The organism is Pseudoalteromonas sp. APC 3691, from assembly GCF_030408135.1.
Classification (GTDB): Bacteria; Pseudomonadota; Gammaproteobacteria; order Enterobacterales; family Alteromonadaceae; genus Pseudoalteromonas.
This window is the reverse complement of the sequence record NZ_JASDCB010000035.1, coordinates 1-40,857: the sequence shown is the minus strand read 5'-3', so window position 1 is coordinate 40,857 and position 40,857 is coordinate 1. Positions and strand designations below refer to the sequence as shown.

The following is a 40,857-nucleotide window of genomic DNA, read 5'->3' as shown; positions in this document are numbered from 1 at the left end:
GCGTTACCAAAAATTAATTGAGCCCATTCTTCAGAAGTGTTTGTGTGCATACGATAAATCTATGAGTGATGATGATCGATTAGATCACAGACTTAACGATATTCAAAGACTTGTGTATAAGAGACAGGGATACAGGTGAGGGGCGTGAGCAGAACGCGGAAGCTGCGCTCGGTTAACTTATTCTTACATGGATGTAAGCAAGTTTGAATCATGTAAAATTAGCACTCCCTAATTCGAGACACAAAAAAGCGAGTACTTTTACAATACTCGCTTTCAAATTAATAAATCTAAACCCTAGTTAGCTGCATTACTCTTGAAAGTAAGTGCCCCAACCGTCGTACTCAACTTCGCATTCTACGGCTAGTTGCGCTAGCTTATCAACGTCTTCCATAATTACGTCTACGTCTAGCTCAGCTTCTACTACTATGTCGAAGCTCCAAATTTTGCTGCCGTCTTCAAGCTCAAGCTCTGCTGGCTCTTCAACATCGTAGCCTAGTTTAAAAGCAGCCAACGCTGCTTGCTCTAGCTTAGGGAAGTCTTCACATACAAAATGGTGTTCTACTTCATAAAGTATTTCAGGATCTGATCCATCTTCAAGTAGTGAACTTACGATGTCTTCACTTATTTCACGCCAGTTTTCCATTATTTATCTCTCACTTGAGCATCTAATTCAGTTATTTTAGCAGCCATAATGCTATGCACGCTTTTAGCATGCTCACGCGCGCTAGTGTTTTTATCAAGCGATATAGGCGCTAACATTTCGATGTGAATTGTACCATTATCCCAACGATTTAGCTTAATGGTTTTATGTGTTGTATTCATACATACTGGAATCATGGGTACATCTGCGCTCATTGCGGTGTGAAACGCGCCAGTTTTAAACGGCAATAAACCTCTTCCGTAACTTCGTGTACCTTCAGGAAACATCCATACAGATAAGCCATTCTTCTTAATTTTTTCGGCTGCTTTTGAAATAGTTCCCGCCGCTTTGGAACGATTAGATCTGTCTATTAATATATTACCCGACAACCAGTAAAGCTGACCAAAAAACGGAATCCACTTTAAGCTTTTTTTACCTAAACTTACGCAATTTTTTGGCACCATTGCTGGCACTGTAAATAAGTCGTAGCTATTTTGATGATTAGCAACATAAACCGCAGGACCTGGATCAACGGCATCTTTATGACGTGTTAAAACTAACTTAACGCCAATCATTTTAGCCATTGAGCCAAACCAACCCGCTATTATATGTACATTATTAGGATGAAATGGTCTTACAATCGAAAGTAATAAACCAAAAATACAACTGAATAATATAAACAGCAGCATAATAAAAACGCGTATGACAGCTAGCAAATGGGCTTCTCCAAAAATCAATTATGATTATTATAGCGTTATTTTGTGACACAAACGAGTCAATAGCGCACAAGTGTACGCTGAAATATTTAAGCTGCTTGTTTTAATATTGCTTTAAAATGGTTTTAAAACAAAAACGGCCTGCAAATGCAGACCGTTTTTATTTTACAAAAAAGTAATTCGCTACTCTTCGCTAATGACTTCTTTTGATTCATCATCTTGAGGTGTTAGCTCAACAACGGCTTCGTCTACACGCTGTAAGCCACGTGGTAATTTATTACCCCTACGCCCTCGCTCCCCATGATAATGCTCTAAATCACTTGGTTTAAGTGTTAGTTTTCGCTTACCAGCATGAAGCGTAACACTGCTTCCTAGTGGCACAACAGCAAGCACTTTTACAAACTCTTCCCGGGCTTGTACTTTAGCACCCGGTATAGAAATGATTTTATTACCTTTACCCTTACCTAATTTTGGTAAGTCACGTAGCGGGAATAAAAGCATTCGGCCTTCGTTAGAAATAGCCATACAGTAATCGCTAGCAACATCGTTCACTCTAATAGGCGAAAGTAATATTCCACCCTTAGGGACACTTACCAGCGCTTTACCATTTTTATTTTTACTCACTAAGTCTTTAAAGTCAGTAATGAAGCCGTAGCCCGCATCTGACGCCATAAGCAATACTTGCTCGTCTTCACTCATTACCACGTGCTCAAAATTAGCACCTGGTGTTAAGTTAAAGCGACCTGTCATTGGCTCCCCTTGGCTACGCGCCGAAGGTAGACTGTGCGCATCGGTTGCAAACGCCCGCCCTGCTGAATCTAAAAATACTGCAGGTTGATTACTCTTACCACGAGCCGAGGCTCTAAAGCCGTCACCTGAACGATAATTTAAGCCTTGTACATCTAAATCATGACCTTTACCAACGCGTGCCCAGCCTTTGTCTGACAGCACAACAGTAACTGACTCTGATGGAATTAAATCTTTTTCGTTAAGCGCTTTTGCTTCTGAGCGCTCAATCACTGGCGAGCGACGATCGTCACCGTACATTTCAGCGGCTTCTTGAATTTCTTTTTTAAGCAGTGTCGACATACGACGTTCTGAGCCTAATATTTGCGCTAATTTATCACGCTCTTTGGCTAGTTCGTCTTGCTCACCACGAATTTTAAACTCTTCAAGTTTTGCTAAATGACGGAGTTTTAATTCTAAAATTGCTTCCGCTTGCGTATCAGTTAAATCAAAGCGCTCCATTAATACAGGCTTTGGTTTATCTTCGCTGCGGATGATTTCAATTACTTCATCGATATTTAAAAAGGCGGCTAACAAACCCTCTAAAATATGTAGGCGCGCTAATACTTTATCTAAACGATACTGCAAACGACGACGCACTGTTTCGCGTCTAAATGTTAGCCACTCACTTAAAATACAGCGTAAGTCTTTAACTTGCGGGCGACCATCTAGGCCTAACATGTTTAAGTTTACGCGGTAGTTTTTTTCAAGGTCGGTAGTTGCAAATAAATGAGCCATTAATGGCTCAGCTTTAATGCGGTTTGAGCGCGGGATAATTACAATGCGTGTTGGATTTTCGTGATCTGACTCGTCACGTAAATCGGCAATCATTGGTAATTTTTTAGCGTTCATTTGCACTGCAATTTGCTCAAGTACTTTACCACCAGAACATTGATGCGGCAGCGCTGTAATAACAATATCGCCATGCTCTTCGGTATAAACAGCACGCATTTTGATAGACCCACGACCGGTTTTATATATTTTATGAATATCGGCTTTTGGGGTAATTATTTCAGCATCTGTTGGGTAATCTGGCGCATGTACAAGCTCAAGTAATTCTTCAAGCTCTGTTTTTGGTTTATCAAGTAATAAACAACATGCGCTAGCCACTTCACGTACGTTATGTGGCGGAATATCAGTTGCCATACCTACGGCAATACCCGTTATACCGTTGAGTAAAATATGCGGTAAACGAGAAGGCAGTACAACAGGTTCATCCATTGTGCCATCAAAGTTTGGTGTCCAATCTACGGTGCCTTGGCCAAGCTCTTTAAGCAGTACTTCTGAAAACTTAGATAAACGCGCTTCGGTATAACGCATTGCTGCAAACGATTTAGGGTCATCTGCCGCACCCCAGTTTCCTTGTCCATCTACCAAAGGGTAGCGATAAGAAAACGGCTGCGCCATTAATACCATCGCTTCGTAACAGGCACTGTCGCCGTGTGGATGGTACTTACCGAGTACGTCACCCACTGTACGGGCTGATTTTTTGTACTTAGCGTTAGCCGACAAGCCCAATTCGCTCATCGCATAAATAATACGACGCTGCACTGGTTTTAAGCCATCACCTACATGCGGTAGGGCACGATCCATGATTACGTACATGGAATAATTTAAATAGGCGTCTTCGGTAAAACGCCCCATTGTTTGTTGCTCAATTCCTTGCATTAGCAAGGTATCTGTATCACTCATTAAAGCTTACCTAGTTTTTCTTATAGCTTACACGGTAGATTACATTGGCGTAATCATCGCTTACTAACAGACTGCCGTCACCTAATTCTGCAAATGCAACAGGGCGTCCAAATGTTGTTTCGTCTTTCATAAAGCCAGTAATAAATGGCGTATATTTAGTTACGCGACCTACTTCGATTGTTGCAAGGCCTACTTTATAGCCTGACTTTTTAGAACGGTTCCATGAGCCATGTTCAGCAACAAATAATTGTTGCTTATAACTTGCTGGAAATTGCTTACCGTTATAAAAATGAATACCTAGTGGCGCTACGTGCGCAGCAAGTGCAAGTGCTGGCGATGTGTAATCGGCAATGTTTTTACCTTCCCCAAACTCAGGGTCAATAATTGCGCCGGCATGAACATACGGAAAACCAAAATGCTCACCTTCTTGCGTTGCACGGTTTAACTCATCAGGCGGAATATCATCGCCCATCATGTCGCGACCGTTATCACTAAACCATAAAGCTTGAGTAGCAGGATGAAAATCAAAACCCACTGTGTTTCTAACGCCTTTAGCTATTGTTTTTATTTGTTTTGTTTCTACATTAAGGGCAAAAATACGACCAAAACGTTCATCCTCAGCACAAATATTACACGGCACACCCACCGGAATGATTAATTCTCCCGTTGGTGCAAAACGTAAAAATTTCCAACCATGATGACGCTCACTCGGTAGTTTGTTATAGACCACATCAAACTTTGGATCTTTTAATTGGGTATCAATATTTTTAAAGCGAATAATACGATGCACTTCGCCTACATATAAATCGCCATCTTTAATTGCTATGCCAGAGGGCATGTTTAAGCCTTTAGCCACAACAATTTTTTTATCTGCTACGCCGTCGCTATTGTGATCAATAAGCGCATATACGTTGCCTGCTTTACGAGAGCCAACATACACAATACCTTTTTTTGAAACAGCTATTTGACGTGCATTTTCTACATCATTTGCAAATAAACTAATTTCAAACCCAGGTGCTACGGTGAGCTTATCAAGTATATTTTTAGCCATTGCAGGAGCGCTAGTCAGCCCAAGTAACAGCAAACTTCCTAGTAATTTTTTCATTCGTCTCTCCTAGTGTTAGGCACAAGCAATTAAACGAGCGCCTTGTTACCATGATCTTCTAACCATTGACGACGATCAGGCGATCGTTTTTTAGCAAGTAGCATATCCATCATTTCCATGGTTTCTACTTCTTCATCAAGCGTAAGCTGCACTAAGCGTCGTGTATTAGGATCCATAGTGGTTTCACGAAGCTGTAACGGATTCATTTCACCCAGACCTTTGAATCGTTGTACGTTTACTTTTCCGCGTTTTTTCTCGGCTTCTATGCGCGCTAAAATAGCGGTTTTCTCTTCTTCATCTAGGGCATAATAAACTTCTTTGCCAATATCTATTCTAAATAATGGCGGCATTGCAACATACACATGCCCTGTTTTTACTAACTCTGGAAAATGACGAACAAACAGTGCACATAACAGTGTTGCAATGTGTAATCCATCCGAGTCAGCATCGGCCAGTATACAAATCTTATTGTAACGCAGTCCCGACATATCTGTTGATTCTGGGTCAATACCCAGTGCCACTGAAATATCATGTACTTCTTGTGATGCGAGTATTTGCCCCGACTCTACTTCCCAAGTATTTAAAATTTTACCACGTAGCGGCATAATTGCCTGAAATTCACGGTCTCGCGCTTGTTTAGCAGAACCACCAGCAGAATCACCTTCCACTAAAAACAGCTCGGTTCGGTCATTATCGGCAGCACTACAATCGGTCAATTTACCTGGTAATGCAGGCCCTGCAGTAACTCGTTTACGTACGACCTTTTTAGCTGCACGCAAACGGCTTTGCGCGTTTGAAATACATAACTCAGCTAATAATTCTGCGGTATCGGTATGTTCATTTAGCCATAAACTAAACGAATCTTTTACAACACCCGATACAAATGCGGCACATGAACGTGATGAAAGTTTTTCTTTGGTTTGCCCTGCAAATTGTGGATCTTGCATTTTAACCGACAATACGTAACTACAACGCTCCCAAATATCATCCGGTGTTAGCTTTACGCCACGAGGTAGTAAATTTCTAAACTCACAAAACTCTCGCATTGCTTCAAGCAAGCCTTGGCGCAGACCATTTACATGTGTACCACCTTGCGCGGTAGGAATTAAGTTTACGTAGCTTTCCGCTATTGATTCGCCACCTTCAGGTAGCCATACAACAGCCCAATCAGCGCCTTCAATTGAGCTTTTAAATTCACCTACAAATGGGTCTTGCGGTAATGTTTCAAACCCTTTAACGGCTTCAATTAGGTAATCTTTTAAGCCAGTTTCGTAAAACCATTCTTTGGTTTCTTTCGTTTGCTTATTAACAAACTTAATTCGCAGTCCTGGACACAAAACTGCTTTGGCTTTTAATAAATGATTAAGTTTGGTAATTGAGTAGTTTGGTGAATCAAAGTAGCTGACATCAGCCCAAAAACGAACCGTAGTACCAGTGTTACGTTTACCCACTGTACCAATTACATTTAAGTCTTCTACTTTATCGCCGCTTTCAAATGCCATTCTGTATTGTTGAGCATCGCGCCTTACTGTTACTTCTACACGCGTAGATAACGCATTTACTACCGAAATACCTACGCCGTGTAAACCGCCCGAAAACTGATAGTTTTTGTTGGAAAACTTACCACCGGCGTGTAACTTAGTGAAGATTAGTTCAACCCCTGGGATACCTTCCTCTGGGTGAATATCAATAGGCATACCGCGCCCATCATCGCTTACTTCAAGCGAGTTATCTTCATGGAGTATTACGTCGATACGAGTGGCATGACCCGCCATAGCTTCATCGACACTGTTATCGATAACCTCTTGGCCTAAATGGTTTGGGCGTACGGTATCGGTGTACATCCCTGGGCGTCGTTTTACCGGATCTAATCCATTAAGTACTTCAATGGCTTCGGCGTTATAATTTTGATCACTCATAGTTTTTGTCTTTATATCCGCTAAGGCTCTAATACGTTTACTAGTTTTATTGTTATATGCGCTAAAGCGTTAATATAGTAACTAACCTCAGTTCAGGCTAACTAGTTTTACGTGATTTTAAGAAAATCTACAATACTTGCAAAGGTGCGTTCAAATTCAACGTAGCTATGATCGCCACCAAACTCTATCAATTGCTTGCATTGCGAATAATATTTTACTGCGTGTTGAAAGTTCAACACTTCATCGCCTGTTTGCTGTAATAAATACAGTAACTCAGGATGTGCTAATTTATCTACAGCGAGTAATTTCAGCGCCTCAATATGACTGTTATTTAAATCGTAATGATAATCTTGATACGGATTATAATTAGGCCCAAGTAACGACTGTAATAAATTATAAGGTGCGACCGCGGGATTAATGACCACTGCAGGAATTTGATAACGCTGCGATAAATACGTGGCAAAAAAACCACCTAACGAGCTACCTAATAAAACGGTATCTGGCGTTAGTAATTGTTCAAGCTCAATTATAGCTTGTAGGGGCTCGTGGTTTAAGTTCGGTACACAATAATCAACGTCATAGTTTGCCATAAGCTCACCAAAGCGCACAGCTTTATATGATTTTTGTGAACTATTAAAGCCATGAATATAAATTACGCGCTTAGCCATACCACTTCCGTTTTTACTTCGACTTTATCTTTTTTACTCTTTATATTTAGCATTCTGTAAGCAGGCCCTGCATTTTTTTGCTCCCACTTTGGAGTGTATTTTACAAACTGGACTGAACTGGCAGGACTTGCATATATAGGCAAGCCTCTAAAGTTTTGTTCATAATCGTTGTGTACATGACCATGAAAAAGCGCAGATACATTATTACTATTAACTAAAATATTTAAAAGCTGTGGACCATTTTCTAATAAGTGCTTATCAAGATAGCCATTTATTGGCAGCGGATTATGATGGCAAAAGATAACTTTACTATTATTCGAGTTGACTAAAGTATCAGTTATTTCATCTAAATGCGCGCCAGTAACCCATCCTGCGGGTGTAGGCCCTTTAGAATTAATAAGAAGCAGCTCAACCCCGTTAGCAATAATATGTTTAGCCGAATTTATTTTTCCGCCACTTATGCGATTAAGCATTACTAGTTCATCATGATTACCTGGTACCCAAAATACAGGGCAAGTGATGTCACTGGCATTTATAAGTTCACTAAATAATAAGTACGATTCGAAACTATGGTCTTGTGTTAAATCACCACCAAAAATTACGCAATCTACTGGCTGCTCAGCGATGTGTGCCAAAGCTTGTTCAAAATGAGCTGCAGTATTTGCATTAAAATATTCACCATTTTTATCTGCAAATAAATGGCTGTCGGTAATATGCGCAATGCACAAAGATGATTTATCAAATGTATATGTATCATCAAACCAAGCCATTATTTACATCCCAATTTAATGTTGCTTGCCCGTGCTCTACACAGGCCACTAACCAGTCGTATAAAAAAGCATTAAGTTGATACTTTTCATCTTTTTGATGCATTTTAGGATTGGGGTATCCGTACGATGGTTTTATGCGTTGATGATAATCGTGATGAATTATTTCAGCTACTTTCGCATCATGATACAAGCGAGCCGTTAAATACAGCGGCGCTATCCCTTTAACCATTCCTGTTAGCTGCTTAATTGAAATATCCATAGTGTATTTTGCGCTGCCATCAATTTTTGTAGCAAATTCACTGTTGCCAAGTTTTACTTCACGAATGCTTCCTATATTGCGCTCGCTCGGTAACAACTTTAATAGTCGCACATAGTTATGCTCACAAAGTGTTAAATACTTTGGGAGGTTTTGAATATATCGATTTGTTGCTAATTGTGCTGTCAAAGTTCCGCCATAATATTAGTAAGAGTTTATGCCCATTTACTTGCCATTTTTTCGCGATTTAGCGCAAGCCACTGCATACAAATAACCGTTGCCGCATTATCTATTTCACCGTTATTGAGGCGCATTAGCGCATCATCAACCGATAAAATATGAGTTTTTATATCCTCTCCTTCAGTTTCAAGACCATATACACCTGATTCTACTTGGCTTAAATCAGCACGTGCTAAATATAAGTGTAAGCGCTCAGTTGTTCCACCTGGGCTTGATAGGTATGAGAGCATAAATTCAAGCTCGGTTAATTCAAGCCCTGCTTCTTCATACGCTTCTTTTTTTACAACAGATTCGTAATCCGTACTGCCGTCTGTCATTCCGGCTATACATTCTAGTAGCCACGGCGAATGCTTACTTTTAATAGCGCCAATACGTATTTGCTCAATCAAAAGAACAGTATCTGATATTGGGTCGTAAGGCAGTACTGCAATGGCATCGCCACGTTCTAATATTTCGCGGCTAATTACTTTAGATTTTCCACCTGCGAAAAGAGCATGTTCAAACTGGTATAAATCAACCTGAAAAAAACCTTTATAAAGGTTTTTAATTGGCTTTAAATCCACATCTTTATGTGTAAATTGAACGAGCTTTTTATCAACCATGTACTTACTTCCTACTTATCTAAAGTTTTAAAATGCGTTAATATATTCTGTTACACTTGAACATACTGTTTTACTAATTATTTTTTTTGTTATGCAGTAAAACAGGTTAACATGCTTTTAGTACAAAAATTGTCTAAGGACCGAACCCCACATGAAAAAGAACATTCTTGCGGCGCTAGTTAGTTTATCATGCGCACTAGGTGCAACAGCAGTGAAAGCTGAAGATTTACTACAAGTTTTTGAAATAGCGACAGCTAACGATCCTACTGTTTTAAAAGCCAAAGCCCAAGCTGATGCACAGTCTTACCAAAGCGATTTGGCGATGAGTGCACTACTACCTCAAATTGGTTTAACCATGGGTTATACAAAAAGCGATGCAACGTCGTACCAAAGCGTTGGCGACTTATCTAACCAAGTTAAAGTTGAAAGTGACACAGACCAATTCTCTCGTGGTGTAAGTTTAAGCCAAACATTATTTGATTTAGGTGCCTGGAATACGTTAGATATTGCCGACAAGCAAGCACTTCAAGCAAGCGGCCTATACGATGCAGCTAAACAAAACTTAATTGTACGCGTTGCTGAGGGTTATTTTAACGTATTAAGTGCCAGCGATAACCTTGAATTTGTTGAAGCTGAAAAACGTGCAATTGAACGTCAGCTTGAGCAAACAAAACAACGTTATGCGGTAGGCTTAACAGCAATTACAGACGTACACGAAGCGCAAGCTCAGTTTGATAACTCGGTAGCCCAAGAAATTATTGCAGGTAATGCTGTAGAAACAGCACGCGAGCAGCTTCGTGAGATTACAGGTAAATACCACGAAAAATTAGATTTTTTAAATACAGATACTTTCTCAACAACTAAACCAACTAAGCGCTCAAGCGACTTTGTTAAAGTAGCTGAAGATAAAAATATCAACCTGCAGGTGTCTAAAGTAACGGTTGATATTGCAAAAGATCAAATTGAATTAGCAAAAGCAGGCCATTATCCAAAACTAACTCTAAGTGCAAATTATGGTGACTCTCTTACAGACACTCAAATAAATGGCGCTAATTTTGATGATCAACCACGTTCAGACTCAAGCTCTGTTGGGCTTAACTTTAGCGTGCCTTTGTATTCAGGTGGTGCAACAGTTGCTGCAACAAACCAAGCCCGTGCGTTTTACGTATCAGCGAGCCAAGATTATGAAACAAATTACCGCGCAGTCACTCGCACAGTAATTACATCTTATAATCAAGTTGTTTCAGATATTGCGACTTATAAAGCGCTAGAGCAAGCGGTTGTTTCAGCTCAAAGTGCCCTTAAAGCAACTGAAGCTGGTTTTGAAGTAGGTACTCGTACCATTGTTGACGTACTCGTGAGTACGCAAAATTTATACGATGCAAAACGTAACCTTGCTGATGTGCGTTACCGTTATGTGTTATCTACCCTTCGCTTAAAACAAGCAGCGGGTACACTAACAAGTGAAGATTTAGTTGCTATAAACCAAGGTTTAAAATCAGCTTAACTTTTACAGCTAAACATAATATAAATTTATTCAAAGCCAGCATTTAGCTGGCTTTTTGTATTTCACAGCGCTTAGCGTTAAACTATCGTTTTTATTCTCAGAGAGATTTTTGTGGTCACTTCTTCTCCTTTTAAAGCATCTTTTTTAGGCCCTCGATACTGGTTAACGTGGGTTGGCGTTTTATTTTTATATTTGATTTCTTGGTTGCCACAAAAACTACAGTTGGCGATGGGAAAACAGCTTGGTCGCTTAGTTCATAAATTTATGAAACGCCGTCGCCATATTGCAGAAGTTAACATTAAATTATGTTTTCCTGATATGAGCGCAGCAGATCAAAAAGATCTTGTACTAAAAAATATGGAAAATACCGGCATTGCTATGGTTGAGACTGGTATGGCCTGGTGGTGGCCGCAGTGGCGAGTTGAAAGTGTATATGGTTCAATCAAAGGTCTAGAACACTTTGAGCGTGTACAAGCATCTGGTAAAGGTATTTTATTACTTGTCCCCCATATCTTGCATCTTGAAATGGCTAGTCGTGTGATGGGATTGAAATGCCAAGGCTTAGGCTTTTATCGCCCTCACAACAACGCACTAATGGAATACTTTACAACTAATGGCCGTCTTCGTTCTAACGAATACTTAATTGGCCGAAAAGATGTAAAAGGTTTGCTTAAATCATTAAAAAATAAAAAAGTATGCTATTACTTACCCGATCAAGATTACGGCCGTAACCGCTGTGAATTTGTCCCATTTTACGCAGTTCCCGACACTGCAACGACAACAGGTACTCTTATGTTTGCTGGCAGTAAAAACTGCGAAACTATGAGTTTAATCTCGCGCCGTGACGAAAATGGTAAGTACCATTTAGAGGTAGTACCTGAGCTTGAAAACTTCCCAAGTGGTGATGACAAGGCTGATGTAACACGGGTTAATCAACGCGTAGAGCTATGTATAAATGCAGCTCCAGAGCAATACATGTGGCTGCACCGTCGCTTTAAAACTCGACCTGATAAAAATACCCCTTCTTTTTATAAAAAGTAATGGTATAACAATAATAGGAACAAATAAGGTGGGTAATAATCATGTGGTTTTGGATTAGACATTTATCATTTGCAGCCGTGCTAATAGCACTCGCCGTATACTTTTTAGTGGGTGATGGTTCTGTATTTGATATTAAAAAATCTAAAAATGCAGCCGCCGAAGGACTATCACGCTTTTACTCCTCCATTCGTAACCAAGTAAAAAGTAATAAAGAACGAGATCAATTTGTTTTAAAACTTAAAACACCAGAACAAACCTTGGATAGAGTATTGGCTGAACGTGCGCGAACAGTAGATCCAATGCCGACCACTTGGACTGGAGAGGTTGAACCTAGGCGCTTTGAAAATGGCACAACTCTTAAAGATGTACTTAATCAATATGCTAAAAACGAGGGGATTGAGCTTTACTGGTACTTAAGTAAAGATTACGTAGTTAAAGATCATTTTAGAGTAGACAGTAACTTTACTTCAGCACTGTACCAAATTGGACGCGCTATAAATGATGATTTTGAGCATGAGGTTTATACTTACTTTTGCTATAAACAAAGAGCAGCGGTTATTACCGAGTTACCATCAGAATTTGTACGTACAAACTGTTTAAAACTAAAGGTTTAAGGGTTTAAGGGTTTACACGTACATAGACCCAAGCAAGCGCTTGGGTTTTCAATTCAATTCAATTCAATTCAATTCAAAAATACTATTCCAAATATTAGTTACGTTAGTAATATCTTGTAAAAACGTTTCTCGCGGGATCAATTTGCCTTTTTGCTCCAAGCTCAACACGTGATAACACGAGCGATAATCAATATACGCTTTTATCAACTGCTGCTTTTGCTCTTTAGTAATACAACCTATATTTGCCGCATCCGTTAATATCCTTACGTTATCTGAGTAAACTGTAAGCTGTTCAAACTCGTTTGCGTGTTTAAGTACTAAATATTGCGTAATAAACTCAATATCAGCCATACCACCAACATCTTGTTTTAAATCAAATTGCTCAGTATTTCCTTTCGCTAAATGGTCGCGCATTTTTTCGCGCATTTTTATTACATCTGCTTTTAAGACTGTATGATCGCGCTGTTGGCAAAGTATATTTTTACGAATTTGTGAAAAACGATCTATGAGATCGTTTTGGCCCAAAATCAACCGTGCCCGCACAAGTGCTTGATGTTCCCACGTCCATGCTTGAGTTTGCTGATAGTGATTAAAGCTCTCTAGATTGATAGCCAGTAAACCTGATGCACCTTCAGGGCGTAATCGCGTATCAAGCTCATACAAAATCCCCGATGCAGTACGAGTATTAAATAAATGCATTAAGCGCTGAGCGAGTTTTAAATAAAACTGGCGAGAATCTATCGGTTTTTCACCATTGGTTTGGCTTGAGCCATCATGATTATGCACAAACACCAAATCTAAATCTGAGTCATACCCCACTTCCAAGCCGCCCGTTTTACCATATGCAATAACAGCAAAGCCTTTGTTTTCATCATCAGTGCCAGGTGGCATACCAAAACGCTTAACAGTGTTATGCCATGCAATATTAACGGCTTGGTCAACAATCGCCTCTGCCAGTACGGTTAAATGATCGCTTACTTTCATTACGTCAAGAACACCGGTTGCATCGGCGGCAGCAATTCGTAATTGATGAGTTTGCTTAAATTGCCTAAGCGACTCCATTTGCAGTTCTAAATCGTCATGCTCTATTCGTAAAAAATACTGTCTTATTTCATCTTTATACGCTGTGAGCGGGGTCGGCTTATAAAGAACTGCGGGGTCTATTAGTTCATCAAGTAATATGGGGTAGCGAGAAATATGCTCCCCTATCCATTTGCTATGACAACACAGTAAAACAAGTTGCTTTAATGCACCTTGGTTTTCGTAAAGCAATTCTAAATAGGCAGTACGCGAAATTATCTTATTAAAAATTTGGCAAACCATTGTGAAAGCTGCTGCACCGGCATTAAAGTCATTTAATTGATTTAGTAAAACAGGCATTAACTTATCAAGAGTGTCACGCCCTCGGTTACCTATATTTACCTTAGACAGCCTTAATTTAAAATCGTTAAGGGGTGCTTGCCATTCATCTCTGGCCTCTTTTAAAAAGCTCACATCACCATGATCCCAAGCACTAATAAATGCGCCTTCACAGGTATCAAGTGGCACGGTTTCCTCGCCAATCACAAGTGCAAACTCACCGTTAACTTGTTTCATCACCTTTTCTATAGTGTTTAAAGTGGCAGAAAAATCAGCTTGTTCTAATAATAAATTTAAGCGCTGCTGATTCAATTCATCATCAGGGAGTGTTTGCGTTTGCTGATCGTCAAATATTTGAAGGTACTGCTCAACTTTACGTAAATAAAGGTAATTGCGCCTCAACTCGCTTGCTTCTTGCTCATCTATAACTTGGTTAAGTGCCAACTCATTTAATGCTTTGAGTAAAGATTGGGTTTGTAAATTAGCCTCTCGCCCACCTCTTACCATTTGCAGGGCTTGCACTATAAATTCAACTTCACGAATACCACCAGCGCCTAGTTTTATATTATTAGTTAAGCGTTTACGGCGAACCTCTTGTGCAATCATTAACTTCATTTTACGCAAGGATTCAATCACCGAAAAATCAATATACCGGCGGTAAACAAACGGCTTTAAAAGCTTAATAAATTCATCCCAATACTTATTAGGAGTGCCAATTAAGCGCCCTTTTAACATGGCGTAGCGTTCCCAGTCGCGCCCTTGTTCTTGGTAGTAATCTTCAATGGCATTAAAGCTCATAACCAAAGGGCCGCTTTCGCCAAACGGGCGTAGGCGCATATCAACTCTAAATACTTGCCCATCACCGGTGGCTTGGTTAAGTGCTGCAATCAGTTTTTGTGCAACTTTGGTATAAAACACTTGGGCCTCAAGGCTTCTGCGGCCACCTTGGGTTTTTGTGCTGCGCGGATACGCAAAAATAAGATCAATATCAGAGGAATAATTTAGCTCCTGTCCGCCAAGCTTCCCCATCCCCAATACCATTAGCGGCATTGCTTGGTTTTGCTCATCAAGCGGTTCACCATTTACTTTTGCCACCTGTGCATGCGCCCATTGGTTGGCGCTATTAATTAGCATGTCAGCCAGTTGGCTTATATAATTAATACTATCGGCAATGGGGTTATTACAGCATAAATCTAAAAAGGCGACTTTAAGCCAGTACTTTTCACGATATTGACGAAGTACTTTATGGCACTGTGCTTCATCAAGGTCAGCTAAATTCAGGTTTTTAAAAGGAGAATCTATTACTCTATTTTGTATTTCGTCTTTGCATAATAGCCAGGTATTTAAATCAGGTTGTGACTCTAAACTGCGCCAAGCAAAGTCGCTTAATGCTAATAACCTTACAACTTCACTTTGTTTACTTTGCTGCGGGTATAACTGTTCAAAGCGCATCAAGCCAAGTTTTTGTAATTGAATAGGAAGTTGCTTTACGTTACTCATCAATCCTCTCTTTTATATCATCAATAACCGTACTAGAATGATTAAAACCTAGAAAGGTTAACTTAATTAGGATCACCATGTCATATTTGTCTTTATCTAACACTAGTTTTATTGCGATTGCCATTAGTTTTGCGGTTATTTGCATAACTATTTTTTGTTTACGAGTTGTCACTCAAATCAAAGCAAAACAAACGCTTAAAGATGAGTTAGCGCAACACGACAACTTTGCCATGGGTATTAGTTTTGCATCTGAAATATCGGTTGTTATAGCCACTATAGCCTTTTTATTTGACGAAATAAGCGTAAGCACTGCACAGTCAAACCCGTTAAAAGTGTTAATTATTATTGTTCTCTTATTCACTTTTATAAAAGTGGGCCATTTAATTCACAGAAAATGGATACTCCACAGATTTAATGAAGAAGCTGCCATACTAAAACAAAATGTATGTGCTGCATTGGTAGACTCAGGAATGTTAATCGCTAACTGTATTATTGCTCTGGGCTTGTACACGTGGACGCACACGCAAGGGTTTAGCAACTTACTTATTGCTTGCGTTAGCTTTTTTACACTTCAGGGGATGTTTGCACTTGATAGTAAAATACGAGAATATCGTTTTGCCAAAGCAAACCAAGGCGCTTCGCTACAAAGTAACTTCAACTTAGAAAACACCTCTATAGGTATAAGATATGCTGGAAAATCAATCGGTTTAGCATTATCTGTGTACGCTGGTTTATCTAGCGCAGCATTTCAAAACGGTAAAATGGTTGAAAACATATTTACACTTGTAATGCATTGCGGTGTAATGTGGATACTACTTTACGGCTTAACGTATGTGATAAAAGTTATCTCTTTACCAAATATTGATACGGCTCTTGAAATAGACCATCAAGATAATATTGGGGTAGCATGCATAGAATTTGCTGTTTTTTGTGCTATTGGTTATTTACTTATTAGTATGTTTTCTCTTTAGACCTTTTTTACTGAAAATACAGCAATTAAAACGTCTGCATTTAAGTAATAATGGTAATTACTTAGATGCAACAAGGTCCTAGCTCTATGCCGCCTGAAATAACGAACTATTTGTTAATTGACATAGACAACGAATTTAGCCGCGCATTTGCCGAATACTATGTAAATAGTAATGGCATAACAAAAGCGAGTACACTTATTGCTGCAGGGAGTAATACCCGCCAATTAGTAAAAATGATGTTTGACGAGCTTATTAAAGACTATAGTTATTGCGATCTTGAAAACGAAATAAGCGTTTCTGAGTTAATTAATTATTTAAAAGATCATCACGATTTACACGGAGTCCTTTTCAATAGCACCGATTATTTACTCGCAAGTGATAAGCAGCGCTTTATTTATAACTCCTTACATGAAGAACGCTTTTTAATAAATCTTGATGATACAGGCTATACACTAAGCCGGGTTACCGATGAGACGTTAACGGAACCTTCGCAAAATCATCACGATATAGCGCATACCCCACAAGATTTAATAGATCTCGCCGAACAACTTAATAAAAATAAATAATTGCGCACAGCCCCCAGCTTACTTACCATAGCAATATATATTTTACGCTATGTAGTAAGTGACGCCCTATGCGAGTTCCTCATATTTATCAAACATCGAGTATTGCCCTAAACACCCCTGTAACTTTAGATGACGATGCTGCAGGGCATATTGGCAGAGTGCTGCGCATGAAAGTAGGCGAGCATGTATCTATTTTTAATGGCGAAGGTGGCGAATACCTTAGTGAAATAATTGAGGTAACAAAAAAAACAGTCGTCGTAATGCCATTAGAACTTAACCCTCACGATGTAGAATCTCCACTTAAAATTCATTTAGGTCAGTGTGTATCCCGTGGTGATAAAATGGATTTTACAATTCAAAAGTCAGTTGAACTAGGTATTACCGAAATCACCCCTATTTTTAGTCAACGCTGTGGTGTGAAACTAATGGGCGATCGTCTTGAGAAAAAACACCAACAATGGCAAAAAATTGCAATTGCTGCGGCTGAGCAGTCAGGGCGTAATTTTGTGCCAATTATTCACCCACCTATAGATTTAAAACAATGGCTTGCACAACAAACCGATGCAATTAAGCTCACTCTTCACCCTCGTGCTGAGCACAGCATTAAAACTATTACGGTACCTAAAGATGGCGTACGCTTTTTAGTAGGCCCCGAAGGTGGCTTTACCGACGATGAAATGGCACTAACCAAACAACTAGAGTTTGTAGATATTCGCTTAGGCCCGCGCGTTTTAAGAACGGAAACAGCCGCTTTAACGGTCTTAAGTGCATTACAACTTCAATTTGGCGATTTAGCTAATTGAAATAACTAAAAGCACCCTCATATAAACAGTAACATTTATAGTAAGGCACAGCGCATGGCAATTAAGTTAGGTATTATTTCAGATCCTATTAGTGGATTTAACATCAAAAAAGACACCGGTTTTGCAATGATGATGCAAGCGCAAGAACGTGGCTACGAAATTTATTATATGGAGATGGACGATTTATCTCTTCGTAAAGGCAAGTCGTACGCTACAGCGTCTAAAGCGCAAGTGTTTAATAATGCAGAAAAATGGTATGAGCTTGAAGAAAAAGCCACTATAGCCCTTGCCGATCTTGACGTAATTTTAATGCGTAAAGACCCTCCTTTTGATACTGAATACATTTACGCGACGTATATTTTAGAGCGTGCTGAACAAGAAGGTACGTTAATAATTAACAAGCCACAAAGCCTTCGCGATGCTAACGAAAAGCTGTTTACAGCATGGTTTAGCGAGCATACGCCAGACACACTTGTTACACGTAGCCAAAAACAAATTCGTGAATTTTTAGCACAGCATAAAGACATTATTTTAAAGCCGCTTGATGGCATGGGTGGCGCATCTATCTTCCGCCTTAGAGAAGACGATGCCAACATTGGTGTAATTTGTGAAACGCTAACCGAGCACGGTAGCCGCTTTGCTATGGTGCAAAATTACATCCCAGAGATCAAACAAGGCGACAAGCGCGTATTGGTTATTGATGGCGAGGTTATTCCGTATTGTTTAGCGCGTATTCCACAAAATGGTGAGACACGCGGTAATTTAGCTGTTGGCGGTCGAGGCGAAGCGCGCCCACTTAGTGAATCTGATTTAAAAATTGCGCAAGCAGTTGCGCCAACGCTTAAAGAAAAAGGCTTAATATTTGTAGGTTTAGATATTATTGGCGATAAATTAACTGAAATTAACGTAACTGCACCAACGTGCGTACGCGAAATTGAAGCTGCTTATGATATTTCTATCACAGGTATTTTATTTGATGCAATTGAGCGTAAATTAGGTAAGTAATTACCACAATAAAAAGCCCATTAGTTTAAGCCTTTCATGCAATTAATGGGCTTTTTATGTCAATTTAAATAACTATGCCATACTCAAAGTTCATTAACTAAAAAGGGTGAAATCTATGCAGTCATTAGAAAATCATTTTTTAATCGCGATGCCGTCAATGCAAGACCCTTTTTTTAAACGTGCTGTTACCTATATTTGTGAGCACAATGAAGATGGGGCTATGGGCTTGGTAATAAACCAACCTATTGATGTTACTGTTGGCGAACTTTTAGATAAAATAGAAATTGATAACGACAAAACGCAAAACGCAGCAAAAGTAAGTGTGTTTGCAGGTGGACCCGTTAAAACTGACCGTGGTTTTGTACTGCACTCTCCCCAATCGGGTTATTCAGCAAGTCAAAAACTCAGTAGCGATATTATGATCACTACCTCAAAAGACGTTCTAGCAAACTTAACCACTGCACAAGCACCAGAGCAGTTTATTATTACACTTGGTTATTCAGGGTGGGAGCAAGGACAACTCGAACAAGAGTTACTTGATAACAGCTGGTTGATCATAGAAGCCGATCCGAAGATCATTTTTGATACCCCCGTTGAAAAACGATGGGAAAAAGCAGTTTCAATGTTGGGCTTTGATATTAGCCAACTCAGCCCTGAAGCTGGTCACGCATAATAGTAACTAACCCTTAGCAAACTTAAACAAGATACACATGACAAAAAAATCGCTTAAGCCGCAAGGCGAACGCACTGTAATGGGCTTTGACTTTGGCACCAAAAGTATTGGTATTGCTATTGGGCAAGAGTTAACCGGCAGTGCGTCTAGCCTTAAGGCTGTAAAAGCACAAGATGGCATTCCTAACTGGGACCATATCGCCGTACAAGTAGCCGAGTGGCAGCCTGACTTAATGGTTGTTGGTTTACCACTAAATATGGATGGAACATCACAAGAGGTTACCTTTAAAGCAAAAAAGTTTGCCAACAGATTGCATAATCATTATGGCATTCCTGTGCAAACACAGGATGAGCGCTTAACGACAGCGGATGCTAAAGCGCGACTTTTTGAAAGTGGCGGCTATAAAAACTTAGGTAAAGGTAACGTAGATAATATGTCTGCGGTTATTATTTTAGAAAGCTTTTTTGAATCTAGTTACGGTGAATAAACTGGCTATATAAACAACCCTTTATACAAATAAAAAAAGCGCCAATTGGCGCTTTTTTATTAATTACTTTTAAATTATTGATCGCTATTTTTATCATCAAGGCCATCAATAGTAACGCCCTGTAAAAAGCCCGCACCTTGTTGTTCGTTATTGCGCAGTTTTATCATTAAGCGTAAATCATTTGGCGAGTCAGCATGGTGCAGTGCATCAGCGTAGTTAATTCGCTGCTGTCTGTACAACTCAAATAACGCTTGGTCAAAGGTTTGCATGCCCATTTCTTTCGACTTAGCCATTGCCTCTTTAATTCCGCCAATATCACCATTTTTAATCAGTTCAGCGACCATTGGTGAGTTAAGCAATATTTCAATAGCTGCAACACGGCTTTCACCATCAGCAGTCGGCACTAATTGCTGAGCAACAATGGCACGTAAGTTAAGTGCTAAGTCGTACTTAAGCTTATCGTGTTTTTCTTTTGGTACTAAATGCATAATACGGTCAATCGCTTGGTTCGCATTATTAGCATGTAGTGTTGCAACACACAGGTGCCCGGTTTCAGCAAAGCTTAGGGCGTATTCCATGGTTTCTTGCGATCGAATTTCACCAATCAAAATAACATCTGGAGCTTGGCGTAATGAGCTTTTAAGTGCCGACTCAAAGCTTTCTGTATCAAGCCCTACTTCGCGCTGAGTAATAATACTTTTACGATGCTCATGAACAAACTCAATCGGATCTTCAATGGTCAGTATATGACCTCGTTGATTACGGTTTCGATAACCAATAAGTGCAGCTAGTGAGGTCGATTTACCCGTGCCTGTACCACCTACAAACAAGACAAGACCGCGTTTAGACATAATTACATCTGTCAGCGTAGACGGCAGACCTAAATCACTCACATCAGGAATTTGCGTCACAATACGGCGAATAACCATACCTGCTCTATCGCGCTGCCAAAAAGCAGAAATACGAAAACGCCCTTCGTCGGTAGCAATCGCAAAGTTACATTCTTTCGTTGTATGAAATTCTGCTTTTTGCTTTTCGCTCATTGCAGATTCTACTAACTCAAGCGATTGCTCATCAGTCAGTCTATCGTCACTGAGAGCTGTTAGTTCACCGTTTATTTTTGCACTTACAGGTAACTGACTCGATACAAATAGGTCAGAACCCTTTTTCTCAATCATTATGAGTAAAAAGTCGTTTAAAGATAAAGCCATAATAATTTCTTACCCACCAAATTGTGTTTTGTCTTGCGCTTTTTCTTTCGCTGCCGCATTTGTAACAATACCGTGATTAACTAAATTAGTTAAACACTGATCCATTGTTTGCATGCCCACAGACGCACCGGTTTGAATAGACGAATACATTTGTGCAATTTTATCTTCACGAATTAAGTTACGAATAGCAGGGACTGCAATCATAATTTCGTGTGCTGCAACTCGCCCACCACCAATTTTTTTAAGCAGTGTTTGTGAAATTACCGCACGTAAAGATTCAGATAACATTGAGCGCACCATAGCTTTTTCTTCACCTGGGAATACATCAATAATACGGTCAATAGTTTTTGGTGCAGATGTTGTATGTAGCGTGCCAAACACTAAGTGACCCGTTTCGGCAGCAGTCATTGCAAGACGAATTGTTTCTAAATCACGTAACTCCCCCACAAGTATTACATCAGGGTCTTCACGCAATGCACTACGTAGCGCGTTTGAAAAGCTATGTGTATCGCGGTGAACTTCACGTTGGTTAATTAAACTTAATTTATTATCGTGAACAAACTCGATTGGATCTTCTATTGTTAGAATATGGTGATGTTTATTTTGATTTATATAATCGACCATAGCGGCAAGTGTTGTTGATTTACCTGAACCCGTTGGCCCTGTTACTAACACGAGTCCACGTGGGGTATCAGAGATTGTTTTAAAAATATCTGGCGCACCTAAATCATCAAGCGTTAACACTTCACTTGGTATGGTACGAAATACCGCAGCAGGCCCGCGATTAGAGTTAGACGCATTCACACGAAAACGTGCTAAATTAGGCACTTCAAACGAAAAATCCACTTCGAGGTTTTGTTCGTAGTCCTTGCGTTGATTATCGTTCATAATATCGTAAACCAGACTGTTTACGTCTTTGTCTGCAAGGGCTGGTATGTTAATGCGGCGAACATCACCGTCTACGCGTATCATAGGTGAAACACCCGACGATAAATGTAAATCGGATGCTTTGTGTTGCACACTAAACGCTAATAATTCGGTAATATCCATTTATGACTCCACAACTAACTGATAAATATATGGTTACAATAGCAGAACGACTCACATCCGCCTACGCTAGAATTGCAGACGCGGCAAAAAACACACAGCGAAACACTAACGAAGTTACTCTACTAGCAGTGTCTAAAACTAAACCAAGCGAAGATATTATTGCAGCTTATGAGCATGGTCAGCGCGAATTTGGTGAATCTTATGTTCAAGAGGCTATAGATAAAATAGCTCAACTACAGTCATATAGCGACATCATTTGGCATTTCATTGGCCCTATTCAATCAAATAAAAGTGCATTAGTAGCTGCTAACTTTGATTGGGTGCAAAGTGTTGATCGCATAAAAATAGCAAAGCGATTAGATTCCCAGCGCCCAGACGATAAACCACCTCTTAATATACTTATTCAAGTAAATATAAGTAATGAGGAAGCAAAGTCAGGTTGCCGCCGTGATGAAATAGATGAACTTGCCAATTTTATTAACCAATGTGAGCACTTAACACTTCGAGGTTTAATGGCAATTCCCGCTAAAAGCGACAAACTGGATACGCAAATTCAATCTTTTGAGCAATTACAAACTTGCTTTGATAAACTAAAGACCCAATATCCTCAAGTAGATACTTTGTCGATGGGTATGAGTAACGATGTTGAAGCTGCCATTAGCGCAGGCTCAACCATGGTAAGGATCGGCACAGACATTTTTGGAACACGAACTTAAAAGGTGATAACAGATTTATGTCAGATAAAAAAATCGCATTTATAGGCACAGGTAATATGAGCTACGCCATTATTGGTGGCATGGTAAAAAACGGCTTTAACGCAAGTAACATAATTGCGACTAACCGCAACCAAGAAAAGCTTGAAAAGGTAGCATTTGATTTCAAGGTGCAAACCACCAGTGACAATAACGAAGCCCTGCGCGATGCTGATGTAATTGTTTTGTCTGTTAAACCACAAATGATGGGCGATTTATGTAAATCGTTTCAAGAGTCAGGCGTAGACTTTAGCGATAAACTGTTTATTTCTGTTGCTGCGGGCTTAACTGTAAAACGTTTGCGTGAAATGCTAGGCCAAGACGTTAAAATGGTACGCTGCATGCCAAACACGCCATCTTTATTAGGTCGCGGAGTATCAGGTTTATATGGTGCGGGCGAAACACCAAGCGAACACGAATTTGTACAACAAGTTTTTGAATGTACGGGCATTGTTGTATGGGTGGAAAAAGAGTCACAAATTAACGATATTATTGCTGTAACCGGCTCATCACCTGCTTACTTTTTCTTATTTATGGAAGCCATAGAAGAAAAAGCTAAAGCGCTGGGCTTTAACGATGAAGACGCTCGTCGCCTGGTACAACAAACAGCCCTTGGCGCTGCCGAAATGGCACTTAGCCAGCCTGATATTAGTATTTCGCAACTACGTTCAAACGTAACATCTAAAGGCGGCACTACTCACGCAGCTGTTGAGCACTTAAAAGATGAAGGCTTAACTAAAACCGTTGGCGATGCAATGGATGCGTGTATTGCGCGTGCAGAGCAAATGGAAAAAGAACTTTAAAACCACTTTTTATTGAAGGTTACACTATGAATGCCATGCAATTTTTAATCAGTACCCTGTTTGATTTGTTTTTAATGGTGGTATTACTGCGCTTTTGGCTGCAGTGGGCAAAAGCCGACTTTTACAATCCAATGAGCCAGTTTGTGGTTAAAGCCACGTCGTTTGCGGTAAAACCACTGCGTAAAATCATTCCGGGGTTTGGCGGACTTGATCTAGCATCTCTGTTGCTGGCATTTATAGTGGCTGTAGCCAAAATTAGTACTTTAATGCTTGTTATATATAATGCGTGGGCAATACAGCCTGTGCTTATTCAAGCACTTATAACGGTACTAAAAGAAGGCCTTAATTTAGTATTTTGGGTACTTATTATTCGCGCTATTTTAAGTTGGGTTAGCCAAGGCTATAACCCTATAGAAGCGGTTTTCCACCAGCTTACTGAACCAATGCTAAAACCAATTCGTAAAATATTGCCATCAATGGGTGGCTTAGATTTATCAGTTTTAGTGCTTATTATTGGTATTCAGTTTTTGCAAATGCTGCTTATGGATTTTTTAGTCTAATATGGATTTTTTAATTAGAGGCCCAAAGGCCTCTTTTTTATATGTTTTGAGGAATACATAATGAACCGTTTAATTAAGTTTTGTTTTATTGCTTGTTTAGCATTTGCATTTAACGCGCAAAGCGAAGAAATGCAGGGCGCACAATACAAGGAGCTTGGCCCTTGGCAAGTCCATTACATCGCCTTTCCTTCTACTTTTATTCAGCCAAAAATAGCAAAAGCATACAACCTTGAGCGCAGTGGCTACAAAGGGGTTGTAAACATTTCTATATTAAAAAATGATGCCGATAAAACAGCACAAACGGCAAAGCTTACAGGCACAGCTAAAAACCTACTTGGCAACAAACAAACGCTTACTTTTAAAGAAGTAAAAGAAGGTGAGTCAATTTATTACCTTGCCCAAGTTGATTACACCAACGAAGAGATTTTACGCTTTGAGATTGAGATACAACAAAATAATCAATTTCAAAAATTACAGTTTCAGCAAAAATTTTACGTAGATTAATAACATGACCAAAACTTTAGTACTTGCTACAGGTAACCCTGGCAAAGTAAAAGAGCTAGCTAACATGCTAAGCTCTTTGAATATTAATGTAGTTCCACAGAGCGATTTTAACGTAGGTGAAGTTGCCGAAACCGGCACTACCTTTGTTGAAAATGCCATTATTAAAGCGCGCCATGCCGCTAAAATTACTGGTATGCCTGCTATTGCCGATGACTCAGGTTTAGAAGTTGATGGCTTAAATGGCGCGCCCGGTGTTTACTCAGCCCGTTTTGCAGGCCCAGGTGCCAGCGATCAAGATAACATTGATAAGTTACTTGTAGATTTAGGTGATAACCCTATTCGCAGTGCACGCTTTTGGTGTGTACTGGTGTTAATACGCCACGCAGACGACCCTACTCCGCTTATTTGTAGTGCTAGTTGGGAGGGCGAAATTACGCTCACTCAAAATGGCAATGGTGGATTTGGTTACGATCCTGTGTTTTTTGTAGCAGAACAAAATTGTACGAGTGCTGAGCTTACAAAAGAGCAAAAAAATGCAGTGAGTCATCGCGGACAAGCGCTGCAAAAATTATTACTAGAACTACAGCAAAAAGGCGGCCTGTGAACCTTCCACCACTGAGCTTATATGTGCACGTGCCTTGGTGCGTGCAAAAATGCCCGTACTGCGATTTTAATAGCCACGGACAAAAAGGTGAAATACCTGAAGCTGAATATGTTCAACACTTAATTGATGACTTAAAAGCAGACTTGCACTTAGTGCAAGGACGTAAAATTCACAGCATTTTTATTGGTGGCGGCACGCCAAGCCTATTAACTGGTGCAGCTTATACCCGATTATTAAATGAAGTCGACAACCTAATTGGGCTTGAAGACAATTGTGAAATTACCCTTGAAGCCAACCCTGGTACAGTAGAAACAGGTCGCTTTAAAGATTACGTAAAAGCAGGCATTAACCGTATTTCTATCGGTGTGCAAAGCATGCAAAACGACAAGTTAAAAGCACTTGGTCGGATTCATGGCAGCGACGAGGCAAACTATGCTGCGCAACAAGCTAAAGAAGCCGGTTTAAATAGCTTTAATCTTGATTTAATGCATGGCTTACCTGGGCAAACACTTGATGATGCTCTGAGTGATTTAAAACAAATAATAGCGCTCGATCCACCGCATATATCTTGGTATCAACTAACTATTGAACCCAATACTCAGTTTGCTTCAAAGCCCCCTACCTTGCCACAAGATGAAACACTGTGGGACATTCAAGAACAAGGGGTTGAGTTACTCGCGCAAGCAGGTTACGTGCAATACGAAATATCGGGCTATGCAAAACCGGGCTATCAATGCCAACATAACTTGAATTATTGGCGTTTTGGCGATTATCTCGGTATTGGCTGCGGCGCACATGGTAAGGTTACTGATGCAAATACAGGGCTTATAACGCGTACCGAAAAGGTTAAACATCCACGCGGCTATATGGATTTAATTAAACCATATATGTATAAAAGCTGGCATGTAGAGCAGGACGATTTAGCGTTTGAATTTTTTATGAATCGCTTTCGCCTTGTTGAGCCTTGCCCAATTAATGATTTTAATAAACTAACAACACTGCCGCTGCAAAGTCAGCAAAGTGCATTAAACCAAGCAATAAATAAAGGTTTATTGACTCAAACAGACAGCCATTGGCAGGTAACCTTAAAAGGTCATCGCTTTTTAAATGACCTGCTAGAATTGTTTGTGTAGCGCTAAGGCACTGCACAACAATATAAAACTAATAAATATAAATCACCCTAATGGGTTTCTAACAACAAAAGGGAAAACAATGCGTAAACTCACTTTTATTGCGGCCGCAGTAAGCGTTGCACTACTTGCTGGCTGCCAGCAAACAACACAACAATCTACTTCAGCCCCTATTGCACAAGCAGTTCAATCACAACAAAGTGAAATAGACAAAGCCAATGCATTTTTTGAAGATACATTTAACCGCGATGTAATGAGCAGCCCTGTATATCAAACATACATGGGGATTAAGCAAGATTACGATAAATGGGACGATGGCAGCGAAGAAAGAAAGCTTAAAGATTTAGCACAAACAAAAGCTGACCTAGTTGCATTAAAAGCAATTAATCGTGATCTATTAGATGATGCAACAAAAGTTAGCTACGACTTAAAAAAACAGGATCTTGAAAGCTCAATTGCTGACTTTAAATGGCGCTACCATAATTACCCTGTGAACCAGATGTTTGGTACGCATTCTATGATCCCCGCGTTTTTAATTAATCAGCACTCAATTAGTAATGTAAAAGAAGCTAAAGACTACATTTCACGCCTAAATGGTGTAACTGGTGTTATTGATCAGCTTATCGTTGATTTAACTGTACGTGCAGAAAAAGGCATCATAGCCCCTAAATTTATATTCCCGCATGTTATTGATTCAAGCAAAAACATTATTCACGGTGCACCGTTTGAAAAAGGCGATGATTCTACATTGCTTGCTGACTTTAAACGAAAAGTAACAGCGCTTGAAATTGGCCAAGGCGAAAAAGACTCGTTAATCAGCGATGCATCAGATGCATTAAAATCGGCTGTTAAACCATCTTACTCTAAGCTAATTAATTACCTAGCGCAGCTTGAGAAACGTGCTGATGATCGCGATGGCGCATGGAAATTACCAGATGGCGAAGCGTTTTATAACAACGCACTTAAGCGCACTACAACAACAGATTTAACGGCTAAAGAAATTCATGCAATTGGTTTATCTGAAGTGACACGTATTCATGATGAAATGCGTGAAATTAAAGATAAAGTAGGCTTTAAAGGCGACTTAAAAGCGTTTATGCAGTTTATGAAAACTGACAAACAATTTTACTACCCTAATGATGCACAAGGTAAGCAACGCTACCTTGATGAAGCCACTGGACTTATTGATACAATGAAAACACGCTTAGATGAGTTATTCATTGTTAAACCAAAAGCTGATTTAAAAGTAAAAGCAGTTGAAGCATTCCGTGAAAAAGCAGCGGGCAAAGCATTTTACCAACAGCCAGCTCCAGATGGTTCACGCCCAGGTATTTACTACGCTAACCTTTATGACATGGAAGCTATGCCAACATATCAAATGGAAGCACTTGCTTACCACGAAGGTATTCCGGGTCACCACATGCAAATCGCTATTTCGCAAGAGCTAGAAGGCGTTCCTAAGTTCCGTAAATTTGGTGGTTACACTGCGTATATTGAAGGTTGGGGTTTATACTCAGAGTTCATTCCTAAAGAAATGGGCATGTACTCAGACCCTTACTCAGATTTTGGTCGTCTTTCAATGGAGCTATGGCGCGCATGTCGTCTAGTGGTTGATACGGGTATTCACGCGATGAAGTGGACTCGTCAAGAAGGTATTGATTACTACGTAAATAACACGCCTAATGCAACATCTGACGGTGTTAAAATGGTTGAGCGTCACATTGTAATGCCTTCACAAGCAACGGCTTATAAAGTGGGTATGCTCAAGATTTTAGAGCTTCGTGAAGACGCTAAAAAGCAACTGGGTGATAAGTTTGATATTCGCCAGTTCCACGACGTAGTACTTAAAAATGGTCCTGTACCACTAAATGTACTAGAGAACTTTGTTAATGAATGGGTAGCAAGCAAAAAAGCTTAAAACCAATTTAAACAATTGCTTTAAATATGAAAGGTCGCATTTGCGGCCTTTTTTGTTTTATAGTAGTAAAAAAGATTTTTGGAAATAATAATGGATTTAAGCATACAACTACTTAATGCGCGTATTTCAAAGCAACAGTTAAATGAGCTCGATAACGACTTTAAGCAGTTAAGCCCTGCTCAGCAAACTTTGCAGCTTAACCATTTATATGACAGCGCCCAACGGTTGAGTGTTAAGTATGACTTTATGCAAAACATAGCAATCCGTATATTAAGTACTAATACAGCACCTTCTCCATTTATTAATCAACTCACTAATATTGACGCATTGAGCTTTTTTACCCCTGCGCTGAAAGTAAATAAAGGCTTTTTAGTACAAGATACACAAGGAAATAACGTACTGCACAATGTGTTTAAGCATGCCGATGCTACAAAGCTGCCATTTAACTATGTGCGCTCTTTGATGTTGTTTGAATCAAATGATGAGTTAGCTAAAGCGCTGGCGCAGCCCAACTCTCATGGCTTAACACCGGTTGCCTGCTACATAGCCTATGCAAATAAACCTAGCACACCGGTAAAGCATGAATTTTCAGCTTTGTTAGCATTAATGGAAATAGAGCAAAAACAAAATCCTAACGCTAAACAGCAGCTTACCAACGTAATAAAAGGGCAAAAAGTTAACGAGACCACAATTTTACTGAGCGCCGCTTACTTGCAACGCTCAACGGCGCAAGTTGCTCACTTAATCAAGGCGCTTTAATTCACTCACAACTTCTGTACGCACACTGTCTATGGCATGTGTAATAGATTGCGCAGCACTTTGGTGATCAACCATATTTGGCCAATTTGTTTGCCAGACCTTTTGTAAGTCTTTTGTTTTTAAATGTACTTTATCAACGGCTAAGTAGCTTAAGTCATGAATTAAGTTAACTTTAACCCAGCCTTTTCTGGGGCTGCCATCTATTTTGTTATTATCGTAATGTGCTGCAAATACAATAAGCTCAAGCTCGGCTAGTTCTTGTAAAATTTGAAAGCTAACAATGCGTGTATTGTTGTTATCTTCACTTGCCTCCATCCGCCATGCATTATAACTAAAGCCTATAAACGCAAATACTACGCTCGCTATAGCAGTGAAAAAATACGAACGGGGCGCCAGTACAAACTGACCATATTTAGACTCTGACATATTATTTCCTAGAGCCTATTTATCTTTCGAGGTTAAATTTGCAGCAGTATGTTTGGTATTTAGGCAAGGCAGAGCCTATGCAGTGTGGTTATTTCCCATAAATAGGCGGTAACGTGGAATAAATGCCAAACATGCGCTGCCGAAGGGTTCTGCCTAGGGGCAATTTACTCTTTGTTGCCTACATGGATGTAGGTAAGGGGCGTGAGCAGGACGCGGAAGCTTAGCTCGGTTTTTACTTAGCCCGCTAGGTTACAAACCTCACGCTGCGATTAAATCGCACCTAGATTGAACAAATTTTAATTCTGAAAGGTCAACAGGCCCTAGTCATTTAAGTAATATTCAACACTGGTTACCACTCTTATATTTTTTATTTGCGGTGTGTTTGAATCTCGATTACTGATACTAAATTGCCCTTGGCGAGCTGTTTTTATTTTGCCTAATTTTGAATTAGAGTCTTTAGCAAATTTATTAGCGACTTCACGCGCTTTTTCAGTTGCTTCTTGCACCATCGCAGGCTTTACATCATTGAGGCCAGTAAAGATGTATTCAACTTTTGTTTCGTAGCTATCTTGCACTATTGCGATATCTTGTTTAGCAAGCTGGCTTACTTTACTCAGCGCGTTTTGCACTTTATCTGGCGCAGCAGAATAAACAATAATATTTGAGCGCACTATGTATCTAAATTGTTGATTTTCATTACTGTATTCACGTGCTTGCTTATCAATAACTGACTGGCTGCCTATTGTTATTTCATCGTCGTCAAAACCATGCAGTTTTAAAAAAGCAGTTACAGCATCATTTTTTTTCTCAACTCGGCTGACTAATTTTTCAAGATTATTGTCGGCATCACTAAATTGCAGAGGCCAAATTACTGTATCGGCTATTACTTCTCGCTCGGCCAACCCCTTAACCTGCACAGTACGTTCCATCTCTTTTACACTCAAAGCGGTACTTTTTAAAATAAACCCTAAGCTAATTAAGCCTATACTTAAACAAATAGCCGCTATAACAATGTAAAAACCGGGGGTTTTATTCACAATAATCTCCTTGATTGATATCAATAATAAGCATCGAGACGCTCGAAATAACACAGTAAACAGGGTACATTGAAACTATAAATAACGCAAAATTTAATCAGCCTAGGAAAAACCATGAGCCTTAAGCGTATAACCCAATTTTTTAACCCAAGCTCAGTGGCCGTTATTGGCGCCTCTAACATATCAACTCGGGCTGGTTTTGTGGTTATGCGCAACTTACTTCAAGGTGGCTTTAAAGGGCCGATAATGCCTGTTACTCCAAGCCATAGCGCAGTACATGGCGTACTTGCTTACCCTTCTATTGCTGACTTACCAAAAGTACCCGACCTTGCTGTTATTTGTACTAACAAAAACACCTTAATTGATATTATTGAGCAGCTTGGAGAGCTTGGCTGTAAAACCGCTATTGTTATTGCTGATGGGCTTTCTGGAGAGCAAAAAAGCGCGCTCAAAGCATGCGCTCAAGCCAAGCAAGTTACTTTGCTTGGGCCAAATTGTTTAGGCTTGCTGATCCCTCATATTGGTTTAAATGCGAGCTTTTCACATACTGTGGCAAGCCCAGGTAAAATTGCATTTGTATCGCAATCAGCAGCAGTATGCTCAACCATTTTAGATTGGGCTAAAAACAAAGAAATTGGCTTTTCATATTTTGTATCGGTAGGTGACTGCCTTGATATTAACTTTAATGAACTACTCGACTTTTTAGGTCGTGATGCTAAAACCAAAGCTATTTTACTCTACATTGATAACATTGAGGATATTCGTGGTTTTATATCAGCAGCAAGAGCTGCGGCTTTTAGTAAGCCTGTAATTGCGATTAAAACAGGTAAAACAAGTGCGGGTGCACTTGCAGCCGAAATTCACACCGGCGGTAAGCAAAGCTCTGATGCTGTTTACGATGCGTTATTTCAACGTGCAGGTATGCTGCGCGTAAATGATTTACGGGAGCTATTTGCAGCGACACAAACACTTGCCATGCATCCAAAATTATTAAAAGTAGAGCAGCTGACTATTTTAACTAATGGTGGCGGGCCGGGAGTTATGGCCGTTGATGAGCTTATTCAAAATTCAGGAAAGCTAGCAGAGCTAAGCATTGAAACTCGAAATGCGCTAAATAAAGTAATTCCACAATCAGAAACCACCTCAAACCCTGTGGATATATTTGGCGACTCAGCTCCTGCTCGGTACAAACAAGCACTGGAGATTTTATTACACGCTAAAGAAGTTAAAAATTTACTCATAATTCATACCCCATCAGCACTTGCACTCAGCGAAGACTACGCCAACGTTATTGTAGAAACCTTGCAAACATTACCCAAAATGGCGCGCCCTTACGTTATAACTAACTTTATGGGGGAGGATGCATCTTATGCTGCAAGAAAAGTATGCTCTAATAATGCTATACCGACTTACCGTACGCCCGAAGGCGCTGTTGGCGCATTTATGCACTTGGTAACGTATCGGCGTAACCAAAAGCATTTAACGCAAACACCTGAGTCGAATACTGATGACGCAAAAATAAATAAAGTGCCAGCTAAAGCACTTATTAATGAATTTTTAGATGAAGGACAAAGCTACTTACCTACCCATCAGGCAAGCCAAGTATTAAACCATTACGGTATTAAATGTATTCAAACTGAGGTTGCCTACACACCAACAGAAGCGAGAGAGCAAGCCATAGAGCTGGGTTTTCCAGTCGCGTTAAAGCTCATTAGCCCAAGTATTGCCTCAAAATCTGAAGTAGGTGGTGTTGTACTTAACCTAAATGATGCTAACGAGGTTGAGCAAACCGCTTTTGCAATGCTCATCCGTATTAAAAACACTTATCCAGATGCTGTTATTGAAGGGTTCTCATTACAAAAAATGGCGCCACGAGCAGGCGCAAATGAGCTGAGAATTGCGATTAAAACAGAGCCTAATTTTGGCCCAGTTATATTATTGGGTGAAGCAGGTACCGGGCTTGAATATGCACAAGCCGCCGTTGCGCTACCTCCACTGAATATGAACTTAGCAAAGTATTTAATTGCCGCAGCGCACGACAAAGGCGTATTAAAGGAGCGCATACTCCCCGAGAAAGTTGATAAGTATCGTTTATGTGCACTGCTAACGCGTATTTCTCAGTTAGTTATTGATCAACCCGATATAAGCTCAATGGAACTAAATCCTATACTTGCCAGCAATGGGCAGTTTTTAGTGCTCGATGCCACCATGACACTTAACCGCTATCAAGCTCAGAGCAATCGTAAGCGCTTATCTATTCGTCCCTACCCTATTGAACTTGTTGAAGTGGTAACACTTAAAAACGGCACCCAAGCTACGCTTAGGCCTATAAAACCAGAAGATGAACAAGCTCATAAAGTATTTGACGAGTCACTTAACAAAGAAGACAGATATAAACGCTTTTTTGGCGAGCTTCCACAGTTTAACCACGATCAACTCGCTAAAATGACGCAAATTGATTACGACCGTGAAATGGCGTTTATTGTGTGCCAACGCTTTGAAGGTAAAACCCGTACACTGGGTGTGTCTCGCGTCATTATGGACCCCGATAACTTAAATGCTGAGTTTGCTATTGTAGTACGCTCAGACTGCCAAGGCTTAGGGCTTGGTCGTATACTAATGAGCGCTGCAATTAATCACTGTAAACGTCAAGGTGTGGAGTCGATTGAAGGCATAACCTTACCAGAGAATACAGGGATGATCGAACTTGCCCGTAAGCTAGGTTTTAAAATTAGTCGCGACTTTGAAGAAGGCAGTATTAACATGGTACTTAAACTTAAATAATGAATGAACCGCAAACGTTACGCCAAAAAATGGCTTGCCTGTTTGAAGGTACAGGTCAATATCAACGCTCAGGGCATATTCTTGATATTGCGCTCATTAGCATAATAATGATTAACGTTGTAGCCATTGTTATTGAGTCAATCCCAAGTGTGGCAGAGCAGTATTACAACGAATTCTTAGTTTTAGAAATTGTATCGGTCGCTATTTTTGCTATTGAATACTTAGCAAGGCTTTGGGCCTGTGTAGATAAAACAAAATATATGGCAATTGAAGGGTCGAACAGTAAACGCAGATTAAAATATTTTTTATCGCCACTGGCACTTATCGATTTAATCGCTATTTTACCTAGCTTAATGATGTTTTTATTTCCGCTCGATTTACGTTTTTTACGCGTACTTAGATTATTGCGCGTCTTTAAACTTACTCGTTATTCCCGTGCAATGCAGTTATTGTTACAAGCATTTATGGATGAAGGTAGCTCACTCTTAGCGGCATTTTTTATTATGGCCGTAGTGCTCATTTTAGCTTCATGTGGAATTTATTTAATTGAGCACGATATACAGCCAGATACTTTTGGCTCTATTCCTGCGGCTATGTGGTGGGCAATGGCAACGCTAACTACCGTGGGCTATGGGGATGTAGTGCCTATAACGGCAATGGGGAAATTTTTTGGCGGTGTGATCACATTGCTAAGCATGGGCATGGTCGCAATTCCTACAGGGTTATTGGCGTCTAGCTTTTCAGAACAAATACGTAAGCGCCGCCAATTTTTTGAGGATGCAGTGCATGAACAAATTCAAGATGGCACACTTAACCAAGCCCAACACGAACACTTAGAAGATCTACGCTACAAATTAGGGCTAAGTAAACTTGAGGCCAATAAAGCGATTAAGACCCAACTCAATCAGCACAATAGTCATATTTATTGTCGCCATTGTGGTAAACGCCCTTAATTTTCTATCGCTATTATTGATTGAAAATATCGCTCCAATCGCGATTAATAAGTGCCAGCACTTCGTTATTTGGTACCGGTTTACTAAACAAATACCCTTGGAAATGCTTGCATCCTCGAGCCTTTAAAAAGGTAAGTTGATGCGAGCTTTCTACACCCTCCGCAACACACTCTTTTCCTAAGCTGTGGGCCAATGCAAGGGTTGACTGAATAATGGCTTCGTCGTCAGAATCAATCCCAATATCTTCTACAAAGCTCCTATCAATTTTTAATACATCAATCGGAAAGCGCTTTAAATAAGTGAGCGGTGCGTACCCCGTACCAAAGTCATCCATGTAGAGCTTGCAACCTAGCTTTTTAAGTTGCTCCATGCTTTGCAGAGCTTGATGAGAGTCGCGCATAAGTACAGATTCTGTTATTTCAAAAACAATGGCTTCTGATGATACCTGCGCATGATTTAGCGCATTTCTAATCTCGGGTACTAAATCTTCGAATTCAAAATCGAGCGCCGATAAATTAATAGAAAGATACAAGTGAGGCGAGGCTTTTCGCCACTCTTTTAGCTCTAGTAAAGCACGCGCAAATGTTTGCAGCATAATTTTTGTAATTAAGCCAATACCCTCTGCTGCTAAAGAAAACTCTTGAGTTTGCACAAGCTTATTCTCAGGCCAACGCAGCAGCACTTCAAAGCCTTCTGTTTTTTGGCTCTTAGCATTAATAATAGGCTGATAGTAATTACAAAACTCTTCTTCTCGATACGCTCTAGTAAGCTGAGATTCAAGATGCAGCGCTCTTTGAACATGCTGGTTCATCTCTTGCTTATAAAACTGGTAGCGCCCTTCTAAAGAGTCTTTTGCATGATATAACGCTATGCTCGCAGCTTTTAAAAGTGCGGGGCCTTGCTCTGCGTCATCTGGCGATATCGACACACCAATACTTAAATTAACGTTTACAACTTGACCATTAATCGCAATATTTTGATTCACGCAATCCATCAACTTAGTACATATTATAAGTACTTGCTCTATCTGATGAATATCTTCTACTAACACGACAAACTCATCGCCACCAAATCGCGCAACACTATCCGATGGTCGCAAAGAGCACTTTAAGCGCTCAGCAACTTCTTTAATTAGCTCATCAGCCGCTTCGTGCCCTAATGAGTCATTAAAGTATTTAAAACGTTTAATATTGATATGTAACAAAGCCACTTTGCATCCATGCAGTTTTGCTTGTTCAAGGGCGTGTTCAACGCGGTCATTAAATAATGTACGATTTGGCAGCCCAGTTAAGGCATCGTAGTTGGCCAATAGGTGCAGCTCGTTTTCAGCTGATTTTTGTGCGTTTATATCGGTTAAAATAATGACATAACTATTAAGGCGCTGCTCGTTATCGGCCACTGCACTTATTTTCACAAGTACATGACGCGATTCACCATTAGCTAAAACCACACTGTCTTCGCACGAAAAATGCTCCCCAACAGATAGCTTTTGCATAATGCGTAAATAATCAAAACGATTGCTGCGCGATATACCTAAATTTAAAGTCCGGCTAGATAACGACTCAGCGGTGAAGTTAAAGGCGGTTTGCAGTGATTTATTAGAAGCCCGAATATTTAAGTTTTTATCGAGTATAAACACCCAATCACGTGTTTGCTCAAATGCTGCCGTAAATAGTAAAGCGTGTTCTTCAAACACCATCTCACGGGTCATATTTGTATAAGTACCCGCTACTTTTTGTGGAGTTTTATCATCCCACTCAACTACTTTTCCAAAGTCCTTATACCAGCGCCAATAGCCTTTTGCATGGCGCAGGCGGTAGGTACAATTAAAGTAGCCTTTATCGGTAGATAAAAATTCAAGCCACTCTAAGCGAAATAGCTGTTTGTCCTGCGGATGAATTTTAGATAAATATTCATCAAGGCTTACGGTTTCATTTTCATAGCTTAACTCACTCGCTAAGCGGGGTTGGTAAATGCTTGGGTTGCTCGACTCCCAATCCCAGACACCCGATTCGCTGCCTTCAAGTGCTAATTTTAAACGCGCTTCGCTTTCTTTACTTTCTTTATTTGCTGCCAATAAAATACGCTGAATTTTATTACGGCGCATAACCCACATAGCAACAAAACCAATAAACAGCATGGCGTAAAGCACCATAAAATAAGGTGCACGCCAAAGCGGATACTTTACTTTTATTTTTAAAATAGCAGGCGAGGTATATTCGCCAGTCAGGGGGTCTTTAGCCCAAACTTTTAATTGGTAATTACCTGGATTCAATTTTGGAAACAATACGCGGTTGTTATTTCGAGTATAACTTTTTTGTCCGTTATCGAGTTGATACTCATAAATAATGCGTTCTTGATTACTAAATGCCATAGCCGAAAATGCCACTTCAAGCCCAATATCATCATGGTTTAACACAACCTCGTTAAGAGGATGTTTTAAATCAAGCGATAGATCTCGTGACATTAAATCAACTCGCGTAATATTTACGTGATCAATAAGTGACTGGTAATTTTGGTTTTCCATTGGGTGAAAATAAGTAAAACCTTTTAAGCTACCATACGCAATATGGCCATCTTTAAGCTGTGCCATGGCGTTACTATTAAACTCAGCAGAGAGTAGCCCTTCAGATGTAGAAAATTGTTGAAAATGAAGTGTTTCTGGGTTTAATCGCCAAATGCCTTTATGGCTACTCATCCAGATCATGCCATCATCATCTAGCACCATATCGTAAAGCAATGTGCCTAATTTATTCTTCTCTAGATCGATTGTATGTACTAATTGATAAGTAGACGCGTCAAGGCCTATCAAGCCAAAATTAGAAAGTGATATCCACAATATATTGTTGTTATCTATTAAATAAGAAAGCACGCTAATGGCTACGTTTTCATGCTGCTTTGGCACTTTGTAAATCATTTTAAGTGCTAAATCAGTTGGGTTTACTTGATATAAAATTCCAGCATTAAAAAATAGTGGCGAGTCTGGCTTATTACTCAACGCGGGTAAAAAGCCATGAGCTAAAAAGGGTTCAAATTGATCAAACTGGCCACCCAAACGCGTTATTACTTGAGAATCTATATTGTATATAAATACCCCATGATCTGAGTGTACAAAGTATAGATCTCCATTTGGCATTAGTGTAACGCCATGCACTCTACCAGTAATCAACTCTTGATTAGCAGGGTTATGCACTTTAGGTTCGCTAACTTGATGCGTTACAGGGTCAAAAATAAATAAACCACGGTTTGTATAAAGCCATAAATTATCTTTATAGGGCGTTATTTCATATACGGTAAACTCAGTGTTGAGTAAGTCGACTTTGTAGTCTTTTAAATAAGCTTTACCAATATTTGTTTTTAAATCAACCTCGGTAATACCGTTATGCGTTGCAAGCCAAAGCTTATCTTTATATTCGGTAATCCCCCAGATAGAGTGATGTGATAAACCATCCCCCCCGAGCAAAGTGCCATCGACATTATTAAAATGATAGCTGTCGTGAGATAAATAAAACGCTCCATCAGTCTTAGTCGCAACCCATGTACCACCCGATTTATCTTTAGCCATATCAATAATACTGGTATCGGCAAGTGTGTACTTACTTTGGGCTATTCGAGTATTTTTAATCATCTCTTTTGTGTTTAAATCAAATTTAAACAAGCCTTTGTCGGTAGCTAAATCTATTGTTCCGTGTTCGTTTACTATGCTCCAAACATTTAAGTCACTTAGTAATACTTTACTTTTAAAAGGTAAATCTGGGCGTTCAAACATTTTTGATAAGTTACTAATATCAACTTCGTATAAGCCTTGTACCGCCCCTACTAACAACTGTTTATTTTCACCTAATGCGAACGACTTAACATTATTTTGGTAAATATGTTCAGCTTCACCTTTTAAATGCTGTAGAGGTCTAACTTGCTCTGTGGCAATATCAAATACGTATGCGCCATGGCTTGTACCTATAAATATATAACCATTGTAAGCAAACAGCTTTCTCACAAGAGTATTTTTATATTTAGCAGGCAGCTCAAAAATAGTTGTTATTTTTCCGGTTGCGATATCAAGCTTTGCAAAATCGCGACCTCGCCCAATCCAAAGCGTTTTTTTATCAACGGCCACCATACTAAAAACAGACTGATTGATAATCTCTTCTTCACTGGTTGGTTTTTCTAGAAATTGCTGATATGAATCTGTTACGGGGTCGTATCTAAATAGGCCTGCGAGTAACGAGGCAATCCAAATGTGCCCTTGAGGGTCTTGGTAAATACGATCGATGATCGCCTCTTCTAATTCACCATTAGGTCCATTTATTGGAATAACTTGATAGCCATCATAACGATTGAGCCCGGCCTCAGTCGAAAGCCACAGGTAACCGTTAGTGTCTATAAGCATAGTATTAACGTAGCTTTGTGATAAACCTTCGCTTGGAGATAAACGTTTTACTTGTGCCTCTACTTGGCAACTTAGAATAGTTATTAAAACTACAAAGCAACTAATTATCCCATTAACGCATTTACTCATGCTTATTCCATATTATTATTTATTATTATGGGTACTCTAGAGCGACTATATTTCGATGTTTGTAAGTATCAAAAAGTACTTGTAAAGCAAGAGTATATGTTAACACCTGGTTAAAACCAATAGCACAATATAAATCAGCTACGTTTTCATATGCGAAGGTCTTTATCTCTCTATTTTGCGACTTTAAGAGTGTTGAAAGCAATTGTTTTGCAATCCCTTTACCGCGATGTTCCAGCGCAACAAACATGGTAGATAAAAATAAAAACTCTGTTTTATCTTGTAATCTACATGCTGCCACTATTTCATTATTATAGTAAGTAACCCATACCTTATCCTGTTTATTAGCACGCCCTCTTACGCTGTGCTTTTTGTAAAATTTATTCACAAGTGGGGTTTTTAGTTCATTTAACACTTCAACTTTATACATTTTTATATCGATATTTAGCTAAGCATTAGCGCTAAATACTGTTCAAATTTTTGTTTCAAGACCATTTGCTCTGCCATTGGGCGGCTATGGATTGTGCTGTAAACTTGCTCTCTCGTTTTTTTGTTACGCTTAATTTGATACGCCCAAAAAGACGCTTCATAATCTAACTGAATTTGATATTTTTCTTCACGTGGTAATAGACATAAATTAAAACTCACAATACTTCCTCATTCGTTTTTAAGATTATTTGATTCCCCCTCTAAACTGGGCAAGAGGTAATCTACTTGTTATTATACGCATCTTATTTTATTTATTTCTGTAGTAATTGGAACCGATAATGAACAGACGTTTTAGTATCTTGTTATTATTGGTAAATTTATTTTTTATTGCACCTTGTTTTAGCCATCAATACAACCTTACTTTTAACCGTCCGCAAAGCACACCTCAAGCTGATTATGCCTTAGAGCTTTTAAAATTAGCATACGCAGATATAGGTTTTAAAATAAATATAATCGATTTTAACCATCAAAATGCTTTGCTCGCTGCAAATAATGGCGTACTTGATGGGCAGTTAGGGAGAGACGCAAGCATTGAAGAAAATTACGAAAACTTAATTAGAGTTGATTATGAGCTATTTAAGTTTGACTTAGTATTATATAAAAACTGTTTGCCTAGCCGTTTAGAGCAGCTCGATAGTGTCGCAATTATTGACGGTTACCCTGTGCAAGAACATTATTTAGCAAACACACAGTTTGCAGGAAATATTATTAAAGTTAAAAGTATTAATACCCAACTCAATTTGCTTGCTCAGCAGAAAGTACAAGGGGCTTTAATGATTAACTTTATAATGCAAAACAATGATCTCCCGTCACCTCAAGGCTGTTTTGTAAAAGAAGTATTGAGTACTCATCCGCTTTATCATTATTTAAATAAGCGTAATAAAAACTTAGTAGAAAAGCTTAAAATGTCATTAATTAACTTAACTAACAATGGCACTGTGTACGCACTAAGAGCCAAATATGGATTGAGCTTTTAAAAGTCGAACCCTTGCTGCTGCGCCTGCGTGCTTGGCACTGCATTTTGCTGTTTTTTTTGTAGGTAGCGCTTGTAGCGCTGCTGGCACAAACTAAGCACCTTCTTTTTTTGGTCGTTCGATAAGGTATTCCACGAAAAGCGTTCATCCCGACTACGATAACACCCTTTGCAATACCCTCTGTTATTAACTAAGCAAATACTTTTGCAAGGGCTTGGAATATCAAATATTTCAATTTGTTGCATGTATAAGTACCGCCCAGTTGAAGAGGAGGTATTAGTATAGCGTTATTTTTGAGCATCGAGTAGGGTGAGGCTTATGCCTCATCCCTCTCACAGAACCGTACGTACGGACCTCGTATACGGCTCCTGTACCCTTCACATTTTATCAACTTATTTCCTAAACGCTGATAAAGCAAGCCATCCCGTATTCACTTTTTCTATTGGATATAAACCAAGCTCCTCAAA

The 40,857-nt window shown here is 39.6% G+C and carries 38 protein-coding genes; 20 read left to right on the top strand and 18 right to left on the bottom strand.

Features of this window, described 5'->3' with window-relative positions:
• Window positions 1–307: 307 nt before the first annotated feature.
• From rraB to QL998_RS12335, 9 genes are all read right to left on the bottom strand, one after another.
• Window positions 308–643: a ribonuclease E inhibitor RraB gene (gene rraB, locus QL998_RS12375; RefSeq protein WP_007376503.1), complete on the bottom strand. Its 336-nt coding sequence runs from the start codon at window positions 641–643 to the stop codon at window positions 308–310.
• A complete protein-coding gene (locus QL998_RS12370; RefSeq protein WP_024596234.1) occupies window positions 643–1,356 on the bottom strand; it encodes a 1-acylglycerol-3-phosphate O-acyltransferase in 714 nt (237 codons plus the stop codon). The genes rraB and QL998_RS12370 overlap by 1 nt, the downstream gene beginning before the upstream one ends.
• 183 nt (window positions 1,357–1,539) lie before the next feature.
• Complete coding sequence (gene parC / locus QL998_RS12365; RefSeq protein WP_024596233.1) at window positions 1,540–3,834, bottom strand: DNA topoisomerase IV subunit A; 2,295 nt, start codon at window positions 3,832–3,834, stop codon at window positions 1,540–1,542.
• A gap of 10 nt (window positions 3,835–3,844) precedes the next feature.
• Window positions 3,845–4,939, bottom strand: a complete 1,095-nt coding sequence (locus QL998_RS12360) for a PQQ-dependent sugar dehydrogenase (protein WP_290192792.1) — start codon at window positions 4,937–4,939, stop codon at window positions 3,845–3,847.
• A gap of 29 nt (window positions 4,940–4,968) precedes the next feature.
• The gene (gene parE, locus QL998_RS12355; protein WP_290192791.1) at window positions 4,969–6,858 is read right to left on the bottom strand and encodes a DNA topoisomerase IV subunit B; all 1,890 of its coding nucleotides are present in this window, start codon (window positions 6,856–6,858) and stop codon (window positions 4,969–4,971) included.
• Window positions 6,859–6,965: 107 nt separating this feature from the next.
• Complete coding sequence (locus QL998_RS12350; protein ID WP_002961960.1) at window positions 6,966–7,526, bottom strand: YqiA/YcfP family alpha/beta fold hydrolase; 561 nt, start codon at window positions 7,524–7,526, stop codon at window positions 6,966–6,968.
• On the bottom strand, window positions 7,511–8,296 hold the full coding sequence (locus QL998_RS12345; protein WP_002961959.1) for a metallophosphoesterase: 786 nt from the start codon (window positions 8,294–8,296) through the stop codon (window positions 7,511–7,513). The genes QL998_RS12350 and QL998_RS12345 overlap by 16 nt, the downstream gene beginning before the upstream one ends.
• Window positions 8,283–8,741, bottom strand: coding sequence for a DUF1249 domain-containing protein (locus QL998_RS12340; protein ID WP_024596230.1), 459 nt, complete (start codon window positions 8,739–8,741; stop codon window positions 8,283–8,285). Before QL998_RS12340 ends, QL998_RS12345 begins: the two co-directional genes overlap by 14 nt.
• Before the next feature lie 26 nt (window positions 8,742–8,767).
• Complete coding sequence (locus QL998_RS12335; RefSeq protein ID WP_024596229.1) at window positions 8,768–9,394, bottom strand: NUDIX domain-containing protein; 627 nt, start codon at window positions 9,392–9,394, stop codon at window positions 8,768–8,770.
• A gap of 151 nt (window positions 9,395–9,545) precedes the next feature.
• Between QL998_RS12335 and tolC the strand changes: the two genes are divergently transcribed.
• The 3 genes from tolC to QL998_RS12320 all read left to right on the top strand — a co-directional run bounded on the left by tolC (window position 9,546) and on the right by QL998_RS12320 (window position 12,556).
• Window positions 9,546–10,901, top strand: coding sequence for an outer membrane channel protein TolC (gene tolC, locus QL998_RS12330; RefSeq protein ID WP_024605069.1), 1,356 nt, complete (start codon window positions 9,546–9,548; stop codon window positions 10,899–10,901).
• Between the two features lie 111 nt (window positions 10,902–11,012).
• Window positions 11,013–11,942, top strand: a complete 930-nt coding sequence (lpxL, locus tag QL998_RS12325) for an LpxL/LpxP family Kdo(2)-lipid IV(A) lauroyl/palmitoleoyl acyltransferase (RefSeq protein WP_024605070.1) — start codon at window positions 11,013–11,015, stop codon at window positions 11,940–11,942.
• 41 nt (window positions 11,943–11,983) lie between these two features.
• On the top strand, window positions 11,984–12,556 hold the full coding sequence (locus tag QL998_RS12320) for a toxin co-regulated pilus biosynthesis Q family protein (protein WP_272451631.1): 573 nt from the start codon (window positions 11,984–11,986) through the stop codon (window positions 12,554–12,556).
• A gap of 63 nt (window positions 12,557–12,619) precedes the next feature.
• Here QL998_RS12320 and glnE read toward each other — a convergent pair whose 3' ends face one another.
• A complete protein-coding gene (gene glnE, locus QL998_RS12315) occupies window positions 12,620–15,415 on the bottom strand; it encodes a bifunctional [glutamate--ammonia ligase]-adenylyl-L-tyrosine phosphorylase/[glutamate--ammonia-ligase] adenylyltransferase (protein WP_272451630.1) in 2,796 nt (931 codons plus the stop codon).
• 77 nt (window positions 15,416–15,492) lie between these two features.
• Here glnE and QL998_RS12310 point away from each other — a divergent pair, with 77 nt between their 5' ends.
• From QL998_RS12310 to ruvX, 6 genes are all read left to right on the top strand, one after another.
• The gene (locus QL998_RS12310; protein WP_290192790.1) at window positions 15,493–16,386 is read left to right on the top strand and encodes a hypothetical protein; all 894 of its coding nucleotides are present in this window, start codon (window positions 15,493–15,495) and stop codon (window positions 16,384–16,386) included.
• A gap of 65 nt (window positions 16,387–16,451) precedes the next feature.
• The gene (locus tag QL998_RS12305; protein ID WP_082007357.1) at window positions 16,452–16,952 is read left to right on the top strand and encodes a hypothetical protein; all 501 of its coding nucleotides are present in this window, start codon (window positions 16,452–16,454) and stop codon (window positions 16,950–16,952) included.
• Between the two features lie 68 nt (window positions 16,953–17,020).
• Complete coding sequence (rsmE, locus tag QL998_RS12300; protein ID WP_002961950.1) at window positions 17,021–17,755, top strand: 16S rRNA (uracil(1498)-N(3))-methyltransferase; 735 nt, start codon at window positions 17,021–17,023, stop codon at window positions 17,753–17,755.
• A 54-nt stretch (window positions 17,756–17,809) separates the two neighbouring features.
• Complete coding sequence (gshB, locus tag QL998_RS12295; protein WP_182196814.1) at window positions 17,810–18,760, top strand: glutathione synthase; 951 nt, start codon at window positions 17,810–17,812, stop codon at window positions 18,758–18,760.
• A 115-nt stretch (window positions 18,761–18,875) separates the two neighbouring features.
• A complete protein-coding gene (locus QL998_RS12290) occupies window positions 18,876–19,433 on the top strand; it encodes a YqgE/AlgH family protein (RefSeq protein WP_002961948.1) in 558 nt (185 codons plus the stop codon).
• Between the two features lie 37 nt (window positions 19,434–19,470).
• On the top strand, window positions 19,471–19,920 hold the full coding sequence (gene ruvX, locus QL998_RS12285; RefSeq protein WP_002961947.1) for a Holliday junction resolvase RuvX: 450 nt from the start codon (window positions 19,471–19,473) through the stop codon (window positions 19,918–19,920).
• 74 nt (window positions 19,921–19,994) lie between these two features.
• Here ruvX and QL998_RS12280 read toward each other — a convergent pair whose 3' ends face one another.
• Together QL998_RS12280 and QL998_RS12275 are read right to left on the bottom strand one after the other, a co-directional pair.
• Complete coding sequence (locus QL998_RS12280; protein ID WP_024596219.1) at window positions 19,995–21,131, bottom strand: PilT/PilU family type 4a pilus ATPase; 1,137 nt, start codon at window positions 21,129–21,131, stop codon at window positions 19,995–19,997.
• Window positions 21,132–21,140: 9 nt separating this feature from the next.
• Window positions 21,141–22,181 carry a type IV pilus twitching motility protein PilT gene (locus tag QL998_RS12275; protein WP_290192789.1) on the bottom strand — a complete coding sequence of 347 codons (1,041 nt, stop codon included), beginning with the start codon at window positions 22,179–22,181 and terminating at the stop codon, window positions 21,141–21,143.
• Between the two features lie 2 nt (window positions 22,182–22,183).
• On the opposite strand from QL998_RS12275, the gene QL998_RS12270 reads away from it, so the two are divergent.
• From QL998_RS12270 to QL998_RS12235, 8 genes are all read left to right on the top strand, one after another.
• On the top strand, window positions 22,184–22,897 hold the full coding sequence (locus tag QL998_RS12270) for a YggS family pyridoxal phosphate-dependent enzyme (protein ID WP_182196817.1): 714 nt from the start codon (window positions 22,184–22,186) through the stop codon (window positions 22,895–22,897).
• A 17-nt stretch (window positions 22,898–22,914) separates the two neighbouring features.
• A complete protein-coding gene (gene proC / locus QL998_RS12265; protein ID WP_039488316.1) occupies window positions 22,915–23,736 on the top strand; it encodes a pyrroline-5-carboxylate reductase in 822 nt (273 codons plus the stop codon).
• A gap of 26 nt (window positions 23,737–23,762) precedes the next feature.
• Window positions 23,763–24,296: a YggT family protein gene (locus tag QL998_RS12260; RefSeq protein WP_002962568.1), complete on the top strand. Its 534-nt coding sequence runs from the start codon at window positions 23,763–23,765 to the stop codon at window positions 24,294–24,296.
• Between the two features lie 60 nt (window positions 24,297–24,356).
• Window positions 24,357–24,800 carry a DUF4426 domain-containing protein gene (locus tag QL998_RS12255; protein WP_165723835.1) on the top strand — a complete coding sequence of 148 codons (444 nt, stop codon included), beginning with the start codon at window positions 24,357–24,359 and terminating at the stop codon, window positions 24,798–24,800.
• Window positions 24,801–24,804: 4 nt separating this feature from the next.
• The gene (gene rdgB, locus QL998_RS12250) at window positions 24,805–25,404 is read left to right on the top strand and encodes an RdgB/HAM1 family non-canonical purine NTP pyrophosphatase (RefSeq protein ID WP_290192788.1); all 600 of its coding nucleotides are present in this window, start codon (window positions 24,805–24,807) and stop codon (window positions 25,402–25,404) included.
• Window positions 25,401–26,537: a radical SAM family heme chaperone HemW gene (gene hemW / locus QL998_RS12245; protein ID WP_290192787.1), complete on the top strand. Its 1,137-nt coding sequence runs from the start codon at window positions 25,401–25,403 to the stop codon at window positions 26,535–26,537. Before rdgB ends, hemW begins: the two co-directional genes overlap by 4 nt.
• 79 nt (window positions 26,538–26,616) lie before the next feature.
• A complete protein-coding gene (locus QL998_RS12240; RefSeq protein WP_182196833.1) occupies window positions 26,617–28,452 on the top strand; it encodes a DUF885 domain-containing protein in 1,836 nt (611 codons plus the stop codon).
• A 90-nt stretch (window positions 28,453–28,542) separates the two neighbouring features.
• Window positions 28,543–29,211 carry a hypothetical protein gene (locus QL998_RS12235; protein ID WP_182196836.1) on the top strand — a complete coding sequence of 223 codons (669 nt, stop codon included), beginning with the start codon at window positions 28,543–28,545 and terminating at the stop codon, window positions 29,209–29,211.
• On the opposite strand, the gene QL998_RS12230 is transcribed toward QL998_RS12235, so the two are convergent.
• Entirely contained in the window at window positions 29,194–29,637 is a 444-nt protein-coding gene (locus tag QL998_RS12230; protein WP_290192786.1) for a hypothetical protein, read from the bottom strand. The two genes, QL998_RS12235 and QL998_RS12230, sit on opposite strands and share 18 nt — an antisense overlap.
• Before the next feature lie 320 nt (window positions 29,638–29,957).
• Window positions 29,958–30,674 carry an SIMPL domain-containing protein gene (locus QL998_RS12225; protein ID WP_024598900.1) on the bottom strand — a complete coding sequence of 239 codons (717 nt, stop codon included), beginning with the start codon at window positions 30,672–30,674 and terminating at the stop codon, window positions 29,958–29,960.
• A 114-nt stretch (window positions 30,675–30,788) separates the two neighbouring features.
• On the opposite strand from QL998_RS12225, the gene QL998_RS12220 reads away from it, so the two are divergent.
• Window positions 30,789–33,458, top strand: coding sequence for a bifunctional acetate--CoA ligase family protein/GNAT family N-acetyltransferase (locus QL998_RS12220; protein ID WP_290192785.1), 2,670 nt, complete (start codon window positions 30,789–30,791; stop codon window positions 33,456–33,458).
• A complete protein-coding gene (locus tag QL998_RS12215; RefSeq protein WP_290192784.1) occupies window positions 33,458–34,411 on the top strand; it encodes an ion transporter in 954 nt (317 codons plus the stop codon). Before QL998_RS12220 ends, QL998_RS12215 begins: the two co-directional genes overlap by 1 nt.
• Window positions 34,412–34,424: 13 nt before the next feature.
• On the opposite strand, the gene QL998_RS12210 is transcribed toward QL998_RS12215, so the two are convergent.
• The 3 genes from QL998_RS12210 to QL998_RS12200 are packed head-to-tail and all read right to left on the bottom strand — an operon-like array spanning window position 34,425 to window position 39,575.
• Window positions 34,425–38,930: an EAL domain-containing protein gene (locus QL998_RS12210; RefSeq protein WP_290192783.1), complete on the bottom strand. Its 4,506-nt coding sequence runs from the start codon at window positions 38,928–38,930 to the stop codon at window positions 34,425–34,427.
• 25 nt (window positions 38,931–38,955) lie between these two features.
• Window positions 38,956–39,357 carry a GNAT family N-acetyltransferase gene (locus QL998_RS12205; RefSeq protein ID WP_024596205.1) on the bottom strand — a complete coding sequence of 134 codons (402 nt, stop codon included), beginning with the start codon at window positions 39,355–39,357 and terminating at the stop codon, window positions 38,956–38,958.
• A gap of 14 nt (window positions 39,358–39,371) precedes the next feature.
• Window positions 39,372–39,575 (bottom strand): DUF3283 family protein, encoded by a 204-nt coding sequence (locus QL998_RS12200; RefSeq protein ID WP_149593895.1) that lies wholly within the window; start codon window positions 39,573–39,575, stop codon window positions 39,372–39,374.
• A 119-nt stretch (window positions 39,576–39,694) separates the two neighbouring features.
• Between QL998_RS12200 and QL998_RS12195 the strand changes: the two genes are divergently transcribed.
• Window positions 39,695–40,393, top strand: coding sequence for a transporter substrate-binding domain-containing protein (locus QL998_RS12195; protein WP_290192782.1), 699 nt, complete (start codon window positions 39,695–39,697; stop codon window positions 40,391–40,393).
• Here QL998_RS12195 and QL998_RS12190 read toward each other — a convergent pair.
• Entirely contained in the window at window positions 40,390–40,635 is a 246-nt protein-coding gene (locus tag QL998_RS12190; protein WP_008170756.1) for a DUF1289 domain-containing protein, read from the bottom strand. The two genes, QL998_RS12195 and QL998_RS12190, sit on opposite strands and share 4 nt — an antisense overlap.
• Window positions 40,636–40,857 lie beyond the last annotated feature (222 nt).

Coding starts and splice junctions, on each gene's coding strand:
- QL998_RS12255 (WP_165723835.1), top strand. CDS start 24,357: ATGAACCGTTTAATTAAGTTTTGTTTTATTGCTTGTTTAGCATTTGCA.
- QL998_RS12190 (WP_008170756.1), bottom strand. CDS start 40,635: ATGCAACAAATTGAAATATTTGATATTCCAAGCCCTTGCAAAAGTATT.
- glnE (WP_272451630.1), bottom strand. CDS start 15,415: ATGAGTAACGTAAAGCAACTTCCTATTCAATTACAAAAACTTGGCTTG.
- QL998_RS12195 (WP_290192782.1), top strand. CDS start 39,695: ATGAACAGACGTTTTAGTATCTTGTTATTATTGGTAAATTTATTTTTT.
- rsmE (WP_002961950.1), top strand. CDS start 17,021: ATGCGAGTTCCTCATATTTATCAAACATCGAGTATTGCCCTAAACACC.
- QL998_RS12335 (WP_024596229.1), bottom strand. CDS start 9,394: ATGGTTGATAAAAAGCTCGTTCAATTTACACATAAAGATGTGGATTTA.
- QL998_RS12270 (WP_182196817.1), top strand. CDS start 22,184: ATGACTCCACAACTAACTGATAAATATATGGTTACAATAGCAGAACGA.
- parE (WP_290192791.1), bottom strand. CDS start 6,858: ATGAGTGATCAAAATTATAACGCCGAAGCCATTGAAGTACTTAATGGA.
- QL998_RS12230 (WP_290192786.1), bottom strand. CDS start 29,637: ATGTCAGAGTCTAAATATGGTCAGTTTGTACTGGCGCCCCGTTCGTAT.
- QL998_RS12260 (WP_002962568.1), top strand. CDS start 23,763: ATGAATGCCATGCAATTTTTAATCAGTACCCTGTTTGATTTGTTTTTA.
- proC (WP_039488316.1), top strand. CDS start 22,915: ATGTCAGATAAAAAAATCGCATTTATAGGCACAGGTAATATGAGCTAC.
- tolC (WP_024605069.1), top strand. CDS start 9,546: ATGAAAAAGAACATTCTTGCGGCGCTAGTTAGTTTATCATGCGCACTA.
- QL998_RS12360 (WP_290192792.1), bottom strand. CDS start 4,939: ATGAAAAAATTACTAGGAAGTTTGCTGTTACTTGGGCTGACTAGCGCT.
- QL998_RS12275 (WP_290192789.1), bottom strand. CDS start 22,181: ATGGATATTACCGAATTATTAGCGTTTAGTGTGCAACACAAAGCATCC.
- QL998_RS12310 (WP_290192790.1), top strand. CDS start 15,493: ATGTCATATTTGTCTTTATCTAACACTAGTTTTATTGCGATTGCCATT.
- QL998_RS12235 (WP_182196836.1), top strand. CDS start 28,543: ATGGATTTAAGCATACAACTACTTAATGCGCGTATTTCAAAGCAACAG.
- QL998_RS12305 (WP_082007357.1), top strand. CDS start 16,452: ATGCAACAAGGTCCTAGCTCTATGCCGCCTGAAATAACGAACTATTTG.
- gshB (WP_182196814.1), top strand. CDS start 17,810: ATGGCAATTAAGTTAGGTATTATTTCAGATCCTATTAGTGGATTTAAC.
- QL998_RS12290 (WP_002961948.1), top strand. CDS start 18,876: ATGCAGTCATTAGAAAATCATTTTTTAATCGCGATGCCGTCAATGCAA.
- rraB (WP_007376503.1), bottom strand. CDS start 643: ATGGAAAACTGGCGTGAAATAAGTGAAGACATCGTAAGTTCACTACTT.
- QL998_RS12240 (WP_182196833.1), top strand. CDS start 26,617: ATGCGTAAACTCACTTTTATTGCGGCCGCAGTAAGCGTTGCACTACTT.
- QL998_RS12215 (WP_290192784.1), top strand. CDS start 33,458: ATGAATGAACCGCAAACGTTACGCCAAAAAATGGCTTGCCTGTTTGAA.
- parC (WP_024596233.1), bottom strand. CDS start 3,834: ATGAGTGATACAGATACCTTGCTAATGCAAGGAATTGAGCAACAAACA.
- QL998_RS12220 (WP_290192785.1), top strand. CDS start 30,789: ATGAGCCTTAAGCGTATAACCCAATTTTTTAACCCAAGCTCAGTGGCC.
- ruvX (WP_002961947.1), top strand. CDS start 19,471: ATGACAAAAAAATCGCTTAAGCCGCAAGGCGAACGCACTGTAATGGGC.
- QL998_RS12350 (WP_002961960.1), bottom strand. CDS start 7,526: ATGGCTAAGCGCGTAATTTATATTCATGGCTTTAATAGTTCACAAAAA.
- QL998_RS12210 (WP_290192783.1), bottom strand. CDS start 38,930: ATGAGTAAATGCGTTAATGGGATAATTAGTTGCTTTGTAGTTTTAATA.
- QL998_RS12205 (WP_024596205.1), bottom strand. CDS start 39,357: ATGTATAAAGTTGAAGTGTTAAATGAACTAAAAACCCCACTTGTGAAT.
- QL998_RS12320 (WP_272451631.1), top strand. CDS start 11,984: ATGTGGTTTTGGATTAGACATTTATCATTTGCAGCCGTGCTAATAGCA.
- rdgB (WP_290192788.1), top strand. CDS start 24,805: ATGACCAAAACTTTAGTACTTGCTACAGGTAACCCTGGCAAAGTAAAA.
- QL998_RS12280 (WP_024596219.1), bottom strand. CDS start 21,131: ATGGCTTTATCTTTAAACGACTTTTTACTCATAATGATTGAGAAAAAG.
- QL998_RS12345 (WP_002961959.1), bottom strand. CDS start 8,296: ATGGCTTGGTTTGATGATACATATACATTTGATAAATCATCTTTGTGC.